The sequence below is a fragment of the Halogeometricum sp. S3BR5-2 genome (assembly GCF_031624635.1).
Classification (GTDB): domain Archaea; phylum Halobacteriota; class Halobacteria; order Halobacteriales; family Haloferacaceae; genus Halogeometricum; species Halogeometricum luteum.
The window spans coordinates 219413-275966 of record NZ_JAMQOQ010000006.1 but is presented as its reverse complement, the minus strand read 5'-3'; the positions used below and the strand labels follow the sequence as shown (position 1 = coordinate 275966).

General features: G+C 66.9%; 52 protein-coding genes, 3 tRNA genes, 1 pseudogene and 1 riboswitch (1 of these 57 only partly in view). Of the genes and pseudogenes, 40 read left to right on the top strand and 16 right to left on the bottom strand.

The window, feature by feature from the left end; all coding sequences use genetic code 11:
- From NDI79_RS20190 to NDI79_RS20170, 5 genes are all read left to right on the top strand, one after another.
- Nucleotides 1-254 carry the 3' portion of a V-type ATP synthase subunit F gene (locus NDI79_RS20190; protein WP_310930491.1) on the top strand. It extends 76 nt beyond the left edge of the window, so 254 of the gene's 330 nt are visible here — the last part of the coding sequence; its start codon lies off the left edge, out of view; its stop codon occupies nucleotides 252-254.
- 1 nt (nucleotide 255) lies between these two features.
- Nucleotides 256-2013 (top strand): V-type ATP synthase subunit A, encoded by a 1758-nt coding sequence (locus tag NDI79_RS20185; protein ID WP_310930490.1) that lies wholly within the window; start codon nucleotides 256-258, stop codon nucleotides 2011-2013.
- On the top strand, nucleotides 2014-3426 hold the full coding sequence (locus tag NDI79_RS20180; protein ID WP_310930489.1) for an ATP synthase subunit B: 1413 nt from the start codon (nucleotides 2014-2016) through the stop codon (nucleotides 3424-3426).
- 220 nt (nucleotides 3427-3646) lie between these two features.
- A complete protein-coding gene (locus tag NDI79_RS20175; RefSeq protein ID WP_310930488.1) occupies nucleotides 3647-4345 on the top strand; it encodes a V-type ATP synthase subunit D in 699 nt (232 codons plus the stop codon).
- 219 nt (nucleotides 4346-4564) lie between these two features.
- Nucleotides 4565-4951, top strand: a complete 387-nt coding sequence (locus NDI79_RS20170; protein WP_310930487.1) for a DUF6276 family protein — start codon at nucleotides 4565-4567, stop codon at nucleotides 4949-4951.
- Here NDI79_RS20170 and NDI79_RS20165 read toward each other — a convergent pair.
- The 3 genes from NDI79_RS20165 to NDI79_RS20155 form a co-directional block, all read right to left on the bottom strand.
- Entirely contained in the window at nucleotides 4948-5787 is an 840-nt protein-coding gene (locus NDI79_RS20165; protein ID WP_310930486.1) for a hypothetical protein, read from the bottom strand. The two genes, NDI79_RS20170 and NDI79_RS20165, sit on opposite strands and share 4 nt — an antisense overlap.
- 129 nt (nucleotides 5788-5916) lie before the next feature.
- Nucleotides 5917-6705, bottom strand: coding sequence for a TrmB family transcriptional regulator (locus tag NDI79_RS20160; RefSeq protein WP_310930485.1), 789 nt, complete (start codon nucleotides 6703-6705; stop codon nucleotides 5917-5919).
- A gap of 41 nt (nucleotides 6706-6746) precedes the next feature.
- Nucleotides 6747-7133 carry a DUF7344 domain-containing protein gene (locus NDI79_RS20155; protein WP_310930484.1) on the bottom strand — a complete coding sequence of 129 codons (387 nt, stop codon included), beginning with the start codon at nucleotides 7131-7133 and terminating at the stop codon, nucleotides 6747-6749.
- Nucleotides 7134-7296: 163 nt separating this feature from the next.
- Between NDI79_RS20155 and NDI79_RS20150 the strand changes: the two genes are divergently transcribed.
- Entirely contained in the window at nucleotides 7297-7680 is a 384-nt protein-coding gene (locus tag NDI79_RS20150; protein WP_310930483.1) for a hypothetical protein, read from the top strand.
- 24 nt (nucleotides 7681-7704) lie between these two features.
- Here NDI79_RS20150 and prf1 read toward each other — a convergent pair whose 3' ends face one another.
- Complete coding sequence (gene prf1 / locus NDI79_RS20145; RefSeq protein ID WP_310930482.1) at nucleotides 7705-8967, bottom strand: peptide chain release factor aRF-1; 1263 nt, start codon at nucleotides 8965-8967, stop codon at nucleotides 7705-7707.
- Between the two features lie 180 nt (nucleotides 8968-9147).
- Between prf1 and minD the strand changes: the two genes are divergently transcribed.
- Both minD and NDI79_RS20135 read left to right on the top strand, forming a co-directional pair.
- Nucleotides 9148-10485 carry a cell division ATPase MinD gene (gene minD / locus NDI79_RS20140; protein WP_310930481.1) on the top strand — a complete coding sequence of 446 codons (1338 nt, stop codon included), beginning with the start codon at nucleotides 9148-9150 and terminating at the stop codon, nucleotides 10483-10485.
- A 77-nt stretch (nucleotides 10486-10562) separates the two neighbouring features.
- Entirely contained in the window at nucleotides 10563-10715 is a 153-nt protein-coding gene (locus tag NDI79_RS20135; RefSeq protein WP_310930480.1) for a hypothetical protein, read from the top strand.
- Here NDI79_RS20135 and argS read toward each other — a convergent pair.
- The gene (gene argS / locus NDI79_RS20130; protein ID WP_310930479.1) at nucleotides 10707-12461 is read right to left on the bottom strand and encodes an arginine--tRNA ligase; all 1755 of its coding nucleotides are present in this window, start codon (nucleotides 12459-12461) and stop codon (nucleotides 10707-10709) included. The two genes, NDI79_RS20135 and argS, sit on opposite strands and share 9 nt — an antisense overlap.
- Before the next feature lie 137 nt (nucleotides 12462-12598).
- On the opposite strand from argS, the pseudogene NDI79_RS20125 reads away from it, so the two are divergent.
- From NDI79_RS20125 to ribB, 3 genes and pseudogenes are all read left to right on the top strand, one after another.
- Nucleotides 12599-12754, top strand: a pseudogene (locus NDI79_RS20125) (DUF8070 family membrane protein); the annotation flags it as partial.
- Between the two features lie 206 nt (nucleotides 12755-12960).
- Entirely contained in the window at nucleotides 12961-13668 is a 708-nt protein-coding gene (locus NDI79_RS20120) for a DUF120 domain-containing protein (RefSeq protein WP_310930477.1), read from the top strand.
- Entirely contained in the window at nucleotides 13669-14343 is a 675-nt protein-coding gene (gene ribB, locus NDI79_RS20115) for a 3,4-dihydroxy-2-butanone-4-phosphate synthase (protein WP_310930476.1), read from the top strand. It abuts the gene before it with no gap.
- Nucleotides 14344-14395: 52 nt separating this feature from the next.
- On the opposite strand, the gene NDI79_RS20110 is transcribed toward ribB, so the two are convergent.
- Complete coding sequence (locus NDI79_RS20110; protein WP_310930475.1) at nucleotides 14396-15316, bottom strand: NAD-dependent epimerase/dehydratase family protein; 921 nt, start codon at nucleotides 15314-15316, stop codon at nucleotides 14396-14398.
- 92 nt (nucleotides 15317-15408) lie between these two features.
- Between NDI79_RS20110 and NDI79_RS20105 the strand changes: the two genes are divergently transcribed.
- Nucleotides 15409-16338, top strand: a complete 930-nt coding sequence (locus NDI79_RS20105; protein ID WP_310930474.1) for a branched-chain amino acid transaminase — start codon at nucleotides 15409-15411, stop codon at nucleotides 16336-16338.
- 79 nt (nucleotides 16339-16417) lie between these two features.
- Here the strand turns inward: NDI79_RS20105 and NDI79_RS20100 are convergent, their stop codons facing one another.
- From NDI79_RS20100 to NDI79_RS20090, 3 genes are read right to left on the bottom strand one after another with little or no spacing between them, the layout of a single operon-like run.
- A complete protein-coding gene (locus tag NDI79_RS20100) occupies nucleotides 16418-16813 on the bottom strand; it encodes a RidA family protein (RefSeq protein ID WP_310930473.1) in 396 nt (131 codons plus the stop codon).
- 60 nt (nucleotides 16814-16873) lie between these two features.
- Nucleotides 16874-17509, bottom strand: a complete 636-nt coding sequence (locus NDI79_RS20095; protein ID WP_310930472.1) for a DUF502 domain-containing protein — start codon at nucleotides 17507-17509, stop codon at nucleotides 16874-16876.
- A 59-nt stretch (nucleotides 17510-17568) separates the two neighbouring features.
- Nucleotides 17569-18408, bottom strand: coding sequence for a proline dehydrogenase family protein (locus NDI79_RS20090; RefSeq protein ID WP_310930471.1), 840 nt, complete (start codon nucleotides 18406-18408; stop codon nucleotides 17569-17571).
- Nucleotides 18409-18516: 108 nt separating this feature from the next.
- Here NDI79_RS20090 and NDI79_RS20085 point away from each other — a divergent pair, with 108 nt between their 5' ends.
- The 6 genes from NDI79_RS20085 to NDI79_RS20060 all read left to right on the top strand — a co-directional run bounded on the left by NDI79_RS20085 (nucleotide 18517) and on the right by NDI79_RS20060 (nucleotide 24237).
- Nucleotides 18517-19059: a CDP-2,3-bis-(O-geranylgeranyl)-sn-glycerol synthase gene (locus NDI79_RS20085; RefSeq protein ID WP_310930470.1), complete on the top strand. Its 543-nt coding sequence runs from the start codon at nucleotides 18517-18519 to the stop codon at nucleotides 19057-19059.
- Between the two features lie 261 nt (nucleotides 19060-19320).
- Nucleotides 19321-19869 carry an orotate phosphoribosyltransferase gene (gene pyrE / locus NDI79_RS20080; RefSeq protein WP_310930469.1) on the top strand — a complete coding sequence of 183 codons (549 nt, stop codon included), beginning with the start codon at nucleotides 19321-19323 and terminating at the stop codon, nucleotides 19867-19869.
- Between the two features lie 190 nt (nucleotides 19870-20059).
- Nucleotides 20060-20779 carry a phosphoribosyltransferase family protein gene (locus NDI79_RS20075; protein WP_310930468.1) on the top strand — a complete coding sequence of 240 codons (720 nt, stop codon included), beginning with the start codon at nucleotides 20060-20062 and terminating at the stop codon, nucleotides 20777-20779.
- Nucleotides 20780-21001: 222 nt separating this feature from the next.
- Nucleotides 21002-22408: an NCS2 family permease gene (locus NDI79_RS20070; protein ID WP_310930467.1), complete on the top strand. Its 1407-nt coding sequence runs from the start codon at nucleotides 21002-21004 to the stop codon at nucleotides 22406-22408.
- Nucleotides 22409-22492: 84 nt separating this feature from the next.
- Complete coding sequence (locus NDI79_RS20065) at nucleotides 22493-23893, top strand: aryl-sulfate sulfotransferase (protein WP_310930466.1); 1401 nt, start codon at nucleotides 22493-22495, stop codon at nucleotides 23891-23893.
- Nucleotides 23894-23979: 86 nt separating this feature from the next.
- Complete coding sequence (locus tag NDI79_RS20060) at nucleotides 23980-24237, top strand: glutathione S-transferase N-terminal domain-containing protein (protein WP_310930465.1); 258 nt, start codon at nucleotides 23980-23982, stop codon at nucleotides 24235-24237.
- 65 nt (nucleotides 24238-24302) lie between these two features.
- Here NDI79_RS20060 and NDI79_RS20055 read toward each other — a convergent pair whose 3' ends face one another.
- A complete protein-coding gene (locus NDI79_RS20055) occupies nucleotides 24303-25280 on the bottom strand; it encodes a transcriptional regulator (protein WP_310930464.1) in 978 nt (325 codons plus the stop codon).
- Between the two features lie 159 nt (nucleotides 25281-25439).
- On the opposite strand from NDI79_RS20055, the gene NDI79_RS20050 reads away from it, so the two are divergent.
- Nucleotides 25440-26762 (top strand): TiaS agmantine-binding domain-containing protein, encoded by a 1323-nt coding sequence (locus NDI79_RS20050; RefSeq protein WP_310930463.1) that lies wholly within the window; start codon nucleotides 25440-25442, stop codon nucleotides 26760-26762.
- Between the two features lie 24 nt (nucleotides 26763-26786).
- On the opposite strand, the gene NDI79_RS20045 is transcribed toward NDI79_RS20050, so the two are convergent.
- Nucleotides 26787-27254, bottom strand: a complete 468-nt coding sequence (locus NDI79_RS20045) for a DUF7382 domain-containing protein (RefSeq protein WP_310930462.1) — start codon at nucleotides 27252-27254, stop codon at nucleotides 26787-26789.
- A 75-nt stretch (nucleotides 27255-27329) separates the two neighbouring features.
- Here NDI79_RS20045 and NDI79_RS20040 point away from each other — a divergent pair, with 75 nt between their 5' ends.
- From NDI79_RS20040 to crcB, 3 genes are all read left to right on the top strand, one after another.
- Nucleotides 27330-28400: an ATP-binding protein gene (locus NDI79_RS20040; RefSeq protein WP_310930461.1), complete on the top strand. Its 1071-nt coding sequence runs from the start codon at nucleotides 27330-27332 to the stop codon at nucleotides 28398-28400.
- A gap of 59 nt (nucleotides 28401-28459) precedes the next feature.
- Nucleotides 28460-28528, top strand: a riboswitch (Fluoride riboswitch).
- Nucleotides 28512-28928: a CrcB family protein gene (locus NDI79_RS20035; RefSeq protein WP_310930460.1), complete on the top strand. Its 417-nt coding sequence runs from the start codon at nucleotides 28512-28514 to the stop codon at nucleotides 28926-28928. It overlaps the preceding riboswitch by 17 nt.
- On the top strand, nucleotides 28928-29290 hold the full coding sequence (crcB, locus tag NDI79_RS20030; protein WP_425499638.1) for a fluoride efflux transporter CrcB: 363 nt from the start codon (nucleotides 28928-28930) through the stop codon (nucleotides 29288-29290). Before NDI79_RS20035 ends, crcB begins: the two co-directional genes overlap by 1 nt.
- A 20-nt stretch (nucleotides 29291-29310) precedes the next feature.
- On the opposite strand, the gene NDI79_RS20025 is transcribed toward crcB, so the two are convergent.
- The 4 genes from NDI79_RS20025 to NDI79_RS20010 form a co-directional block, all read right to left on the bottom strand.
- A complete protein-coding gene (locus NDI79_RS20025; RefSeq protein WP_310930458.1) occupies nucleotides 29311-29772 on the bottom strand; it encodes a universal stress protein in 462 nt (153 codons plus the stop codon).
- Between the two features lie 75 nt (nucleotides 29773-29847).
- A complete protein-coding gene (locus NDI79_RS20020) occupies nucleotides 29848-31269 on the bottom strand; it encodes an FAD-binding oxidoreductase (RefSeq protein WP_310930457.1) in 1422 nt (473 codons plus the stop codon).
- Between the two features lie 260 nt (nucleotides 31270-31529).
- Nucleotides 31530-31602 (bottom strand) — tRNA-Asp (locus NDI79_RS20015).
- Between the two features lie 20 nt (nucleotides 31603-31622).
- Nucleotides 31623-31695 (bottom strand) — tRNA-Asp (locus NDI79_RS20010).
- 412 nt (nucleotides 31696-32107) lie between these two features.
- Between NDI79_RS20010 and NDI79_RS20005 the strand changes: the two genes are divergently transcribed.
- The 9 genes from NDI79_RS20005 (at nucleotide 32108) to NDI79_RS19965 (ending at nucleotide 42505) form a co-directional block, all read left to right on the top strand.
- Nucleotides 32108-32335, top strand: coding sequence for a DNA-directed RNA polymerase subunit H (locus NDI79_RS20005; protein ID WP_310922436.1), 228 nt, complete (start codon nucleotides 32108-32110; stop codon nucleotides 32333-32335).
- A complete protein-coding gene (locus NDI79_RS20000; RefSeq protein WP_310930456.1) occupies nucleotides 32332-33906 on the top strand; it encodes a DNA-directed RNA polymerase subunit B'' in 1575 nt (524 codons plus the stop codon). The genes NDI79_RS20005 and NDI79_RS20000 overlap by 4 nt, the downstream gene beginning before the upstream one ends.
- Before the next feature lie 3 nt (nucleotides 33907-33909).
- Nucleotides 33910-35742, top strand: coding sequence for a DNA-directed RNA polymerase subunit B (rpoB, locus tag NDI79_RS19995; protein ID WP_310930455.1), 1833 nt, complete (start codon nucleotides 33910-33912; stop codon nucleotides 35740-35742).
- A gap of 18 nt (nucleotides 35743-35760) precedes the next feature.
- Complete coding sequence (locus NDI79_RS19990; protein ID WP_310930563.1) at nucleotides 35761-38691, top strand: DNA-directed RNA polymerase subunit A'; 2931 nt, start codon at nucleotides 35761-35763, stop codon at nucleotides 38689-38691.
- The gene (gene rpoA2, locus NDI79_RS19985; RefSeq protein WP_310930454.1) at nucleotides 38684-39925 is read left to right on the top strand and encodes a DNA-directed RNA polymerase subunit A''; all 1242 of its coding nucleotides are present in this window, start codon (nucleotides 38684-38686) and stop codon (nucleotides 39923-39925) included. The genes NDI79_RS19990 and rpoA2 overlap by 8 nt, the downstream gene beginning before the upstream one ends.
- A 3-nt stretch (nucleotides 39926-39928) precedes the next feature.
- Nucleotides 39929-40348 (top strand): NusA-like transcription termination signal-binding factor, encoded by a 420-nt coding sequence (locus NDI79_RS19980; RefSeq protein ID WP_310930453.1) that lies wholly within the window; start codon nucleotides 39929-39931, stop codon nucleotides 40346-40348.
- 70 nt (nucleotides 40349-40418) lie between these two features.
- A complete protein-coding gene (locus tag NDI79_RS19975) occupies nucleotides 40419-41279 on the top strand; it encodes a mechanosensitive ion channel family protein (protein ID WP_310930452.1) in 861 nt (286 codons plus the stop codon).
- A 183-nt stretch (nucleotides 41280-41462) separates the two neighbouring features.
- The gene (locus NDI79_RS19970) at nucleotides 41463-41891 is read left to right on the top strand and encodes a 30S ribosomal protein S12 (RefSeq protein ID WP_008386999.1); all 429 of its coding nucleotides are present in this window, start codon (nucleotides 41463-41465) and stop codon (nucleotides 41889-41891) included.
- Nucleotides 41891-42505 (top strand): 30S ribosomal protein S7, encoded by a 615-nt coding sequence (locus tag NDI79_RS19965; protein ID WP_310930451.1) that lies wholly within the window; start codon nucleotides 41891-41893, stop codon nucleotides 42503-42505. Before NDI79_RS19970 ends, NDI79_RS19965 begins: the two co-directional genes overlap by 1 nt.
- 85 nt (nucleotides 42506-42590) lie before the next feature.
- On the opposite strand, the gene NDI79_RS19960 is transcribed toward NDI79_RS19965, so the two are convergent.
- The gene (locus NDI79_RS19960) at nucleotides 42591-43361 is read right to left on the bottom strand and encodes a DUF5781 family protein (protein ID WP_310930450.1); all 771 of its coding nucleotides are present in this window, start codon (nucleotides 43359-43361) and stop codon (nucleotides 42591-42593) included.
- Nucleotides 43362-43573: 212 nt separating this feature from the next.
- On the opposite strand from NDI79_RS19960, the gene NDI79_RS19955 reads away from it, so the two are divergent.
- The 9 genes from NDI79_RS19955 to NDI79_RS19915 all read left to right on the top strand — a co-directional run bounded on the left by NDI79_RS19955 (nucleotide 43574) and on the right by NDI79_RS19915 (nucleotide 55883).
- On the top strand, nucleotides 43574-45763 hold the full coding sequence (locus NDI79_RS19955) for an elongation factor EF-2 (RefSeq protein WP_310930449.1): 2190 nt from the start codon (nucleotides 43574-43576) through the stop codon (nucleotides 45761-45763).
- Between the two features lie 133 nt (nucleotides 45764-45896).
- On the top strand, nucleotides 45897-47030 hold the full coding sequence (locus NDI79_RS19950; protein ID WP_310930448.1) for a sensor histidine kinase: 1134 nt from the start codon (nucleotides 45897-45899) through the stop codon (nucleotides 47028-47030).
- 313 nt (nucleotides 47031-47343) lie between these two features.
- Complete coding sequence (locus tag NDI79_RS19945) at nucleotides 47344-47928, top strand: amino acid-binding protein (RefSeq protein ID WP_310930447.1); 585 nt, start codon at nucleotides 47344-47346, stop codon at nucleotides 47926-47928.
- Complete coding sequence (locus tag NDI79_RS19940) at nucleotides 47925-48884, top strand: homoserine dehydrogenase (protein ID WP_310930446.1); 960 nt, start codon at nucleotides 47925-47927, stop codon at nucleotides 48882-48884. The genes NDI79_RS19945 and NDI79_RS19940 overlap by 4 nt, the downstream gene beginning before the upstream one ends.
- Before the next feature lie 189 nt (nucleotides 48885-49073).
- The gene (tuf, locus tag NDI79_RS19935; protein WP_310930445.1) at nucleotides 49074-50339 is read left to right on the top strand and encodes a translation elongation factor EF-1 subunit alpha; all 1266 of its coding nucleotides are present in this window, start codon (nucleotides 49074-49076) and stop codon (nucleotides 50337-50339) included.
- Complete coding sequence (gene rpsJ, locus NDI79_RS19930) at nucleotides 50340-50648, top strand: 30S ribosomal protein S10 (RefSeq protein ID WP_008387011.1); 309 nt, start codon at nucleotides 50340-50342, stop codon at nucleotides 50646-50648.
- Nucleotides 50649-50916: 268 nt separating this feature from the next.
- Nucleotides 50917-50988, top strand: a tRNA-Ala gene (locus NDI79_RS19925).
- Nucleotides 50989-51176: 188 nt separating this feature from the next.
- On the top strand, nucleotides 51177-53981 hold the full coding sequence (locus tag NDI79_RS19920) for a helix-turn-helix domain-containing protein (protein WP_310930444.1): 2805 nt from the start codon (nucleotides 51177-51179) through the stop codon (nucleotides 53979-53981).
- A gap of 168 nt (nucleotides 53982-54149) precedes the next feature.
- On the top strand, nucleotides 54150-55883 hold the full coding sequence (locus NDI79_RS19915) for an SIR2 family protein (protein ID WP_310930443.1): 1734 nt from the start codon (nucleotides 54150-54152) through the stop codon (nucleotides 55881-55883).
- Nucleotides 55884-56554: the final 671 nt, after the last annotated feature.

Here is a 56554-nt window from a genome sequence, read left to right as displayed (position 1 = left end):
AGAACGTGCCCGACGAAGAGAAGGACGAACAGCTCGACGAAGCCGTCAGCCGGACCTTGGAGGACGAGGACGTCGGCATCATCGTGATGCACAACGACGACCTCGACGACCTCTCCCGGCAGGTCCGCCAGTCCGTCGAGACCAGCATCGAGCCGACGCTGGTCACCCTCGGCGGCGGCGCGGGCGCAGGCGGCCTCCGAGACCAGATCAAACGAGCCATCGGTATCGACCTGATGGAGGAGGACGAAGACTAACATGAGTCAGACACAACAGACCGTCCGCGAGGACGGCATCATCGCAAGCGTGAGTGGTCCCGTGGTGACCGCCCGCGACCTCGACGCCCGGATGAACGACGTCGTCTACGTGGGCGACGAAGGCCTGATGGGCGAGGTCATCGAGATAGAGGGCGACATCACGACGATTCAGGTGTACGAGGAGACGTCCGGCGTCGGTCCCGGCGAACCCGTCGAGAACACGGGCGACCCGCTGACCGTCGACCTGGGTCCGGGCCTGCTCGACACCATCTACGACGGCGTCCAGCGTCCGCTGGACGTCCTCGAAGACAAGATGGGCAGCCCGTACCTCGACCGCGGCGTCGACGCGCCCGGCATCGAACTCGACGAGGAGTGGGAGTTCGTGCCCGAGGCCGCCGAGGGCGACACGGTCGAACCCGGCGACGTGCTGGGCGTCGTCACCGAGACGGTCACCATCGACCTGAAGGTGATGGTCCCGCCGGACTACGAGGGCGGCGAAATAACCGAGATAAAGTCCGGCTCCTACACCGTCACCGAGCCCATCGCGACGCTCGACAACGGCGAGGAGATTACGATGCGCCAGGAGTGGCCGGTCCGCGAGGCCCGACCCTCCGCGACGAAGAAGACCCCCCGGACGCCGCTGGTGTCCGGCCAGCGCATCCTCGACGGCCTGTTCCCCATCGCGAAGGGCGGGACGGCCGCGATTCCCGGTCCGTTCGGGTCGGGTAAGACCGTCACGCAGCACAGCCTCGCGAAGTTCGCCGACGCGGACATCATCGTCTACGTCGGCTGCGGCGAGCGCGGCAACGAGATGACGGAGGTCATCGACGACTTCCCCGAACTCGAAGACCCCTCGACGGGCAACCCGCTCATGGCCCGGACGTCGCTCATCGCGAACACGTCCAACATGCCGGTGGCCGCGCGCGAGTCCTGCGTGTACACGGGCATCACCATCGCGGAGTTCTACCGCGACATGGGGTACGACGTGGCGCTGATGGCCGACTCCACCTCCCGGTGGGCCGAGGCCATGCGCGAAATCTCCTCGCGGCTGGAGGAGATGCCCGGCGAGGAGGGCTACCCGGCCTACCTCTCCGCGCGCCTCTCGGAGTTCTACGAGCGCGCCGGCGCGTTCGAGAACATCAACGGTACGGAAGGTTCCATCTCCGCCATCGGCGCGGTGTCGCCGCCCGGCGGCGACTTCTCCGAGCCGGTGACGCAGAACACTCTCCGCATCGTCAAGACGTTCTGGGCGCTGGACGCGGACCTCGCCGAGCGCCGGCACTTCCCGGCCATCAACTGGAACGAGTCGTACTCCCTCTACAAGGAGCAGCTCGACCCGTGGTTCCAGGAGAACGTCGACCCCGAGTGGCCCGAGGAGCGCCAGTGGGCGGTCGACGTGCTCGACGAGGAGGGCGAACTGCAGGAGATCGTTCAGCTGGTCGGTAAGGACGCGCTGCCGGAGGACCAGCAGCTCACCCTCGAGGTGGCGAGCTACCTCAAGGAGGCGTATCTCCAGCAGAACGCGTTCAACCCGAACGACATGTACTGCCCGCCGGAGAAGACGTTCGCCATGCTCACCACCATCCATCACTTCAACGACGAGGCGTTCCAGGCGCTCGAAGCCGGCGTCCCCGTCGAGGAGATCATCGAGATCGACGCCGCGCCGCGGCTGAACCGGATGGCCGTCCAGGACGACTGGAAGGAGTACATGGCGGACCTGCGAGACGACATCCAGACGCAACTGCGGGAGCTGTACTAAATGAAAGAGTATCAAACGATATCCGAGATCAGCGGTCCGCTGGTGTTCGCCGAGGTCGACGAACCGATCGGGTACGACGAGATCGTCGAGATCGAGACGCCCGAGGGCGACACCAAGCGCGGTCAGGTGCTCGAATCCACGGACGGCGTCGTCGCCATCCAGGTGTTCGAGGGCACCACCGGCATCGACCAGAACGCGTCCGTCCGATTCCTGGGCGAGACGATGAAGATGCCCGTCACCGAGGACCTCCTCGGGCGGGTCCTCGACGGTTCCGGCCAGCCCATCGACGGCGGGCCGGAGATCGTCCCCGACGAGCGACACGACATCGTCGGCGCGGCCATCAACCCCTACTCCCGCGAGTACCCCGAGGAGTTCATCCAGACCGGCGTCTCCGCCGTCGACGGGATGAACACCCTCGTCCGCGGACAGAAGCTCCCCATCTTCTCGGGGTCGGGGCTGCCGCACAACGACCTCGCGCTCCAGATCGCCCGACAGGCGACCGTCCCCGAAGAGGCGGCCGAAGAGGGCGAGGACGCCTCGGAGTTCGCCGTCATCTTCGGCGCGATGGGTATCACGGCCGAGGAGGCCAACGAGTTCATGGACGACTTCGAGCGCACCGGCGCGCTGGAACGCTCGGTCGTCTTCATGAACCTCGCGGACGACCCCGCCGTCGAGCGGACGGTCACGCCGCGGATGGCGCTGACGACCGCCGAGTACCTCGCGTTCGAGAAGGATTACCACGTGCTGGTCATCCTCACGGACATCACGAACTACTGCGAGGCGCTCCGCGAAATCGGCGCCGCCCGCGAGGAGGTGCCCGGTCGCCGCGGTTACCCCGGGTACATGTACACCGACCTCGCGCAACTGTACGAACGCGCCGGTCGTATCAAGAGCCGCGAGGGCTCCGTCACGCAGATTCCCATCCTCACGATGCCGGGCGACGACGACACCCACCCCATCCCCGACCTGACGGGGTACATCACCGAGGGGCAGATCATGATGGACCGCGACCTCGACTCCCAGGGCGTCCAGCCCCCGGTCAACGTGCTGCCGAGTCTCTCCCGTCTGATGGACGACGGTATCGGCGAGGGGCTGACCCGCGCCGACCACGCCGACGTCTCCGACCAGATGTACGCGGCGTACGCGGAGGGTGAGGACCTGCGCGACCTCGTGAACATCGTCGGCCGGGAGGCCCTGTCGGAACGCGACAACAAGTACCTCGACTTCGCCGACCGCTTCGAGGAGGAGTTCGTCGACCAGGGCTACGACACCGACCGCTCCATCGACGAGACCATCGAAATCGGTTGGGACCTCCTCTCGGAGTTCCCGAAGGAGGAACTCAACCGGATCGACGAGGACCTCATCGAAGAGCACTACCGCGAAGAAGAGACCGAAGAAGTCACCGCCGACTGAGCGGCGGCCGTTTTTCCTCTTTCTCCCGCCCGAGAGCGGATGCGCCGCCGGTCGATACCGGCGCCGACGCCGACGACCTTCGGTCGCCTCGTCGCCTCGTTACGCGGCGGCGCTTCGCCCGTATACCGCCGTCGCCGCGGCGTTCGACCGGGTTCGGGACGCCGGTCGTCCGCGGGGACTGAAAAGGATTAACCCCTTCCGTCCGTAACGTTCCCGCAAGATGGCCGAAGACGTCAAACCGACTCGCAAGAACCTGATGGCGATCGAGGACCGCATCGAACTCTCCGAGCGGGGCCACGACACGCTCGAACAGAAGCGAGACGGCCTCATCATGGAGTTCATGGACATCCTGGACCAGGCGCAGGACGTCCGCTCGGAACTCAACGGCAACTACGAGACGGCCCAATCGAAGATCAACATGGCCCGCGCGATGGAGGGGGACGTGGCCGTCCGCGGCGCCGCCGCGGCGCTGAAAGAGCACCCCGAGATAACGACGCAGTCGAAGAACATCATGGGCGTCGTCGTCCCGCAGATCGAGTCCTCCCGCGTGAAGAAGTCGCTCGACCAGCGCGGCTACGGACTGCTCGGCTCCTCGGCCCGCATCGACGAGGCGGCGGACGCCTACGAGGACCTCCTCGAATCCATCATCCTCGCCGCCGAGGTGGAGACGGCGATGAAGAAGATGCTCGAAGAGATAGAGACGACGAAGCGCCGCGTCAACGCTCTGGAGTTCAAACTCCTGCCCGACCTCTACGAGAACAAGGAGTACATCGAGCAGAAACTCGAAGAGCAGGAGCGCGAGGAGATATTCCGCCTGAAGAAGATCAAGGCGAAGAAGGAAGAAGAGGAGAAGGCCGAACGCGAGGAGGCCGAGCAGAACGAGACGTCGGTCGCTGAGAGCGTCCCCGCGGACGACTGACGCCGCCGTCCGCGACGCCGGCGCGCGGCCTCACGCCTCGCGTCGTTCGAGTTCGAGCTTGAGTCTGAATCTCGGGTGCTCGTCTTCGGCCGGCACCCGACCACACCGTTCTCCGCCCGTCTCTACTCCCCGACGACGTCCGCGACTCTCGTCCGATCGAACATCCGCTCCTCCTCGTCGACCGGCGGACTTTCACGACCCGCGCGCCTCCCGTCCGGTATGGCGACCTGTTCCGTCTGCGACGAACCGCTGGCCCGCGCCCGCGTTCCGACCGACCTCCGCGAGTACGTCGACGGCGCGCCGGGCGTCGGCCTCTGTCCCGTCTGCCTGCGGACCGACCCGGTCGCGGACCCGCCCGACGCCGACGAGTTCGACGCGGTGGGCGAGTACTTCCCGCGGGGCGACGGCGGCGTCGTCGTCGCCCTCGCACTCGGGATGCTCGACTCGCTGGCGCTCAACCGTCCGGCCGTCCAGTCGCTCGTCGAACGGGCCGAACGCGAGGGTGCGGACGTCCTCCTGACCCTCGACCGACTCGCCGAGGACGGTTCGCTGGACCCGCACTTCGACGTGGAACGGCGACGGGCGCAGGTCGAGGGATTTCTCTAACTCCCGTCGGTGTCTCCGCCTTCGCCCCTGCTTCCGTCCGCATCCGCGTCCGCGTCGGCCTCTTCGTCCCCGAACGCCACCGGGTCCTCCCAGCGGCGCTCCGGGTCGACGGGTTCGACGGCGTGGTCGAGTTCGGCCTCGTCGTACTCGACGTCCGAGAGCGCCATGTTGAGCCGTTGCCAGCGCGCGCTCTGTTCGTCTTCGCCCTCCGGGCCGACGCGCGCGCCGAAGCGCTTGAAGAAGCCCTCGCCGCGGTCCCGCCGGGACCCCTCGGCGGTGTGTTTGTCGAATATCACGTCGTACGGACCGTCGGGTTCGAGGTCCGAGACGGGGAAGTCGACGGCGGGGTCCTCGTCGGTGCCGCGGGCCTCGGCGCGGGCCGCGGCGGCGTTCCGGAAGAACTCGTCGGCGTTGGACGCCTCGCGGGACGAACGCGCACGCGCACACGCGAGGGCGGCGTGAATCGCACAGAGTCGCCCCTTCCAGGACTGGGGGTCCCAGCGCTCCGTCGCCAGCGTCTCGTACCGCTCGACGAGGAGCGCCACGTCCTGTCCCGCCCGGAGGTCCTCGACCACGTAGAGGTGCAGGCGGTCCCAGAGATTCCACGCGTAGCCCGAACGGGCGAGTTCCCACGCCGCCCACGCGGCGACCTCCTCGTCGGAGCGGCGGACGGCCTTCTGCAACAGGCTGGAGACGTCGTAGCGGTTGTAGCCGCCGTCGGTCTCGCCGTCGCCCTTCGGTTCGCCCCAGTCGGTCGTCCCCTCGCGCGCCTCCGGCGGCGTCTCGGTGTCGAGACTCCCGTCGGACCCGAACGTCGCTTGGCGGTCCTCGCCCATGCTCGCGGGTGACGGCGCCGTCGCTCAAGTGTGGTCCGGTCTGCGGCGCCCGCGCGGTTCGGGAGACCGGCCGTGCCGCCGCCCGCGGGCGAATCACCCCGCCGCGCTGCCGTTCGAACCGCTTCGCTCTCACTCGGCGCGCGCGCTCTCGTCGATTCTGTCGTGGAGTAGTTCGCGTACCCACGCCGCGAAGCCGTGGTTGTGGCCGTTGGACCACACCGCCGTCTCTTTCGTGATGCCCGGCAGGTCGCTCTTTTCGACGCCGGTCGCCAGCACCGCTCTGTGGTCGACCATCATCAACTGCCCCGGCCACTTCTCCACGACGCGGTGCGTCTCCCGCAGCCCCTCCGATATCTCGACGCGAGCGTCGGGAACCGCCTCCTGGACGCGCCCCCTCACGGGTTCGGACGGCACCTCCACGACGACGGTCGCGCCGCGGTCGCAGGCCGCGGTCAGTCGGTCGGTCACGCCGTCCTGTAGCGCCGTCTTGTCCGCGAGGAGGAAGTGTACGTGCTCGGTCGCGTCGTCGAGGAGCGTCTTCATCCGGTCGCCCACGTGGTCGCTGTTCGAAATCGCCCACATTCCCCTGTCGTTCTTCCGCTCCGCCACTTCGATAGTCTCGAAGGCGTCTTCCGCCGCTTCGATGCCGTCCTCGTAGTCCTGACGCAACCGCTCTAGGGCGTCGCCCGCCGAGACGGCCCGGTACTGTCGCGGCTCCGATTGCTGTACGTCCACCATTCCCCGCTGGTGAAGCCGCTCAACCGTGTCGTACACCCGGGAGCGGGGAACCTCGGACAGCCGACTGATGTCTTTGGCGGTCCCCTGACCGACCCGGGTGAGTGCGACGAAGCACTTCGCCTCGTACTCGGTCAATCCCAGCCGGATCAACGCGTCGGCGGCGGCACTCTCGTTGGGCACGGAAACGCTACTCTCCGGACACGTCTTAGCTTATCGGTGGGTCACAGCAGGACGTCGGTCACGTCGTCCAGGAACGCTCGAACGCGCTCGCCTTCCGCCGTGAGCGAGATTTCTCCCCGCTCCCGAGCGTACACGACGATGCCCCGGTCCGCCAGTTTCGGAAGGTGTCGGTGGTGCAGCGATATCAAAACGCGCTCTCTCTCCTCGGCGGAAATATCCGAGAGCGGAGCGGCGTAGTCCCGCGTCGCGACGTCGTCCGCCAAGTCAGCGACCGGTACCGGCGTCCGGCACTCGCCGAGCGACTCGACGGCGTACCGACGCCGCCGGTCCGCGAGCACGTCGTAGAAGGCGTCGGGGGAGGGGGCGTCGGCCCCCGAGCGGGGTTCAGCGGACGGCGCGTTCGTCTGCTCAGATCGACTATCAGTCATTACGGTAATCAGGGAGAGCGTGTATTTATGCCGTCCGTGAGTTTCGAGGGAGTACCCGGCCGTTCACTACGACCGTAACAACCGGCCTCGGACGGGAGGGCGGTCGTCGCGGCGGCCGAAGGAGATTTTCGAGCGGCCGCCGAAGTCCGTGCCGGTGGTTCACGTGGACGACTCAGACACCGCGACGGTCGAACTGTCGAAGAGCGAGGCCAGAGAGGTCGTCAACGCGCTCTCGTCGTATCGGACGCGGCAGACGGGACGCGACGAACGGCGCGCGATGAACGTCGAGGAGTTCCTCCAGCGCGAGTTCGACTTCAAACGGGAGGACACGGGTCTCACTGGGGACATCGGCGAGGAGTTCGCCTCGTTCCTCGACGGCGACGACGCCGACGAACACGAGGTGCAACTCTCCCGCACGGAGGCCGAGGAAGCGGTCGCGGCGCTCTCGGAGCACGAGAGCGAGTCCTCGACCGACGCGGAGACGGTGCGGGAGGTCAGACGGCGGTTCGAGGAGGCGTTCGACCTCGACGCGCGGTCCGAGAACTGAGCGGCGCGCGGGCTCTCCGCCGCTTTAGACGCCCGTCGAGTACCGCAGAATGCCGGCGACGCCGCCGAAGGCGTCGTAGAGCTGTTCGCCCTTCTCGAAGTCCGTCGAGATGAACTTGGTCTCCGTCCCGCGCTGTTCGGCGATTTCCATCAGGTGCTCGATGACGTCGTCGCGGTCGGTTTTCTCGGCCTCCTCGCCGCATTCGGTGCACTGATGGCCGGGGTCGCCGTGGCGCCGGTCTACCACCTCGTACTCCTCGTGCCCGTTGGGACACTCGTAGACGACCACGTCGGAGCGGAGGTCCTCCGACAGCAACAGTCGGTCGACCGACCCCATGATGAGGTTCTTCCGGGTCGGACCGAAGCCGTAGGTGGCCTCCTCGCCGGTGTGAAGTTTCTCGAAGAACTCCTCCATCTGGGATTTGTCCTTCATCACCTCCTGGTCGGCCAGCACCTCCTGAGCGGCGTCGACCAGGTCGTTCAGCCCCGACTCGTCCGTGTAGGAAACGTCGAACTTGCCGACGACGAGGTCCTGGAGTTCGTGGTGGAGGTAGCCGCCGTCGAGGAACTCGTCCTTCGTCGGTGAGGGACCGCCCACCAGGATGCCGTCCATGTCGTGTCGCTCCGGGACGAACAGGTCGTCCGCCATCCCGGCGACCTCCTGGTAGAAGTTGTCGATGGCCTCCAGTCGGAGGCGGGCGAACCGCTGGGCGGACTGGCCACCTTTGCGCTGCTTGCCGGGGACGAGCGACGAGGCTGACTTGACCGCCTCGACGCGCTTGCCCTTCAGCCACCCGACGTTCGCCTCGCGGCGGTCGAGGACGACGAGGCCGAACAGGCCCTTGTCGGTCAGCATGTCCTCTAAGGGCTGCGTCAGGAAGTTCGAATCGCAGTGGTAGCGGAACGACTGGATGGGTTCGGGCGGACTGTCCAGTACGCGGGTGACCATCTCCGTCTGGCCGCCGCCGGAGTTCACCGCACCGGAGAAGATGACGATGCCGTTGTCCGGCGGGAACGTGTCGTAGTAGCGCAGGCGGTCCTTGATGGAGGTGAGCGCGTCCTGCACGTTCGTCCGCGTCTGCTTGGACTTGATGTTGGACGCCTCCGAGTGCTCCTGCGTCACGTGCGCTACGACGTCGGAAATCTGCTTGTCGTCCGGGATGTAGATGGTGACGAGTTGCGTGCCGGACCCCTCGTAGTCGTCGAGTTCCTCGATGACCTTTCGGAACTCGTACTTCCTCCTGTCGGAGTTCTCCTCGGCGCCGCTTTGCGTATCCGTGTCCGACATGGTTGTTGTCTGGAACAAGACGACGGAGACGGTTAAACTACCGCAATCCGCGTGTGGGGGCGGCGCGTCCGTGCAGTGAGAACATGCGTCGGGGGAACGCGCCGTCATCGACGGGCAGAATCCGTCGGTATCCCGGAATACCTTTATATGTTCGACGTGGGAGAGTCCGAACGATTAGATATGGGACGGGTGTACGCAGTCGTCAGTGCGAAAGGGGGCGTGGGGAAGACCACGACGACGACCAACCTCGCGGCGGCGCTGGCCGCCTCGGGGGCGGACGTGGCCGTCGTCGACGGCGACCTCGGGATGGCGAACCTCGCCGGGTCGCTGGGCGTCGACTCCGGGGGAGCGACGCTCCACGATGTGCTCGCGGGCGAGGCCGACCTCGCGGACGCGACGCGGAAGGGACCGCACGGGATGACCGTGATTCCGGGGTCGCCGGACCTCGACGCCTTCGCCCGAGCGGACCCCGAGGGCCTGCGCGGCGTGCTCGACGCGCTGAGAGAGCGCTACGACTACGTGCTGCTCGACACCGGGGCCGGACTCAGCAACGACACCGTCGTCCCCCTCACGTACGTCGACGAGGCGCTGCTCGTCTCGACCACCGGTCGGGACGCCCTCGGCGACACCGAGAAGACGCGGCAGGTCGCGGAGCGCCTCGACATCCACGTCGCGGGCGCGGTCATCACCCGTGCCAACCCCGACAGCCCGCAGAACGCGGCGGTCGGGGAGACGCTGAAGACGACGGTGCTGTCCTCGATTCCGGACACCACCGTGGTCCGGGACGCCGGCGACGCGGGCGAACCGCTCACGACGTACGCGCCGGGTAGTTCCGCCGCGGCGGCCTACCGCGCGCTTGCGGCCGACCTGACGGGGGAGTCGGTTCGGGCGCGCGACGCGGACGGCGCGGAGGCGAGCGAAGCGGGCGACACAGACGAAGCGGACGGGACGGGGACGGCGGACGACTCCGACGGGAAGGACATCATCGTCGCCGGCGACCACGACGCCGACGGCGACGCGGCGGACGCGGAGGCGACGGCGGCCGACGACGCCGGGGTCTCCCCCGAGGAGGAACCGCTCGTCGCCGTCGACGTGAGCGGGGAGACGACTCCGACCCCCGACGACGACGGCGACGCGGCCGCGGACGACGACCCCCTCATCGAGACGGCCGACCCCGAGGAGATGGTCGAGGAGAGCGAGGCGGACGGTTCCGACGCCGACGACGCGACGGGCGCCGACGGGGCGGAGACGAGCGAAGCGGACGCGGCCGGCGCGGACGACGGTCCCGGCGCCGAGGACGATGTCGACACCGACACCGACGCCGACGACGAGGCGACCGACATCGAAATCGACGGGGCGGCCGACGGCGTCGACGGCGTCGAGAGCGCCGAAGACGACGCGGAGGAGGCGGACGACGCGAACGGCGAGGAGGGCGTCTACACCACCTCGCTGGCCGACGAGGACAAGGACGACGAGAAGGGCGAGAAGAAGGGGATATTCGGCCGCTTCCTCGGCTGAGTCGCCCGCCCGATGGCCGTCGGACGCGCCGGCGCGAAACAAGAAGTTCTTTTACTCGTCTGTGAGGACTCGACGGTATGGCAGACACGAGTACGAACGTCCCGTTCTGGTGGGTTCTCCTGTTCGTCGTCCTGGCGCTCGGCGCGGGCGCAGCAATCGTCCTCGCCCTCGGCGGGTCGCTGATTTCGGGCGGATCGGGCGTGCTTCTCCCGATTCTCGGCCTACATTGAGTCGGGCGCCTCGATGCCGAGCACGGAGAGCGCGTTCGCCACCGTGTGCCGCGACGCCTCGACGAGACCGAGGCGGGCGGCGGCGACGTCGTCGTCGTCGGCGTTGAGAACCGAACATTCGCGGTAGAACCGGTTGAACGTCTCGGCGAACTCGCGGACGTACGTCGCGACGGCGTGCGGCTCTAAGTCTTCTGCGGCCTCCTCGATGACCGCCGGGAAGCGGGCTATCACGCGGAGGAGGTCCCGTTCGGCGTCGGTGTCGAGCAGCGAGATATCCGCCGTCGCTTCGATGCCGGCCGACTCGGCCTCGTTCAGGATGCCGCGGCAGCGCGCGTGGACGTACTGGACGTACGGCGCCGACTGCGCCTCGAAGTCCAGCGCTCGCTCCCACTCGAACGTGATTCCCTTCGTCGGCTGTTTCGAGACGATGTCGTAGCGGACGGCGCCGATGCCGACCTGCCGGGCGATGCGGTCGATATCCGCTTCGCTCAGGTCGTCGTCGCGGATGCGCGAGTCGAGGCGCTCTTCGACCTCCTCGCGGGCGCGGGCGACCGACTCGTCCAACAGGTCGTCCAAGTCGACGCCCGTCCCCTCGCGGGTGGACATCCCGCCCTCGGGGAGGTTCACCCACGAGTAGAACGTCTGGCGGAGTTGGTCGGTGTCGTTGCCCAAGATTTCGAGGGCGGCCTCCAACTGCTCGGCCTGCAGTTTGTGGTCCTCCCCGAGCACCGTCACGGCCTCGTCGTAGTTCTCGAACTTCCACTCGTGGTGGGCCAAGTCGCGCGTCGTGTACAGCGTCGTTCCGTCCGAGCGGAGGAAGACGAGGTTCTTCTCGAAGCCGAACGGCGAGAGGTCGAGTTGCCACGCGTCGTCCTCGTACACCGAGTACTCCGACTCCTTCAGGCGAGTGACCACGTCGTCGGCCTCCCCGCCCCGGATGAAACTCGTCTCCTTCACGAACTCGTCGAACTCCGCGGGGAGGCGTTCCAGCGAGGTCCGCATCCCCCCGAGCACCCGGTCGACGACGACGGCGACCCGTTCGTACGTCGCCTCGTCGCCCGCTTCGAGTCCCTGCATGATTTCGGCTATCTTCGCCTCCGCCTCGGCGACGTCCTCCTCGTCGGCGTCTTCGAGGTAGGCGTTCCCCCGGCGGTAGTAGCGCACGAGGTCGTAGTCCGAGCGGTCGCGCTCGGGGTCCGGGAGGTCGGCCTCGTCGAACGTCTCGTAGGCCCACGTGAACACCGCGACCTGCCGGCCGGCGTCGTTGACGTAGTAGTGCCGCTCGACGTCGTTGCCGGCGAAATCGAGGAGGCGGGCGATGGCGTCGCCGAGGATGGGGTTGCGGGCGCGGCCGACGTGGACCGGCCCCGTCGGGTTCGCGGAGGTGTGCTCGACCACCACGTCCTTCCCGGTGTCGGGCAGGCGGCCGTAGTCGGCGTCGCGGCCGGCGGCGGCCGTCTCGGCGTAGTAGGAATCGGAGACGAAGAAGTTGACGTAGGGGCCCTGCGGTTCGGCCGAGTCGACGTAGTCGTACGGCGTCGCGTCTATCTCTTCGGCGATGTCGACGGCCACCTTCGGCGGCGGCGCGCCGACCTCGCCCGCCAGTCGAAAGGCGACGCTGGAGGCGAGCACCGCCGGCACGTCCTCCGGAGGTTCTTCGACGCCGAGGTCGTCGGTCGGCAGGTCGAGCGAAGAGAGCGCGGTCTCCACCGCGTCCTCGACCTCCGAGCGGAGTTCTCTGAACATATCCCACCGTTCAGGAGGTGCGGCTAAAGGCCTTTCCGAACGCCGTCGGCCGGGTTCGTGGCCTCGCGCGGTCACGCGTGTGATTTCCCCGCCCTGCCCGTCGGCGGGGGGTCAGCCAAGCCGAGTTCGCGGGGGAGACGGCAGGCGGGAGGGAGGCGGTGGCTTCGGTTCCGGGTCCGACGTCCGCGCTGCGGACGGACACGCTGCCCCGCATCAACCTCCTGTTCTACGAGCTCGGCCTGTTTCTCTGGAGCGTCCTCGTGCTGCGCACGCTGCGGGACACGCTCGCGTGAACCTCGCCCGCTCCCCGTTCTCCGACGACGGCCGAATCGCCGGCCGCCGGAGAGATGCTCCTCCGAACCGTGCCGCGACCGACGCACTTACCCCGCGAGCGACCGGAATTTCACCCGACACGCAGGTCGCCTCCGACGACCATCTCACTTCTGATACGCTTCTCATATTCGGTACACTTATCGGTTCGTGCCGCCAACTGCCGGTAATGTCCGAATCGGTTCTGACCGCCGTCGGGTACGACGAACTGGCCGCGCTGAAGTTCGTCGCGCTCGAAGGGGGCCGCGCCGGCCCCGCGAAAGTCTCGTGTTCGGGTCTCGCCGACCGCCTCGACGCGTCGACGCAGACCGCCTCCCGCCGCCTCCAGCGACTCGACGAGGCCGGCCTCGTCGACCGCGACGTGGGGTCGGACGGCCAGTGGGTCTCTCTCACCGAGGAGGGCGAGGCCGCCCTCCGCCGCGAGTACGCCGACTACCGCCGCATCTTCGACGACGGCGACGCCGACACGGTCGAACTCGGCGGCACCGTCACCAGCGGGATGGGCGAGGGACGCCACTACATCTCCCTGTCCGGCTACATGGAGCAGTTCGAGGAGCGACTGGGCTACGAACCGTTCGCCGGCACCCTCAACGTCGAACTCGACGAGGAGAGCGTCCGGCGCCGCGCCGCGATGGCCTCTCTGGACGCCGTCGGTATCGACGGCTGGGAGGACGACGAGCGGACGTTCGGCCCGGCGACGTGCTACGCCGCCACGGTCGAGTACGAGGGAGAGTCGTTCTCCCCAGCGCACATCATCGTCCCCGAACGGACCCACCACGACGAGTCGAAGGCGGAGATAATCGCGCCGAGCAAGCTCAGAGACGAACTCGGCCTCGAAGACGGCGACGCCGTCGCCGTCGTCGTGGAGGAGGCGTAGATGGCGCAGCGAACCGACGACGCCGTCTCCCGCGCCCTCGCCGCGTTCCGCGCGGGCGAACCGGTCCTCGTCCACGACTTCGACGACCGGGAGGGGGAGACGGACATCGTCTACCCCGCTGGCGCCGTCGACCCGGCGGACGTGGCCCGACTCCGCAACGACGCCGGCGGCCTCGTCTGCGTCGCCCTCTCGCACGACGTCGCGGAGGCGGTCGACCTCCCGTTCCTCGACGGCGTCATCGACCACCCGACCGCAGCAGCGCACGACCTGGCGTACGACGACCGCTCGTCGTTCTCGCTGCCCGTCAATCACCGCGACACGTTCACGGGCATCACCGACGAGGACCGCGCGCTCACCATCTCGGAACTGAGCGACGCGGCGGAGGCGGCCCTCGCGGGCGGCTACGACGCGGCCGACTTTGCCGCCGACTTCCGCTCGCCCGGCCACGTCAACCTCCTTCGCGGCGCGCCGAACCTCCTCGCGGACCGGAAGGGCCACACCGAACTCGGCCTCGTTCTCGCCGACGCCGCCGGCCTCCCGGCGGCCGTCGTCGTCTGCGAGATGCTGGACGACGAGTCGGGGGCGGCGCTGTCGCCCGCCGCCGCCCGCGACTACGCCCGCCGGAGCGACCTCGTCTACGTCGAGGGCGAGTCCATCGTCGAGCGGTTCGCCTGAGGCGGCCCGTTCGACTCGCCCGACTCGTTCGACTTGCTCGATTCGCCGCCGCTCACCGCCAACTCCTTTCGGGTTCCCATCCTATCATCCGCTCGGCCTTCTCCGTCGAGATGAGCGCCTCGTACCCCTCGAACGATTTTCGCGACTCGGCGTCGGGGTACAGTTCCGCGACCAGTTCCGCGGTGGGTACGTCCATGCTCGTGTCCGGCGCCGCGGCGAAGAAGCGCTCGTGCCCCTCGAACTCCGCGTCGACGGCCGACAGGACGAGTTCCGCGGCGTCCGACTGCGCGAGGTAGGAGCACAGCGTGTTGCGCGCCGTCTCGAAGTGTCCCGCCTCGCGGAGCGCCGCCGGCGTCCGCTCGGCCCGCACGAACGTCTCGCGCATCTGCTCGTCGGTCGGCATCCACGGGAAGCGCAGCGAGGCGATGGTCCGCGGGCCGTCGGGTCGGATGGCGAACCCGTCGGCGGTGACTTCGAGGGCGTGCTTGCCCATCCCGTAGGGGTTCGACGGCGTCACCGGATGGGTCTCGTCGAGGGGGAGATACGACAGGCGGATGGGTTCGGGTTCGAAGGAGGCGCCGAACGCCGAGAGGCTTGAGGCGAGGACGACGGTGTCGATGTCGAGCGCCTCCGCCGCTTGGAGGACGTTGTACGTGCTCATCACGTTGCTCTCGAAGACGACGTGTCCGGGGTCGTGGTCGGGCGTCGAGAGCATCCCGAGGTGGACGACGGCGTCGGCGTCGGCGGTGGCGAACGCGCCGTACGTCTCGCCGGCGTCGACCATGTCCGCCCGGAGGTCCGCGTCCGCCTCGGTGTCGCCGCCCGACCGCGAGACGTTGACGACGCGGCGACCGGTCCCGCGGAGTCGCCGGATGATGGTCGGACCGATGCGCCCGGTTCCCCCCGTCACGACGACCGTCCCCGGCGTCTCCGAACCTTCTTCCGCCGCCGCGTTCGCTTCGGACTCTGACATTCGTTCGCACCCGACGCGTACCGACGAAAAAAAGCCAGCGGGCCGTTCCGCGTCGCCTACTGTTTTATGATGTGCCGTGAAAACCACGAGATATGGGATTTGACGAGATGGACGTCGACACCATCTGGATGGACGGCGAGTTCGTGGACTGGGACGACGCCCAGATTCACGTGCTCACCCACGGACTCCACTACGGGACGGGCGTCTTCGAGGGCGTCCGCTGCTACGACACCGAGAAGGGTCCGGCCGTCTTCCGCTGGGAGGAACACCTCGACCGGTTCTACGACTCCACGAAGCCGTACGACATGGAGATTCCCTTCGACCGCGAGGAACTCACCGAGGCGATGCTGGGCCTCCTCGAACGGCAGGACCTCGAAGCCGCCTACATCCGCCCCATCGCCTTCTACGGCTACGACACCCTCGGCGTCTCGCCCGGCGACTGTCCGACGCAGGTGGCCATGGCGGCGTGGCCGTGGGGCGCCTACCTCGGCGAGGACGCCCTGGAGAACGGCATCGAGGTGATGGTGTCCTCCTGGCGCAAGCACGCCTCCAGCCAGATTCCGACGAACGCGAAGACGACGGGGCTGTACGTGAACTCGATGCTCGCCGGCGAAGAGGCCCGCCGCAACGGCTACGCGGAGGCCATCGTCCTCAACAAGGAGGGCGACGTGGCGGAGGGTCCCGGCGAGAACATCTTCCTCGTCCGCGACGGGACCATCTACACGCCCGGCCTGAGCGAGTCCATCCTCGACGGCATCACCCGCAACACCGTCATCGAACTCGCCCGCGAACGCGGCTACGAGGTGCAGGACACCGCCTCCATCAGTCGCGGCGAACTCAACACCGCCGACGAACTGTTCTTCACCGGCAGCGCCGCGGAGGTCACGCCCATCCGCAAGGTGGACAACGTCGTCATCGGAAACGGCTCCCGCGGGCCCATCACCGAGGAACTCCAGCAGGCGTTCTTCGACCTCGTGGAACGGCGCACCGACGACCACGACGAGTGGTTCACCTACCTCTGAACTGGTAGCGTACCACCGCGCGCGTCTCTCCCGTCCTCCAGTTCGTTCGTCTCTTCCGCTCCTCTTCACACGCTTCGGCTCAGGCGTCGTCGGCGACGATGGCCGTCGCCTCGACTTCGACCAGCAGTTCGGGGTCGATGAGCCGATTCACCTCCACCATACTGGTCGCGGGCCGCACGTCACCGAACGCCTCGGCGTGGGCGTCGCCGACGGCCTCCCACCGGTCGATGTCGACGACGTACATCCGCGTCCGGACCACGTCCGACAGCGACGCGCCGGCCTCCGCCAGCGCGGACTCGACGTTCGCCAGCGCTCGCTTCGTCTGTGCGTACGGGTCGCCCTCGGCGACGACCGCACCGTCCTCGTCCGTCGCGGTCGTCCCCGAGACGTGGACGTGCGGGCCGACGCGCACCGCCCGCGAGTAGCCGACACGCGGTTCCCACTCGGTCCCCGAGGAGACGCGTCTCCGTTCCATGCGGCGAGTGGGACGGTAGCGCACAAAAAACCGCGCCGCCGAGCCGCATCGGAACCCGTGCTATCGCCGCCGTTCGTGTCCGTCTCGCTCGTCTCCTCCGCTTCGGTCGCTCCGTTCGTCGTCGACGTCGATGTCGATGGCCGCGCTCGATTCGTCCTCGGCGAACCCGGCCGAGAGGATGCGCGTCAGCGCCTCTTCGACCCGCTCGTCCGTCTCGGTCAGGTCCTCGGGCTCGACTTCCATCACGAACCCGGTGGTGATGTTCGGCGCAGTCGGCATGAAAATCACTTCCCGCCCGTCAGGCGTCGTCTTCCCGGTCTTGAAGCCCGTCATCCGAATCCCCGGCCACACCTCCAGTCTGACGGGCTTTTGGAGGTCCTCGGTCCCCGTCAACGCCGTCTCAACGGCGAGTTTCGACGCGTTGTACAGCACCCGAACGAGCGGAACGCGGTTCATCGTCCCGTCGATGGCCGACTCGAACAGGCGCCCGGCCGTCGTCCGCATCAGGTAGCCCACCGAGAACACGAGCATCACGAAGACGAAGATGGCGACGAAGAACCCGAACGGGGCCTCCAGTTCCTTGATCAGGGGGAGACCGGAGATATTGCTGTAGAGGATGCCGAGAACGTACAGGATGACGAGGATAGGGACGAGTACGACCAGACCGCTTGCGAAGTCGCGTCTCCACGAGGACATTTATCGGTGGGTAGGTGACCACGGAGACTTAAGAGGGCTTCTGTCCGCGACGAGCGGTTTCAGACGCCGGCGACGGCTCGCAACGCGAACAGGAGGTTCTCCTTTCGCTCCCGAACCCGCCGGGAGAAGTACGACAGCCACTTGTCGCCGTACGGCGCGTACTGCCACACCTCCCGGCCCTCGGCGGCCAGTTCACGCTGGGCGTCCTCACGGACGCCCATCAGCATCTGCACCTCGAACGTCCGGTCGTACTCGGCGGCGAGTTCCTCCGCCGCGGCTATCATCTTCGGGTCGTGGCTCCCGACGGCGACGTCGCCGGCGTACTCGGCGAACAGGAACGCGAGGTGCTCCTCGTACTTCCGGTTCACCTCCTCTTTGCTCTTGTACGCTATCTCGCGGTCCTCGTCGTACGCGCCCTTCACGAGGCGTATCTTCCCCGGCACGTCCGCCAGTCGCTCCAGGTCCTCGCCGGTGCGCTTCAGGTTCGCCTGCACGCACTGGCCGACGCCGCCGCCGTACTCGCGCGCGGCCGCCTCGAAGGCGTCGAGCGTCGCGTCGGTGGTGTCGGCGTCCTCCATGTCGCACCAGACGAACACGCCGCGTTCCGCGCCCGCCGCCACGATGCGGCGGTAGTTCTCGCGGAACGCGTCTTCCCCCACGCCGATGCCTATCTGCGAGGGCTTCACCGACACGCAGGCGTCGAGTCCGGAGCCGGCGATGTCGTCTATCAACTGGAGGTACGCCGCGGTGTCGGCGTCGGCGGGCGCCCGTCGCTCGTAGTGCTCGCCGAGCAGATTCAGGATGACCTTGACGCCGTCCTCGTTCGCCCGTCGCGCGTGGTCGAGCGCCGTCGCCGCCGACTCACCGGCGACGAACCGACTCGCTATCGGAGGGATCACACCCCGACGTAGGGGACTCCGACAATCAGGGCTTTCGTTCGCCGGGCGGCCCTCCGGGCGTCGCCCCGGAATCGCCGAGATTTTTGTCCCCCGCATCGACGCCGGGGTATGGTCATCGAACTCGTCGTCGGCGCGTTCTGGGCGATGCTCCCCGCGTACGTGCCGAACAACGCCGCGGTGCTCGCCGGCGGCGGCCGACCCATCGACGGCGGGCGGACGTGGGGCGGTCGTCGCGTCCTCGGCGACGGCAAGACGTGGCGCGGGACGGCGGTGGGGACGCTGGTCGGGTTCGCCCTCGCGTTCGTCTGCAACGCCGTCGCCGACCCCCTCGGCGCCGCCCTCGGAATCTCGCTCCCCCGGTTCTCGGTGCTCGGCGCGTTCGGCCTCGCCCTCGGCGCGATGCTCGGTGACGTCGGCGCCTCCTTCCTCAAACGCCGGTCGGGACGCGAACGCGGCGCGGCGTTCCCCGGCCTCGACCAACTCGACTTCGTCGTCGGCGCACTCGGCCTCGCCGCCCTCTTGGACTTCGAGTGGTTCGCGGCGACGTTCACCGTCCCCGTCCTCGCCGTCGTCCTCGTCGTCACACCCGTCCTCCACGTGGGGACGAACGTGGGAGCGTACTATCTGGGGCTGAAGAACGAGCCGTACTAGGACCCCCACCTTTCTTTTCGGGGGTCCTCACAGACGGCGAAGCCGTCTGCTCGAACCCCCGGAAGAAAGCTGGACCAAAGAACGGCCGCGATGGCTCGCTCACTCCGTTCGCTCGCCTCGCGGTACGGCGCGGTGTCCTCTCCGCTCCGCACCGCCCCGCTTCCGCGCCGCCTCCGCTCCGCACCGCCTCCGCACCGCCTCCGCACCGCCCCGCGCCGAACCAACCCGTTTAAGCGCCTCCGCAGGACCTCTCGAAACGAGATGGCGAACGACGAACTCATCGAGGCCCTGCGCGCGGCGGACGCCGTGCGGTTCGGCGAGTTCGAGTTGTCCCACGGCGGCACCTCGAACTACTACGTCGACAAGTACCTGTTCGAGACCGACCCCCACTGTCTCCGCCTCATCGCCGAGGCCTTCGCCGAACGACTCGACGGCGTCGAGAAACTCGCCGGCGTCGCCCTCGGCGCCGTCCCCCTCGTGGCCGTCACGGCCGCCGAGACGGACATCCCGTACGTCATCGCCCGCAAGGAGGCCAAGGAGTACGGCACGGCCAACCGCATCGAGGGCCGACTGGCGGAGGGCGAGGAAGTCGTCGTCCTCGAAGACATCGCCACCACGGGTACGAGCGCCCTCGACGCCGTCGAGGCCCTGCGCGAGGCCGGCGCCGTCGTGAACCGGGTGCTCGTCGTCGTCGACAGGGACGAGGGCGGCCGCGAACGACTCGCCGAGGCGGACGTGGAACTCGACGCCCTCGTCACCGCGGAGGACCTGTTGGCCGACGCGGATGCGGACGCCGCGTCCGACGAGTAACGCGCCGCCGGCCGGGGCCCCGCCGACGCCGCGCGCCTTCCGTTCGCGGCCGGAACTCGCTTCTCTTATCTCTTCGTCGCTTCTCCCTCCGTCTCCGACGTGTCTCCCGCGAAATCGGCACGTCCGTGCTGAATCTTCCCCTCGAATCGTATCGACGTATTCATACTTGCGCAACCGCGAGTCCCATGGTATGAACAGAGCGGAGAAAGCGGCCCTCCAACTGCAAGCCGTCGCCGTCCTCCGGATGCTGAAGGAGACTCGGACGTACGACGAACTCGCCGACCTCACCGGACTCCCGGCCGGCGACCTCAACCGCTACGTCAACGGCCACGTCCTCCCCGGCGTCGAACGCGCCCGCGAAGTCGTGCAGGGCGTCGGCCGCGACGCCCTCGCCGCGGAGTTGGAGAGTCGCGTCGAGTTCGACGACGAGGGGTACGTCGACAACTCCGGCGTCGTCTTCGACCAGTCGTTCTTGGACCTCGTCGCGCCCGTCGCGGCGGATTCGCTCGGGTTCGAACGCCCCGACGTGGTCCTCACCGCCGCCACCGACGGCATCACGTTGGGGGCCGCGATGGCGAGTTACTTCGACGCCCGCGTCGCCTACGCCAAGAAATCCAAGGAGACGGCCGTCGAGGAGTTCGTCGAATCGCGCCAGCGACTCGCCTCCGGCATCGAACTGACCTACTATCTCCCCTCACGAGCCCTCTCCTCCGGCGAGAGCGTCCTCGTCGTCGACGACCTCATCCGGTCGGGCGAGACGCAGGAACTCCTCCTCGACATTGCCCTCCAGTCGGAGGCGAACGTCACCGGGGTGTTCGCCCTCATCTCCGTCGGCACCGAGGGCATCGACCGCGCCCGCGAGATAACCGACGCGCCCGTCGGCGCCCTCACCACGTTCGACGCGGAGTGACGGCCGGCGAACCGTCCGACGCCGCGGTCCGTGCGGGGCACACGGTGCGGCGCGCCGCACGTTCGATTTCCGGGCCGTCCGGCGAGGAACTATACATGTATGTGTATATCCCCGGCCGCTGAGTCCGTCATATACCTAACAGTTAGTCACGTACGTGTGCATTCTCCTCCGCGAGATGGTAACGCTTATACTCGGATTCGTGATTATGCACAAGCGTGAATTATGGGGCTCACTGAGACGCTCGACGAGTACTTCGACGTACAAGAACACGGGTCGTCCGTTCGAACTGAAATCGTCGCGGGCGTGACGACGTTCCTGACGATGTCGTACATCGTCGTCGTCAACCCGGACATCCTGACGGCCATCCCGGACGTCAAACCCGGCATCGCCATCGCGGGCTACTCGCCGGGGCAGGTCGAGTCGATGATAGCCGTCGTCACCCTCCTCGCCGCCGCCGTCGCCACGTTCGTGATGGCCGTCTACGCCAACCGGCCGTTCGGACAGGCGCCCGGTCTCGGTCTGAACGCGTTCTTCGCGTTCACCGTCGTCGGCGCCCTCGGCGTGCCGTGGCAGACGGCGCTGGCCGCCGTCGTCGTGGAGGGGGTCGTCTTCATCCTCCTCACCGCCGCCGGCGCCCGCGAGTACGTCATCCGACTGTTCCCCGAACCGGTGAAGTTCGCCGTCGGCACCGGCATCGGACTGTTCCTCGCCATCATCGGTCTCCAGGCGATGGGCATCGTCGTCGACGACACGGCGACGCTCGTCACCCTCGGCGCCGTCGCCGCCGACCCCGTCGCCATCCTCTCGGTGCTCGGTCTGTTCCTCACGTTCGTCCTCTACGCCCGGGGGGTCCCGGGGTCCATCCTCATCGGCATCCTCGGCACCAGTGCCGCCGGATGGCTCCTGACGACGCTTGGCGTCGTCTCGCCCGACGCGGGCCTCGTCGCCGGGTCGACGACGACGACATACGACATCACGCCCCTCGCGGGCGCGTTCGTCGCCGGCCTCGGCAGCGTCGAGGCGTTCTCCTTCGCGCTCATCGTCTTCACGTTCTTCTTCGTCGACTTCTTCGACACCGCCGGGACGCTCGTCGGCGTCGGGCAGGCCGGCGGCTTCCTCGACGCGGACGGCAACCTCCCGGACATCGACAAACCGCTCATGGCCGACGCCGTCGGCACCACCGTCGGCGGGATGCTCGGCACCTCGACGGTGACGACGTACATCGAATCGGCCGCGGGCGTCGAGGAGGGGGGTCGAACGGGTCTGACGGCGCTCGTCGTCTCCGTGCTCTTCCTCGTCTCCCTCGCGTTCGTCCCCGTCGCGGCCGCGATTCCGCAGTACGCCTCCCACATCGCCCTCGTCGTCATCGGCGTCGTGATGCTCGGCAACGTCGTCGACATCGACTGGAGCGACGTGACGAACACCATCCCCGCGGGGATGACCATCCTCGTCATGCCGTTCACCTACTCCATCGCCTACGGCATCGCGGCGGGCATCGTCTCCTACCCCGTCGTCAAGGTCGCGGCCGGCGAGTACGACGACGTGCGCCTCGGCCACTGGGTGCTCGCGGCCGCGTTCGTCGTCTACTTCTTCGTCCGCACGAGCGGCATCATCCAATCGCAGGTCTGAGGCGCTGCGTCGCCTCCGACCAGTCTCCCCGGTCGCCGCCGCAGACCGCAAGAGATTCGTTCCCCTCCCCGTTCCACTCGAACGATGGAGACGCCCTCTCGGTCGACGGCGGTGCGAATCGTGGCGTTCGTCCTCGTGGTCGCGCTGTTGACCCCCTCGGCGGTGTCGGCGCTCACCTACGACCCCAGCGAGGAACGGACGCTCACGCGGGGAACGGTGACGAGTCCGGCCAACGGTTCGACTATCGTCAGTGTGCAGGGGTACACCTTCCAGGGGAACACCAACCGGAAGAAGCCCGCGCGCCTCATCTCGGTCGGTGAACGCGGGCAGACGCAGTGGGTCCACAACGACGAAGTCGGCGCGGGGGCGTGGTTCTTCGACGTCGACCCGATGGACAACGGCAACCTGCTCGTCTCCTCGCCGCGGAGCGGCAAGACCGTCGTCTACGAGTTGAACCCCGAAACGCAGGAGCGCGTCTGGGAGAAGACGTTCAACATCACCGACACCCACGACGTCGACGTGCTGAGCGAAGACGAGATAGTCGTCGCCAACATGCGCGAGTGGAACGAGTCGGCGCAGGTCAGCGACGACCGGATATTCGTCTACAACCGAACGACCGAGGAAGTGACGTGGGAGTGGTACTTCAAGAACCACTACCCGGCGAACACCGACGGCGGCTACAACAAAGACTGGTCGCACGTCAACGACGTCGACCCCATCGGCGACGGGAAACTGATGCTCTCGCCGCGGAACTTCGATCAGGTCGTCGTCGTCGACATGGAGACGAAGAACATCACCCGACGCCTCGGCAGCGACGGCAACTACTCGGTGATGAACGAACAGCACAACCCGCAGTGGCTCGAAAGCGAGAACGGGACGCCGACCATCCTCGTCGCAGACAGCGGGAACAACCGCGTCGTCGAGTACGCCTACGAGGACGAGGAGTGGGTGCGGACCTGGACCGTCGGGGCGGACACGCTGAACTGGCCACGCGACGCCGACCGCCTGCCGAACGGGAACACTCTCATCGTCGACACGCTGAACCACCGCGTCATCGAAGTGACGCCGACCGGCGAAGTCGTCTGGGAGTACTACGCGACGTGGGGTCCCTACGACGTCGAACGGGCCGCGTATGGTAACGAACCCACCGGAACCGGACCGACCATCCGCGACATGAACGCCAGCGGCACCTACGCCATCACCGGCAGCGCGAACCTCACCGCCGGCGCCGGCGACGGAGCAGGGTTCGCCGCGCAGATGCGCGCGACGTTCTCCGGGACGGCGCTCGAAGAGCCGATGAACGAGTTCGCCACGCGGTGGGCGCACGTGACCCCGTGGCTCCGCCCGGTGTGGATGTCCGGGTGGGACTTCGTGTGGGCCATCGCCGCCGCCGTCGTCGTCGTCCTCTGGGGGGCGACCGAACTGGTCCTCGGTCGCCGCCGCATCGTCGGCGCCGCCCGGAGCGTCCGCGCCCGCGGCCGCTGATACCGCCGTCGCTCCCTTTCCGCGCTGTGCGCTCCGAGCGCACGCCACCACCGGACTCTTTATCCGCCGACCCGTAGCCGACAGCGATGGCGAATCTCACGCTGTACGAACTGGAAGGCTGCCCCTACTGCGCGAAGGTGAAGGACAAACTCGCCGACCTCGACCTGGAGTACGACTCCGTCATGGTCCCGCAGTCGCACGGCGACCGGACCGAGGTCGAGGAAGTGAGCGGACAGACCGGCGTCCCCGTCCTCGTCGACGAGGAACACGGCGTCGAGGGGATGGCCGAGAGCGACGACATCGTCGAGTACCTCGACGAGACGTACGGCGACGCGGCGAGCTAACGAGCCTCATCGATTCTGCCTTCTTTTCGACTCCGTAGCGACGCCTCCGCCGTCCCCGAGGGGGTTCAGGCCTCGGTCGGTTCGCCGGCGCGTTCGCGGATGAGGTCCCGAATCGTGTCGGGGTCGTCGATGGAGGCGAGTTCGTCGCAACTGACCAGCGCCGTTCCCTCGACGGCGTCGCGCTTGGACTGCTCTTTGGTGAAGTACACCGACCGCGTCCGGGTGACCTCACCGAGCGAAGACATGATGCGCGCGCGTTTCTCCGCGCTGGGGGTGAACGAGGAGTGGCCGGTGAGCATCGGAATCTGGTCCGAGCGCCGGTCGTCGTCCTCGCTGACGGCCTTGAACGGCGCGCGGGCGGTCGGGTGGACGGTGAAGCCCGCCCGCGTGAGGATGTGGACGACGTGCTCGTCGTCCGGGTCGGCGTCGGGGTCCTCGGGCGTCGGTTCGGCGTTGCGGACCTCCTCGGCGCCCTCGAGGACGGAGACCGGACTGGAGAACGGCCGGTCGAACATCTCTTCGAGGTGGATAGCCACCTCGATGCTGGCGTTCATCCCGTCCTCGTACTTCGAGACGGTCCGGCGCGAGACGCCGAGTTCCGTCGCCAGTCGGCCGAGGCTCCACCCGCGCCGCTGCCGTTCGTCCGCCAGCAGGTCGCCGTCGAGGTTGACGTAGAGACCGCCCGGCGCGGCGTAGATGAGCGGCGGCACCCCTTCGAGGAACAGGTCCATCGCGGTGTCGGGGTTCATCACCGGCACGCCGTGGCGGAAGTACACCACCTCCGGTTTCAGGTCCTCGTCGCGGGTCCGCAGGCCGACGACGAGGGGCGTCGCGGAGAGGTAGCTGCCGAGTCGGCGCATCTCGGCGCCCGTTTCGGCGTCGAACGCGTCGATGTTGCCGAGGACCTTCAGCAGCACTAAGTCCTCGCCGCGGCGCGCGGCGAGGTCGAAGCTCTTGGGCCGGATGGCACAACGGTCGCTGACGGCGAACCCCGCGTCCTCCAGCATCGCTGTGATGTTTCCAACCAGAGCTGACCGAGACATATCGGAAGATAAGCGATTTGGGACATATAGCTGTTGTGCTGCTACCTCCTCCTCCCGTCCCCCGATTACGCTCCGTAACCACCGCCATAGTTATATAGAGGCTCTCAGCCGCGGTAACGACTCGAAAGGGGTTACTCCGTCGGGGCGCTACGGGCGCCTATGACGGTCCTCGGCCTCGACGACACCGACTCGCGCGAGCGGGGGATGTGCACGACGTACCTCGCGACGCTCGCGGCCGAGGCCATCGAGGCGGCGGGCGGGACGGTCGAACGCCGTCTCCTCGTCCGCCTCAACCCCGCCGTCGAACACAAGACGCGCGGCAACGCCGCCCTCGCCCTCCACACCGACCTCCCGCCCGAGGAGACGCTCGAACTCGCCGTCGCGGAGTTGGAACCGCTGGCCGAGACGGCCGACCCTCGGACCAGTCCGGGCGTCGTCGTCGCCCCGGGCGACCCCGCCGCCGTTCCGGACGCCGTCTCGGCGTTCACCGGACGAGCGATTCGGTCGTTCGTCGACACGGCGGAGGCCGTCGAACTCGCCGACGAATCGGGCTATCTTCACCGCGGGTGGGAGGGCGGCCGCGGCCGAATCGGCGCCCTCGCGGCCGTCGGCGCGTGGGCCGCCCTCGACGAGTGGACGTACGAACACATCGCCTATCGGGAGTTCGACCGCTGCGGAACGCCCCGCGACGTGGACCTCGACTCGGTGTTCGACGCGGCCGAGGCGCACTACCCGGACGCGTGGGACACCGTCGACACCGTCGAGGGACAGGCCGTCTGCGTCCCGAACGCGCCCGGCCCCATCCTGCACGGCATCCGCGGCGACGACGCCGACGCGGTGCGGTCGCTGTCGGACGCTATCGACTCGGAACCGGTCGACCGGCGTTCGACCTTCCTCACCAATCAGGGAACCGACATCCACCTCCGGGACGGGGAACTCGGCACCCTCGACGGCGGCGGCGCCTACCGCGTCGACGGCGTCGTCGCCGCCGACCCGGAGACGCGGCGCGGCGGGCACGTCTTCTTCGCGTTCGGTTCCGTGGATGCGAACGCCGGCCGCGACGCGGACGCCGACGGAGACACAGACGGGGGCGCGGCCGACACGGTCGCCTGCGCCGCCTTCGAACCGACGAAGCGGTTCCGCGACCGGGTGCGCGCCCTCCGACCGGGCGACGAACTGACGGTCTGCGGGGAGCTTTCGGGGGGGACGCTCAAACTGGAGAAGTTCGCCGTGCGGTCGCTGAACCGCACCGAGTCGCGGACGCCCGTCTGTCCCGACTGCGACCGGACGATGGAGAGCGCGGGTCGGAATCAGGGCTACCGCTGCCGCGACTGCGGGACGTCCGCGCCCGGCCGGGTCGACGTCGAGACGGACCGCGAACTCGAACGCGGGTGGTACGAGGTGCCGCCGTGCGCCCGCCGGCACGTCGCCAAACCGCTGATTCGCGGCGGCTTCGACGCGCCGGTCCACCCCGAGCGGTGAGGGTGAACAGGGGCACGAGAGGGCTCACTCCGCGACGACCAGAACCCGCGTGTTCGCCCGCCGGTCGACGAACTGACTGCCCGCGGGCGGTTTCACGTCGATTTCGACCGTTCCGTCCTCCTGATTCGGCCGGAGCGACGGTGAGACGGTGACCGCCGCGCTCCCGTCGGCGTCCGTCTTCGCGTGAGCGATGCCGTCGAGGTCCGCCGTCCCGCCCTTCACGACCACCGTCGCCCCCTCGACGGGGTCGCCGTCGGAGTCGACGACGAGGAACGATAGCTCCCATTCGCCGGGCGTCACCACGTCGGGCGACGGCTTCACGTCCAACTCGGTCACCGCGAGACCCTGCACGCCGGACAGCATACTCAGCATCACGCTCATCGTCGCCACGCCGACCACGAGGGCGACGACCAGTCGGATCGGTAGCCCCTCGATGGCGCGGTCGTCCGCGGCGAAGCGTCGGAGTTCGGTGCGGAGAGGTTCGTCGAACACGGGGTGGCTGGTCCCGTCTCGGTAGATAAACGTCCGGGCGAGCGTTCAAGTGCGAGAACGCGGCCAGCCCCCCGCGTGAACACCGACGTCCTCGGCCGCCGCGGACGGGACGGCCCCGCCGGGGGTCCCCTCGCTCGCCTCGGCCGCCACCGCGCCCGCGACGGCAGCGACGGCGCCCCCGTCGCCGTCGACCTCGACCGCCCCCACGCCGCACTCGTCGTCGGCAAACGGGGCTACGGCAAGTCCTACACGCTCGGCGTCCTCGCGGAGGGGGCGGCGCGCGCGCCGGGCCTCGCGCCCGTCGTCGTCGACCCGATGGGCGTCTTCGACGGCCTCGCCGCCGGCGAGGACTTCGACGCGCGGGTCGTCCGCGCCCCGACCGTCCGCGCGGACGCGATTCCGCCGTCGGAGTGGCCCGCCCTCGTGAGCGTCGCCCCCGACTCGCCGGTCGGGTCGATGGTGTGGCGCGCCGCCAGCGAGTCCGAGACGCTGGCCGAGATGCGCGCGTTCGCCGAAGTCCCCGCCGACTCCTCGAACGTCGCCCCCGACGCGGTTCGCGCCGCGCGGAACCGCCTCCGACGGGCGGCCTCGTGGGACGTGTTCGACCCCGAGGGGCTGGACGCCGCGGCCCTCTGCGGCGCCGAAGCGACCGTGCTGGACTGCTCCGGCCTCGACCCCGCGCCGGCGAACGCCGTCGTCCACGCCGTCGCGCGGGCGCTGTACGACGCACGGGTGCGCGAGTCGGTCGTTCGCCTGCCGTGGCTCCTCCTCGACGAGGCGCACGTCTTCTTCGACGGCCTCGCCGCGCCGGCCCTCCGGGCGATACTGACTCGCGGGCGCGCACCGGGCGTCTCCCTCGTCGCGGCGACGCAGCGACCCAGCGCCCTCCCCGCGGTGGCGCTCTCGCAGTCGGACCTCAGGGTCGTCCACCGGCTCACCGCCGGGCCGGACGTGCGGGCGCTGACCGCCGCCGAACCCACCTACCTCCGTGGGGGCGTCGAGGCGCGGATGCCCGCTCGGCCGGGAGACGCGCTCGTCGTCGACGACGCGGCGGAAACCGCCTACGACGTCCGCATCCGCGAGCGAGACACGCCGCACGGCGGGGACAGTCCGCGGGCGAGCGACGTCGGTTCGGTCGACGGGTGACGACCCCGGAGCGCCGGCGACCGGACCAGAGCTACTTTGGTCTCCGAGGGGGTTCACACGACCGAACGGGCAATGGAGTCTGCCCGACCCAACCGCCGACGCCGTCGGCTGATGACTCCTTCTGACGCGACGCCCATGACAGAGACCGAACCGCACCCGCTCGTTCGAGTCGAATCGCTTGTGCTGATAGCCGTCGGCGGCTTCGCCGGGTCGAACCTCCGGTACTTCGCCAGCCTCCTCCTCCCCGGTCTCCGGGGGACGCTAGTCGCGAACGCCCTCGGGAGTTTCCTCCTCGGCTTCGTTCTCTACGAACGGCTGTTCTCCGACGTGCTGGCGAGCGAGACGCGCGCCGTGCTGTCGACCGGCTTTCTCTCCTCGTTCACCACCTACAGCACGTTCGCCCTCCAGTCGGCGCAGTCGCCGCCGCCAGTCTTGGTCGCCAACGTGGTCGCGAACTACGCGCTGGGCTTCGCGGGGGTCCTCGTCGGTCGCTCTGTCGCCCGCCGCGTCGACGGGCGGTGGTCGTAGTGGTCGCGTTCGACCCCGCGCACGTCGTCGGCACCGGCGGCGCCCTCGGCGCCCTGCTCAGACACTACGTCGGCGGACTGGTCGACGTCGAGGAGTACCCCGCGGGCACGTTCACCGTCAACGTTCTCGGGAGCTTCGCGCTCGGCCTGTTCACGTTCGTCGGCGTCGGGGAGACGTGGATGCTCCTCCTCGGCACCGGGATGTGCGGGTCGTTCACCACGTTCTCGTCCTTTTCCTTCGAGACGGTCCGCCTCTGGGAGACGGGCGAACGGGCGCGCGCCGTCGGCAACGCCGTCGGCAACCTCGCGGGCGCCGGTCTCGCGCTGGCGGCGGCGTGGGGGCTCTCCCGGCTCTTCGTTTGAGCGGTCGCTCCGCGAACCGCTCATCCGTCGCCGTCGTCTCCGTTCCCGTCGTCGCCGTCCATCCGGACGACGTGCACGGGCACGCGCGAGGCGCGGACGACCTTCTCCGTGACGCTCCCCAGCAGCATCCGGTCCAGCCCGGTCCGTCCGTGCGTCCCCATCACGACGAGGTCCACGCCGTTCTCGTCGACGTAGGACAGGATCTCTCGGTGCGGCACGCCCCGGCGGACCGCCGTCACGACGTCGACGCCCGCCGCCTCCGCCGCCTCCCTGACGACGGCGGCGTCCGCCTCGCGTTCGGCCTCGAGATCCTCGCGGAGTCGCGCCCACTTCGTCTCGGGGAGCGTGTTGTACTCCCGGGTGTCGACGACGGCGAGGCCGTGAAGCGTCGCGCCGGCGAGGTCGGCCAGTCCGACGGCCTCGCGTATCGCCCGCCGCGCCCCGTCGCTCCCGTCGGTCGGTATCAGGATGTCGCGGTACACGCCCGGAACGTCGCGGTCTCACCGCATGAAGCTAGTTTCCGAGAGAGCCGGGTCGCCCGGCGACCTGCGGCCGCCTCAGGCGCTCGGCGCCACGTTCTGGTTCAGGCGGAACAGGTTCTCCGGGTCGTACGTCGCCTTCACCTCGACCACCCGGTCGTAGTTCTCGCCGAACAGCAGGCGCGCGGGGTCTTCTCCGAGGCCCGGGAAATTCCCGTACGCCCCCTTCGAGACCGGCAGGTCGCCGAGTTCGGTGATGCCGTCGCGGGCCCACGCCACGTTCTCGTCGTCCGTCGCGGGGTCCTCCCAGTTGGCCTCGAAGGTGATCATGAACGCGGGTTCCCGGTGTCTGAACGCGGTCGCGTCCGGCGCCACGTCGCCGATGGCGCCGCCGAGGTGCCAGATGTCCACCGTCGACAACGGCGAGGGGCTCCCGGCTCCGCGCCTGCGGACCAGACCGAGGACCTCGTCGGTGAGTTCGGTCACGTAGACGGCCTTCCAGTAGTAGCGCAGTCCGTCGGGGTAGTCCGCGTCGAGCATCGACTGGAGGTCCGTGTAGGCCATCGGGCCGCTGAAGTCGACGACGGGGTCGGCGAACTCGCGGAGCGCCCGGAACTCGGCCTCGGCCTCCGCGACGGGACCGTCGTAACAGCCGAGGAAGGCGACAGCCGGGTCGCCCCACGACGCCTCGGGGAACTCCTCGAGTTCGGGGACGACGGCGTAGAACGGCAGGACGCTCGCGTTTCGCGAGGCGCCCTCCGCGTACCCGCGGAACGCCCGGAGCGCCTCCTCGGAGTCGCCGCGGTGCCAGACGAACAGGCCGAACACCTCGGGGCCGACCTCGTGGAGTCGGTACTCGAACGACGTGACGACGCCGAAGTTGCCGCCGCCGCCGCGAATCGCCCAGAAGAGGTCCGGATTCTCCTCCTCGCTGGCGGTCCTGACGCGCCCGTCGGCGGTGACGACTTCGGCCGAGACGAGGTTGTCCAAGGAGAGGCCGTACTTCCGACGGAGATGTCCGACGCCCCCGTTGAGCGTGAGCCCCGCGATTCCGGTCGCCGAGACCACTCCGAGCGGTGCGGCGAGGCCGAACAGTTGCGTCTCGCGGTCGACGTCACCGATGGTCGCCCCGCCCTGCGCACGGGCGCGGCGGGCCGCCGGGTCGACGAACACCCCGGTCATCTCCGAGAGGTCGACGACGAGTCCGTCGTCGCAGACGGCGCTGCCGGCGACGTTGTGTCCGCCGCCGCGGACGGCGAGGGGCAGTCCGTGCTCGCGGGCGAACCCGACCGCCGCGACGACGTCCGCCGTCCCGGAACAGCGTGCGATGAGCGCCGGCCGCCGGTCGATCATCCCGTTCCAGATCTTCCGGGCCTCCTCGTACGCCTCGTCCGCCGGTCGGATCACGGTGCCGTGGAACGATTCGGCGAACTCCCGCACCGCTTCGGCGTCGACGGTCTCCGTCGGTTCTCCGCTTCCCGACCCGATCCGTTCTGACATGACGGTCCTTGTACGTCCTCCGAGGGCAAATCCTCCGCTCACGAAAACGCGGATAGTCCGGGTTTCGAGCGTCGACGCGGTCGGTCGATGGCCGAGAAGCGGTCGTCAGTAACGGGTGCCCGGAGCGGGATTCGAACCCCGGTCGCTCGCTCACTGCGTTCGCATCGCTCCCCGGTTCGAATCCCTTTGTAAGCGCTTACAACCTTCATTTTCGTCGCTCGGCGACGAGACGCCTCGCTGGAAAAGTGAAGGAACAAAAGCGCCCGGAGCGGGATTTGAACCCGCGTCACGACCGTGACAGGGTCGTATGATGGGCCACTACACCATCCGGGCAGGCGTACTAGAGCAAACAGCGCCCGGAGCGGGATTTGAACCCGCGTCACGACCGTGACAGGGTCGTATGATGGGCCACTACACCATCCGGGCCTGCTCTACTCCATCGTAGCGCGGTTCACTAATTAAGACTTATCATATGCACTCCGCGTGGTAGCTCCTACCGCGTCACGCGGTACTGTTCGCCTGACGGCGGCGCGACATCGCGCGCCCGAACGCGTCGACTCCCGTTCCCGTTCTCGCGCCGGTGAGTGTCGCGGTCGCCGGAAGGCATTTATCGGCTTCTTGCGTTGTCGGATGCAACGCGAGTGCCGTCGCACCGCCCGCGAACGCCCACACCCGCCGACCGACGGGCGATGGTCGGCCCCGCACGCGGGCGGAGACGGGGCGACGGGACTGCTCGTGGCGAAGAGCGGCGCTTCTCGGACCCAGTTGGCAAGGGTTAAATGGATGCCTCCCGAACGAGCCTGTAGTATCTCGTGAGAACTTCTTCCCCCACCCATACATGGTAGACGTAAGCCAACACAAACTCGTTCCAGAGCACACCCTCCTCGAGGAGGAGGAGGTCGAGGAGGTGCTGGAAGAGTACGACGTGAAGCGTACGGACCTTCCGAAAATAAAGCGGACGGACCCGGCGGCGCCCGACGGCGTGGAGACGGGTGACGTGGTGAAGATCGTCCGCGACTCCCGGACCACGGACAAAGCAGTCACATACCGACTGGTGATCGAATGAATCGACAGGATCGACGCGCGGTATCGCGCCAGTACTTCTCGCAGGAACGCCTCGCAGAGCACCACTTCCGGTCGTTCAACAACTTCCTCGAACGCGGCATGCAGGAAGTCGTGACCGAGAAGGAGACCATCGACACGGACATCGGCGACAAGGAGGGCGAGGAACCCGTCTTCGTCGAACTCGGGGACATCCGCGTCGAGACGCCTCGCGTCCGCGAGGCCGACGGGTCGGAGGAACTCCTGTTCCCGCAGGAGGCGCGCCTCCGCAACATCACCTACGCCGCGCCGGTGTTCATGGAGATGTCCATCGTCCGCGGCGGCGAGGAGGAAGAGGAAGTCGTCGTCGACACGACGGAGACGAAGGTGGGCCGGATGCCCATCATGGTCGGCTCCTCGAAGTGTAACATCAGCGACCTCTCCGACGAGGACCTCGTCGAAATCGGCGAGGACCCCGTCGACCCCGGCGGCTACTTCATCGTCAACGGCTCCGAGCGGGTGCTGATGACGTCGGAGGACCTCGCCCCCAACAAGATTCTCGCCGAGTACGACACGAAGTACGGCGACGAGATCCAGGTGGCGAAGACGTTCTCCCAACGGCGCGGTTACCGCGCGCTCGTCCTCTGCGAGCGCAACCGCGAGGGCATCCTCGAAGTGTCGTTCCCCTCCGTCTCGGGGAGCGTCGAGTTCGTCACGCTCGTCCGAGCGCTCGGGCTCGAATCCGACGAGGAGATCGTCCACCGCGTCTCCGACGACCCGGAGATTGTCAAGTTCATGCTGGAGAACTTGGAGGAGGCCGAAGTCCAGACGGAGGCCGAGGCAATCGAGACGCTCGGCAAGCGCGTCGCCGGCGGGCAGGGTAAGAACTACCAGCTCAAACGCGCCAACTACGTCATCGACCGCTACCTCCTGCCGCACCTCCACGAGGACGGCGTCGAGGAGGAGGAGGTCCGCATCAACAAGGCGTTCTACCTCTGCCGCATGGCCGAGGCCTGCTTCGAACTCGCCCTCCAGCGCCGCGACTCGGACGACAAGGACCACTACGCCAACAAGCGCCTCAAGGTGTCGGGCGACCTGATGAAGGACCTGTTCCGGACGGCGCTGAACAAGCTGGCGCGCGACGTGAAGTACCAGCTCGAACGCGCGAACATGCGGAACCGTCAGCTCACGGTCAACACCGTCGTCCGCTCGGACGTGCTGACCGAACGGCTCGAACACCCCATCGCCACGGGCAACTGGGTGGGCGGTCGCTCGGGCGTCTCGCAGTTGGTCGACCGGACCGACTACATGGGGGTTCTCTCGCACCTGCGCCGCCTCCGCAGTCCGCTCTCGCGGAGTCAGCCGCACTTCGAGGCCCGCGACCTGCACGCGACCCAGTGGGGTCGCATCTGTCCCTCCGAGACCCCGGAGGGACCGAACTGCGGGCTCGTGAAGAACTTCGCGCAGGCGATGGAGCTCTCGCAGAACATCGAGGACGAACAGGGACTCAAACGCGAACTGGCGTCGATGGGGGTCGAGGGCATCCCCGGCATCGAGGGACCGACGAACCCCACGAACACGCCCGCGGACGACTAATACATGGCTCAGACACAGCAACGCGAAGCGAAGGTGTACGTCAACGGAAGCCTGGTCGGGACGCACCCCGACCCCGAACAGCTCGCAGACCAGATCCGAGAAGCCCGCCGCCGCGGCGACGTGAGCGAGATGGTGAACGTCTCCGTGAAGGGGCGCACCCGCGAGGTCATCATCAACGCCGACGCCGGCCGCGCCCGGCGTCCCCTCATCGTCGTCGAGGACGGCGAACCGCTCCTCTCCGACGAGGAGATAGAGGCCGTCAGAAACGACGAGGTGTCCTTCGAGGACCTCGTCGAACGCGGCTACGTCGAGTTCATCGACGCCGAGGAGGAGGAAGACATCTACGTCGCCGTCGACGAGGACGACCTCAACGACGAGCACACGCACCTCGAAATCGACCCGCAGCTCATCTTCGGCATCGGCGCCGGGATGATTCCGTACCCCGAGCACAACGCCAGCCCGCGCATCACCATGGGCGCGGGGATGATGAAGCAGTCGCTCGGGCTGCCGTCGGCGAACTACCGCATCCGTCCGGACACGCGTCAACACCTGCTGCACTACCCGCAGCTCTCGATGGTGAAGACCCAGACCACGGAGCAGATCGGGTTCGACGAACGGCCCGCCGCGCAGAACTTCACCGTCGCGGTGATGAGCTACGAGGGGTTCAACATCGAGGACGCCCTCGTCATGAACAAGGGCTCGGTCGACCGCGCGATGGCCCGTTCGCACTTCTTCCGGACGTACGAGGGCGAGGAGCGGCGCTACCCCGGCGGACAGGAGGACCGCTTCGAGGTCCCCAGCCAGGACGTGCGCGGCGCCCGCGGTGAGGACGCGTACAACCACCTCGACGAGGACGGTCTGGTCAACCCCGAGACGGTCGTCGACGAGAACAGCGTCCTCCTCGGGAAGACCTCTCCCCCCCGGTTCCTCGAAGAGCCGGACGACATGGGCGGCCTCTCGCCGCAGAAGCGCCGCGAGACGTCCGTGACGATGCGTTCGGGCGAGTCGGGCGTCGTCGACACCGTCACCCTGATGGAGGGCGAGGACGGCTCCAAGCTGGCGAAGGTCTCCGTCCGGGACCAGCGCGTCCCCGAACTCGGCGACAAGTTCGCGTCCCGTCACGGCCAGAAGGGCGTCGTCGGCCACCTCGCGCCGCAGGAGGACATGCCGTTCACCGCCGACGGCGTCGTCCCCGACCTGGTGCTCAACCCGCACGCCCTGCCGTCGCGCATGACGGTCGGCCACGTGCTGGAGATGCTCGGCGGGAAGGTCGGCGCCCTCGAGGGCCGCCGCGTCGACGGCACCGCCTTCCAGGGCGAGGACGAGGAGGAACTCCGCGGTGCGCTCGAAGACCACGGGTTCGAGTCCTCCGGCAAGGAGGTCATGTACTCCGGCGTCACCGGCGAGAAGATCGAGGCCGAGATATTCGTCGGCATCATCTTCTACCACAAGCTGTACCACATGGTGAGCAACAAGCTGCACGCCCGTTCGCGCGGGCCGGTGCAGGTGCTCACCCGTCAGCCCACCGAGGGGCGCGCCCGCGAGGGTGGCCTCCGACTCGGAGAGATGGAGCGCGACACCGTCATCGGGCACGGCGCCGCGATGGTCCTCCAGGAGCGCCTGCTCGACTCCTCCGACAAGGAGACGGTGTACGTCTCCGCGGACACCGGGATGGTCGCCGTCGAGGACCGCGACCAGCGCCGTATCTACGACCCCGTCAGCGGCGACGAGGACAACATCCACGAGATAGAGATCAGCTACGCGTTCAAGCTACTGCTGGACGAGATGATAGCGCTCGGCATCCGACCGCGCCTGGACCTCGAGGACGCAGTCTAACCCCCCACAACAATGTCAATGCAGACACCGAAGGAGATCGGATCCATCCAGTTCGGGCTGATGGACCCGGAGACGTACCGAGACATGTCCGCGACGAAGGTCATCACCGCGGACACCTACGACGACGACGGCTACCCAATCGACATGGGCCTGATGGACCCCCGCCTCGGCGTCATCGACCCCGGGCTGGAGTGTCGGACCTGCGGGTCGCACTCGGGGTCCTGTAACGGCCACTTCGGCCACATCGAACTGGCCGCGCCCGTCATCCACGTCGGCTTCACGAAGCTCATCCGCCGGCTCCTGCGTTCGACGTGCCGGGAGTGCGGTCGCCTCTCCTTGACCGACGAGGAGTCCGAGGAGTTCCGCAGCGGTCTCACCCGAACGGAAGAACTCGGCGACGACTGGACGGACGTGCTGAAGTCGGCGGTCCGGCAGGCGCGGAAGGCCAAGCGCTGCCCGCACTGCGGCGCCCCCCAGCACGACATCAAGCACGAGAAGCCGACCACGTACTACGAGGTGCAGGACGTGCTCGCGGGCGACTTCTCCGAGCGCATCGCCTCGGCGATGCAGCCCGACGAGGAGGACGAGGACGACGCCGGCATCGCGCCCGCGACGCTCGCCGACGAGACGGGCATCGCGCTCCAGCGCGTCAACCAGATTCTCTCGGGCGAGTTCCGACCGGTCGGCGACGACCGCAAGAAACTGGAGAAGGCGCTGGACGTGGACCTCACCGAGGAGGACATGAACAAGCTGATGCCCTCGGACATCCGCGACTGGTTCGAGGACATCCCGGACGAGGACATCGTCACGCTCGGCATCGACCCCTCGCGGGCGCGCCCCGAGTGGATGATTCTGACCGTGCTCCCCGTCCCGCCGGTGACCGCCCGTCCCTCCATCACGCTGGACAACGGCCAGCGCTCCGAGGACGACCTGACCCACAAGCTGGTCGACATCATCCGCATCAACCAGCGGTTCATGGAGAACCGCGAGGCCGGCGCCCCGCAACTGATTATCGAGGACCTCTGGGAACTGCTGCAGTACCACGTCACCACGTTCATCGACAACGAGATTTCGGGCACGCCGCCCGCGCGGCACCGCTCGGGCCGCCCGCTGAAGACGCTCAGCCAGCGGCTGAAGGGTAAGGAGGGCCGCTTCCGCGGCTCCCTGTCCGGTAAGCGCGTGAACTTCTCCGCGCGGACCGTCATCTCGCCGGACCCGACCCTCTCCTTGAACGAGGTGGGCGTTCCCGAACGCGTCGCCCGCGAGATGACACAGACGATGAACGTCACCCAGCGGAACCTCGACAACGCCCAGCAGTTCGTCCGCAACGGCCCCGAGGGTCACCCCGGCGCCAACTACGTCAAGCGACCCGACGGCCGCCGCCTGAAGGTGACCGAGAAGAACTGCGAGGAACTCGCCGAGAAGGTCGAGGCCGGGTGGGAGGTCAACCGCCACCTCATCGACGGCGACATCATCATCTTCAACCGGCAGCCGTCGCTGCACCGGATGTCCATCATGGCCCACGAAGTGGTCGTGATGCCGTACAAGACGTTCCGGCTGAACACCGTCGTCTGTCCCCCGTACAACGCCGACTTCGACGGGGACGAGATGAACATGCACGCCCTCCAGACGGAGGAGGCCCGCGCCGAGGCGCGCGTCCTCATGCGCGTGCAGGAGCAGATTCTCAGCCCGCGCTTCGGGCAGAACATCATCGGCGCGATTCAGGACCACATCTCCGGGACGTACCTGCTGACGAACGGCAACCCGCACTTCTCGGAGACGCAGGCGCTGGACCTGCTCCGCGCGACGAGCATCGACACGCTCCCCGAACCGGCGGGCGAGGAGGAGGACGGCCGGCCGTACTGGACCGGCCGACAGCTGTTCAGCGAACTCCTGCCCGACGACCTGAACCTCGAGTTCACCTCCTCGACGGGCGACGCCGTCGTCATCGAGGACGGCCAACTCGTCGAGGGGACCATCGACGAGGACGCCGTCGGCGCGTTCGGCGGGGAAGTCGTCGACACGCTGGCGAAGGTGTACTCGAAGACGCGAGCGCGCGTGTTCATCAACGAGGTCGCCTCGCTGGCGATGCGCGCCATCATGCACTTCGGATTCTCCATCGGTATCGACGACGAGTCGATTCCGGGGGAGGCAAACGAGCAGGTCGACGAGGCCATCCAGAGCGCCTACGACCGCGTGCAGGAGCTCATCAGCATCTACGAGGCCGGCGAACTGGAGTCGCTGCCGGGCCGCACCGTCGACGAGACGCTGGAGATGAAGATCATGCAGCAGCTCGGCAAGGCGCGCGACTCGGCCGGCGAAATCGCCGACGACCACTTCACCGACGACAACCCGGCGGTCGTCATGGCGCGGTCCGGGGCGCGTGGGTCGATGCTGAACCTCACGCAGATGGCCGGCTGCGTCGGCCAGCAGGCCGTTCGCGGCGAGCGCATCAACCGCGGCTACGAGGGCCGCACGCTCAGCCACTACCAGCCGGAGGACCTCTCCGCCGAGGCCCACGGCTTCGTCGAGAACTCCTACCGCGGTGGGCTGACGCCGACGGAGTTCTTCTTCCACGCGATGGGCGGACGCGAGGGGCTGGTCGACACGGCCGTCCGGACGTCGAAGTCCGGGTACCTCCAGCGTCGGCTCATCAACGCCTTGACCGAACTGGAGGCGCAGTACGACGGCACCGTCCGCGACACCTCGGGCACCATCGTGCAGTTCGAGTTCGGCGAGGACGGCACCTCGCCGGTGAAGGTGTCCTCGAACGAGCAGGACGGTATCGACGTCGAGAACATCGCCGACCGCGTCCTCGACGCGGAGTTCACCTCAGACGAGGAGAAAGACCGGTTCCTCGGCCGCCGCGAACCGCCGACGAACCTCTCGGAGTACGCCGGTCCGGGCCTCGACAAGGCCCAGAGCCCGGAGGTGCAGTCGGATGACTGAGTACGAACACATCAGCGAGGACGTCGAAGCGCTCGTGGAGGACCGCGACCTCCCGCGCCGACTGAAGACGCGCATCTACGACACCATCGAGGGCCGGGAGGGCGTCTCGCCCGCCCGCGCCGACGAGATAGCGCAGGCCGTCGAGGCGCGCTACCTCGACACCCGCGTCGACCCGCTGGACCCCGTCGGCACCGTCTCCGCGCAGTCCATCGGGGAACCGGGGACGCAGATGACGATGAACACGTTCCACTACGCGGGCGTCGCCGAAATCGACGTGACGCAGGGGCTGCCGCGCCTCATCGAACTGGTGGACGCGCGGAAGACGCCCGACACGCCGATGATGACCGTCTTCCTCGAGGGCGAGTACGCGACCGAACGCGAACGCGCCCACGAGGTCGTCTGGTCGATGGAGGCGACGAAGATACTCGCCCTCGGCGACGTGTCGACGAACGTCGCCGACATGGTCGTCCAAATCGACCTGAACGAGGAGACGCTGTTGGAGCGGTGGCCGACGGTGGACAACGTCGACACCATCGCACAGGAGATATCCGAGACCATCGAGGACGCCCTCGGCGTCGCCACGCAGCGCTCGGGCACCGTCGTGGAGTTCGGCCCCGAGTCGCCGAGTTACCGGCGCCTCCTCCAGTTGGTCGAGGAACTGCGCGACATCGTCTTCAAGGGAATCGAGGAGGTCACCCGCGTCGTCATCCGCAAGGAGGACAACGAGGAGACCGACGGCGAGGAGTTCGTCCTCTACACGGAGGGGTCGGCGTTCGGCGACGTCCTCGCTATCGAGGGCGTCGACGCCTCGCGCACGACGAGTAACAACATCCACGAGATATACCGCAACCTCGGCGTCGAGGCGGCCCGCGAGGCCATCATCGACGAGACGATGAACACGCTGCGCGAGCAGGGTCTCGACGACGTGAACGTCCGGCACCTGATGCTCGTCGCGGACATCATGACGAACCGCGGCGAGATAGAGTCCATCGGCCGGCACGGCATCTCGGGGTCGAAGGACTCCGTGCTCGCCCGCGCGGCGTTCGAGGTGACGGTGAACCACCTGCTCGACGCCGCCGTCCACGGCGAGGAGGACGACCTCGACGGCATCATCGAGAACGTCATCGTCGGGAAACCAATCGCAACCGGCACCGGCGACGTGGACCTGCGCATGGGGTCCATCGAAGCGCCGACCGAGACGGACGCGCCCGCGCCGGAGCCCTCGGACGACTGACGGATGACGGTCACGCTGTCGGATACGGCGCGGCAGTTCATCGCCCTCTTCGAGGACGAGACGGACGCGGTCGCGCGCGACTGTCTCGTGCTCGACGACCGCGTGGTCATCCTCGTCGCCGCGGGGCAGATGGGACAGGCCATCGGTCCGCGGGGACAACACGTCCACGCCGTCGAGGAGAAACTCGGTCGCTCGGTCGAACTCATCGAGGACGCCGACACGACGGAGGCGTTCGTCGCGAGCACGCTCGCGCCCGCCGCCGTCCGGCACGTGACCGTCTCCGAGCAGAACGACCGCGTGGCGTACGTCGAAGTCGCCGACGAGGACCGCGGCGTCGCCATCGGTAAGGACGGAAAGAACATCGAGACGGCCCGGACGCTCGCCGAACGACACCACGACGTCGACGACATCCAGTTGACGTGAGGGGACGCGGCCGCCGACGCCGCGGCCCCGACGCACTTCCGCACGGACGCCGAACCCGAGAGCGTCAGCCATGTTCGCCGCTCCGTTCGACCAACTCGCGCCGTTCGCCTCGGAACTCGACCCCGCCGTAAGGCGGGCCGCCGCCGCCGTCGTCGCGTTCCTCGTCGTCTCGCTCGTCGGTCGCTTCCTCGCCGTCCCGGCCGCCGTCCGCGTCGTGCGTCGCCGGAACCGCGAGAACCCGACGGTCCAGGAGGCGGCCGACCTCTACCTGCGAATCGCCGTGTTCGCCGTCGCCGTCGTCGCCGCCGTCCTCGCGGCGGGGTACGGACGGGTGTTGACGCGCTCCGCGCTCGTCGTCGCCGCGGCGACGCTCGTCATCGGCGTCGCCGGGCAGGAGGTGGTCGGCAACCTCGTCAGCGGGATGTTCCTCGTCACCGACCCCAACTTCAACGTCGACGACTACATCGCGTGGAACGAACGGGAGGGGACCGTCGAGGCCATCGGCTTCCGAACGACGCGCGTCCGCACCGTCGACCACCGGGAGGTGACCGTTCCGAACACGGAACTGGCTGCCAACGCCGTCGACAGACCGTACAGCCGGAGCCGCGTCCGCGAGGAGGTCAGACTCCCGTTCGACTACGGCGTGGACATCGACCGGGTGGACGCGTCGTTAGCGCCGGCGCTCACGGCGATAGACGACGTCCGCGAGGACCCGGAGCCGTCGGCTACCGTCGAGGAGTTCGACGCCTCCGCCGTGTGGGTGAGCGTCGTCTACTGGGTGGCGAACCCGATGGAAACCGACGTGGCGACGGTGAATTCGGAGGCGAAGGGGCGGATACACGCGGTCTGCGAGGAGGAGGGATTCTCGCTCGGCCCGCCCGCCTACCAGCATCTCTCCGGCGGCGTCTCGGTCGACGACCCGTCGGAGTGACCGCCCGAGGCGACGAGACGGCCTCTCAGAACCGTTCCCGACCTGCGCCGTCCGCAGAAGGCGTAACTCTCGACGAGAAACGGCCTCAGAAACGTCCTTAGGGGTCGCTAATCCGACCTCCGGCCGTCTCGCCGGATTCGAAAAGGGAGGCTTAAGTAGCTCCGTCGGGAAGTCCGTGTTACTATGGCGAACGGCAAATACGCCGCGCGCAAACTCAAACAGGACCGGCAGAAGCGACGCTGGTCCGACTCCGAGTACGCGCGCCGCGAACGCGGTCTCCGCAAGAAGTCCGACCCCCTCGAAGGCGCCCCGCAGGCTCGGGGTATCGTCCTCGAGAAGGTCGGCATCGAGGCAAAGCAGCCTAACTCGGCCATCCGAAAGTGCGTCCGAGTTCAGCTCATCAAGAACGGAAAGCAGGTCACCGCGTTCTGTCCCGGTGACGGCGCTATCTCCTTCATCGACGAGCACGACGAGGTCACCATCGCCGGCATCGGCGGGGCGAAGGGCCGCGCGATGGGCGACCTCTCGGGCGTCAACTACAAAGTCGAGAAGGTCAACGGCGTATCGATGATCGAACTGGTTCGCGGTAACGCGGAGAAACCCGTCCGATAATGTCCGAGAGCGACCAACCCGAGCCGGACGCGCCCGCGGACTCCGAGGAAGCGACGGCGAACGCGCAGCTGTTCGGCGTCTGGGACATCGTCGAGATGGAGTACTCCGACCCCTCGACTCAGCGCTACATCAACGTCACGCCCATCGCGCACACGATGGGCCGCCACGCCTCCAAGCAGTTCAAGAAGAGCGAGATCAGCATCGTCGAACGGCTCGTCAACCGACTCATGCAGTCGGAGGACAACACGGGCCACAAGCAGAAGACGATGAAGATAGTCAAGGAGGCGTTCGAACTCGTCCACGAGCGCACCGAGGAGAACCCGATTCAGGTGCTCGTCACCGCCGTCGAGAACGCCGCGCCCCGCGAGGAGACGGTTCGTCTCAAGTACGGCGGCATCTCCGTCCCGCAGGCCGTCGACGTCGCGCCCCAGCGCCGCGTCGACCAGGCGCTGAAGTTCATCGCGGACGGCACCCAGAGCGGCTCCTACAAGTCCACGACGAGCGCCGCCGAGGCGCTCGCCCAGCAACTCGTCGGCGCGTCGAACTACGACGTGCAGACGTACGCCATCAACCAGAAAGAAGAGCGCGAACGCGTCGCGGAAGCGGCCCGGTAAGCGCGCGACGCGGTTCTTTCTCTCTTCCCTATCCGCTTTCGTTCTCTTCGTCTCCGTTCTCTGTCCGCCGAGCGGCGGCGCTCGCTCAGTCGGCCGCCGCCGACCCGCCGTTGGTCTTCGTCCCGACGGCGTACGCCCGCGTCACGTCCACGAGTGCCTTCCGGTAGTCGCTCTCGGTGGGGTCGGCCGCCAGCGAGCGGAACCGCCGCTTGAACGCGGGGAGTTCGACGCTCGGCGCGTCGTCGGCGGCGGCGTGCGCTAAGTCGTAGATGCGGTGGTCGTCGTCTATCAGGTCGTGTCGCTCCACCAGCGCGAGGGCGAACGCGGCGTTGACGGCGGTTATCTCGGGGTCGGCGTCCGCGGTGACGAGGCGGGAGTCCGGCCACGGCGACGGGCCGGGGTTGGCGGCGACGGCGCGCGCGAGTTCGGACTCGAGGAAGTGGACGAGTTTCTCCGCCGGCGCCAGCGAGAGGGTGATGTCGTCGGCGTAGATGTCCTTCATGTGGTTCGCTATCTGGTAGCAGTGCGCGAGCTTCCTGCGCTCGACGGAGTTCCCGGAGAGCGCGAGGTAGAGGGCCTCCTCGGTCGATTGGACGTGCGAGGCGTGGCGCTCCTCGTTGCGCGCCATGTGGGAGAGTTCGTGGAGGACGAGTTCTCGGGCCATGGCGCTCGTGGCTGCCTGTCGGGAGATGTTCAGTTCGTGTCTGTCGTCGTAGTGGGCCGCCCACGTCCGTTCGTCGGGGTCGTCGCGGACGGAGACGTGGACGGGTTTCTCCAGGTCGTACTCCGTCTCGAAGAGGTCGACGGCGCTGAGAAACGGATCCGGCGGCGCGGACCCGAGCACTCGTATATCCATGCGTATCAGTATCACGGCGTCTGCAACAAAGACTCTTGTGCCGGCCGACGGGTCCGCGCCGCCGGCCGCGCGACGGCACTCGGGCCGTGACGCTCCGGTCTCCGGAATCGTGGCAAAAGGAGTCATACCGCGGCGAGAGCGCCGCGTAGCGGCCGTTTCGCCACCGGCAAAACACTACCCTTTTGACCCTCCTACCAGTACGAACCGGTATAATGGGCCGACGAAAGAAAATCGTCCAAGAATGTGAGAAGCTGATGGACAAGCCGGAGCAGATCCGGAACATCGCCATCGCGGCTCACGTCGACCACGGGAAAACCACCCTGACAGACAACCTCCTCGCCGGCGCGGGTATGATCGCCGACGAGGGCGAGGCGACGCGCCTCATGATGGACACCGAGGAGGACGAACAGGAACGCGGTATCACCATCGACGCGGCGAACGTGTCGATGACGCACGAGTACCAGGAGAAGAACCACCTCATCAACCTCATTGACACGCCGGGGCACGTCGACTTCGGCGGCGACGTGACGCGCGCGATGCGCGCCGTCGACGGCGCACTGGTCGTCGTCGACGCCGTCGAGGGCGCGATGCCGCAGACCGAGACGGTCGTCCGGCAGGCGCTCCGCGAGGGCGTCAAGCCGGCGCTGTTCATCAACAAGGTCGACCGCCTCATCTCGGAACTGCAGGAGGGTCCCGAGGAGATGCAACAGCGTCTCACCGACGTCATCGGCGACGTCAACGAACTCATCCGCGGGATGACCGAGGACATGGACGACGTCGAGGACTGGACCGTCTCCGTCGAGGACGGCACCGTCGCCTTCGGGTCGGCCCTCTACAAGTGGGGCGTCTCGCTCCCGTCGATGCAGGAGACGGGTATGTCGTTCGGCGACATCATCGAACTCGAACAGGACGGCCAGCGGCAGGAACTCCACGAGCGGACGCCCCTGTCGGACGTCGTCCTCGACATGGTCGCCGAGCACTTCCCGAACCCGCTCGACGCCCAGCCCCGTCGTATTCCGCGCGTCTGGCGCGGCGACGACGAGACGGAACTCGCGCGGCAGATGCGCGAAGTCGACGACGACGGCGACGTCGTCTTCATGGTGACCGACATCTCGATGGACCCCCACGCGGGCGAAATCGCGACCGGTCGCCTGTTCTCGGGGACCATCAAGAAGGGTCAAGAGCTGTACGTCTCGGGCACCGCGGGCAAGAACCGTGTACAGTCCGTCGGTATCTTCATGGGCGGCGAACGGGAGGAGTTGGACCGCGGCGTCCCCGCGGGGAACATCGCGGCCGTCACGGGTCTCCGTGACGCCATCGCCGGTTCCACCGTCTCCTCCATCGAGATGACGCCGTTCGAGTCCATCGAGCACATCTCCGAGCCGGTCATCACGAAGTCCGTCGAGGCCAAGAGCATGGACGACCTGCCGAAACTCATCGAGACGCTCCAGCAGGTCGCCAAGGAGGACCCCACCATCCGCGTCGAGATTAACGAGGACACCGGCGAGCACCTCATCAGCGGACAGGGCGAACTCCACCTCGAAGTCATCACCCAGCGCATCCAGAAGAACCAGGGCATCCCGGTCCAGACCGGTGAGCCCATCGTGGTCTACCGCGAGGCGCCGCAGGGCGCCTCCCGCGAGGTGGAGGGCGTCTCCCCGAACCGCCACAACAAGTTCTACATCACCGTCGAACCCCTCTCGGAGGACATCGTCGAGCAGATCAAACTCGGCGAAGTCTCCATGGACATGCCCGAACTGGAGCGCCGCGAGGCGCTGCAGGAGGCCGGCATGGACAAGGACTCCTCGCAGAACGTCGAGCACATCCACGGGACGAACATCCTCCTCGACGACACGAAGGGTATCCAGCACCTGAACGAGACGATGGAACTCGTCATCGAGGGTCTCGACGAGGCGCTCGACGACGGTCCGCTGGCCGCCGAACCCGTGCAGGGTGCGCTGCTGCGCCTGCACGACGCGCGCCTCCACGAGGACACCATCCACCGCGGTCCCGCGCAGGTCATCCCCGCGGTCCGCGAGGCCGTCCACCGCGCGCTCATCGACGCCGACATCAAGATGCTCGAACCCATCCAGAACGTCCGCATCGACGTTCCCTCCGAACACATGGGCTCGGCCTCCGGCGAGATTCAGGGTCGCCGCGGCCGCGTCGACGACATGTTCCAGGAGGGTGACCTCATGGTCATCGAGGGCATCGCGCCCGTCGAAGAGATGATCGGGTTCTCCTCGGACATCCGCTCGGCCACCGAGGGCCGCGCGTCGTGGAACACGGAGAACGCCGGCTTCCGCGTGCTCGCGGACAATCTCCAGCGCGACATCATCATGGAGATTCGAGAGCGCAAGGGCATGAAGCTCGAACTGCCGCAGTCCATCGACCAGTTCTGAGCTGAGAGACGCGACGGCGGCGCGTCCGTCGCCGCCTCACCGCGTCCCGCGCCGTCGGCCCGCCCCGTTTCGTTATCCTTTTTGAGAATTAACACCGAGAATACATCTTCTCGCGCTCCCTCCGTCCGGGCGTATGCTCACGAGAGTTCTCACGCTCGCGGAGCGCGTCGGGTTCGGGTCGCCCCCCGAGTCCGCCGCGCGGCAGTCGACGTCCGCGGTCCGCGTCGCCGCCAGCGGACTCGTCGCGCTGACCGGACTCGTCCTGCTCGTCCCGAACCTCGCACCGCTGCTCCGCGGCGCGGACGACGGCGTCGTCGTCGTCCTCTCGCTGCTCGGGTCGGTCGTCTCGGTGGGTCTCGTCGCCGCCGGCGGACTGCTGTACTGGAGCCGCTTCACCGACCGCAACGCCGCCAGAATCGCCGTCTGGAACCTGCTCGGCGTCGTCGTCCTCGGCGGCGTCATGGCGGCGCACGCCGCCGCGCAGGGCGCGTTCGCGGGCGGCGTCGACGCCTCGGCGTTCACCGTCGGTAACCTCCTCGCCATCGGCGCGGCGGCGCACGTCATCATCGGCGTCTACGACGCCCGCCGGGTCCGCGCGGAGCAACTCGCGCGACAGCGGCGACAGACGGCGGTGCTGAACCGCGTCCTCCGGCACAACCTCCGCAACGAGGCGCAGGTGCTCACCGGCCACGCGGACATCGTGGCCGGCGCCGCCGGCGACGACGGGACGCTCGCGCGGTCCGCGGCGGCGCTCCAGCGGAGTTCCGCCGCGGTCAGCAGCCTCGCCGACGGCGCGAAAGCCATCACGCAGGCGCAGGAGCGCGAGGCGTCGGAGTACGTCGAGACGGACCTCTCGGCCGTCGCGCGCGCGGCCGTCGAGGACGCCCGCGAGCGCAACCCGGAGGCGACCGTCCGCCTCGACGCCGAGACGGGCCTCGACGCGACGGTGCTCGGCAGCAAGGGCGTCCGCACCGCGCTGGACGAACTCGTGAAGAACTCCTTAGAGCACGGCGGTTCGGCCGTCGAGGTGAGCGTCTACGTCTCGCCCGACGCCGTCGAACTCCGCGTGAGCGACGACGGGCCGGGCATCCCGACCCACGAGCGCGACGTGGTCACCGGCGACGCCGAGATAACGTCGCTCACGCACGGCAGCGGCCTCGGTCTGTGGGTCGTCGAGGCCGTCGCCTCCTCGCACGGGGCGACGCTGGCGTTCGCGGACCGGGAGGGCGGCGGCGCCGTCGTCTCGCTGACGTTCCCGCGCGCGTAGACGCCTCTCGACGCTTTTCCTCTCCGCCGGCTGCCCCGATGCGGTTCGCTCCTCGACACCGAGCGGTTCGTGCGGTTCACGACCGCAGGTTACCGGTTCCGGGATGCAGTCGTTCTCTCATCGGTAACGCAGGCCACGCCTCGGAGCCGCGGACGGCGGACAGATTTGCAACCGACGAAGGCTTATAACGCGCGCACCGAGTGCACGGTAGTATGCTGACGGGGTCACACCGCCCGGCACGCATCGGTACGGAGCCACAGCGCGATTCCTCCCTGCCGACGACACCGGCGCCGGGTGTCGCGGGGGTGGCGCGATGACGGGCGCCGAAGCCGGGGTCGAACCCGAGGTCGAGACCGAGGCCGTTCCCGAGACGGACGGCGGCGAGCAGCCGAAACCGCACACGATACGGCTGGAACTCGCCGACGAACCGGGTCAACTCCTGGACGCGCTCCGCCCCATCGCCGAGAACGGCGGCAACCTCCTCTCCATCTTCCACGAGCGCGGGAACCTCACGCCCCGCGGTCGCATCCCGGTCGAAGTCGACCTGGAGTGTCTACCCGAGCGGTTCGAGAGCATCGTCGACGCCCTCCGTTCGGAGGGGGTGAACGTCATCCAGGCGGGCGCCGAACACTACGGCGAGACGCTGACGGTCGTTCTAGTCGGCCACCTCGTCGACACCGACCTCTCGGACACCCTCCGGCGCATCGAGCAGTGCTCCTCGGCGTCGCTGACGAACGTCTCCCTGAGCGCGCCCGAGGGCCGCGACGACGTGTCGAGCGCCAGCCTCCGGTTGGCGACGCACACCGGGCGGACCGAGGACGCGCTCGAAGTCCTCCGCGAGGTGGCCGCCGAGAAGGACCTGCACGTCGTCGAACCGCTGACGGAGGCGGGCCAATGAGCGGCGGCAAGCGCCTCGCCGTCGTCGGCGCCGGCGCCGTCGGCGGGTCGGTGGTCGAACTCGCCCGGGAGTACGGTCACACCGTCACGGCGTTCGCGGACTCGTCTTCGGCCGTCGTCGACGCCGACGGCATCGACGCCGACTCGGCGCTCGCGCGCAAGGAGTCGGAGGGCCGCGTCGGGTCGGCCGACCCGGAGGCGGCGCTGGACGCCGAGTACGACGTGCTCGTGGAGGCGACGCCGACGACGCTCGGCGACGCCGAACCCGGCTTCTCGCACGTGCGCGGCGCCCTCGAACGGGACCGACACGTCGTCCTGGCGAACAAGGGACCGGTCGCCGAGCGGTACGCGGACCTGACGGCGCTCGAACGCGAGAGCGCGGGCGAGGTGCGCTTCGAGGCCACCGTCGGCGGCGCCATCCCGGTGCTGTCGACCGTCGAGGACCTCTCGCCCGGTCACGTCACCGCCGCGCGCGGCGTCCTCAACGGGACGGCGAACTTCATCCTCTCGCGGATGGCCGCGGAGGGTCTCGGCTACGAACACGTCCTCGCGGAGGCGCAGGACCTCGGCGTCGCGGAGGCCGACCCCGCCTTCGACGTCGAGGGGACGGACGCGGCGCTGAAGTGCGTCATCCTCGCGAACGTCCTCGCGGAGGGCGACCGGGAGTACACCCTCGCGGACGCCGACGTGGAGGGCATCCAGAACGTCCCCGGGAGCGCATTGGAACTCGCCGCGGAGGACGGGCAGACGATACGCCTCATCGGCGAGTGCACGCCCGAGGCGGTGCGGGTCAGCCCGCGTCTCGTCCCGCAGAACGCGGCGCTGGCCGTCACCGGCACGCGCAACATCGTCCAGTTGGAGACCGAACACGCCGGTCAGTTGAACATCAGCGGCCGCGGCGCGGGCGGCCCGGAGACGGCCTCGGCGGTGCTGGCGGACGTGGGCCGTCTCGACTGACGGGAGAGACCGTCGACTCGCGCGCTCTCGACGCTGAAACGGCGGGGGCGTGACACGCTCTCTCGGGCGTGAGATGCGCTCGCACAAAACGCGGTACGCGGGCGTCTCGGGGCGTATACGTATCGAAATGGTTTTAGGTCTATCTGGCTAAACACGCCAACACAGAGCGCCTTAGCGCGTGACCTACCCATGAGTGACAAACCGCACCAGAACTTGGCCATCATCGGCCACGTTGACCACGGAAAGAGTACGCTGGTCGGACGACTCCTGTTCGAGACAGGGTCCGTTCCGGAACACGTAATCGAGCAGCACCGAGAAGAAGCAGAGGAGAAGGGCAAGGGCGGCTTCGAGTTCGCCTACGTCATGGACAACCTCGCAGAAGAGCGAGAGCGCGGTGTCACCATCGACATCGCCCATCAGGAGTTCGACACCGACGAGTACTACTTCACCATCGTCGACTGTCCCGGTCACCGCGACTTCGTGAAGAACATGATCACGGGGGCTTCGCAGGCCGACAACGCCGTCCTCGTGGTCGCCGCCGACGACGGCGTCGCACCCCAGACCCGAGAGCACGTCTTCCTGGCCCGCACGCTGGGTATCAACGAGCTCATCATCGCGGTCAACAAGATGGACGTCGTCGACTACAGCGAGGACACCTACAACGAGGTCAAAGAGGAGGTCCAGCAGCTCCTCAAGCAGGTCCGCTTCCGCTCGGACGACGCGACCTACATCCCCATCTCGGCGTTCGAGGGCGACAACATCGCCGAGCGCTCGGACAACACCGACTGGTACGACGGCGCCATCCTCCTCGAGGCGCTCAACGACCTGCCGGAGACGGAGCCGCCGACGGACGCGCCGCTTCGCCTCCCCATCCAGGACGTCTACACCATCTCGGGCATCGGTACCGTCCCCGTGGGACGTATCGAGACCGGTACGCTCAACCCCGGTAACAACGTCTCCTTCCAGCCGTCCGACGTGGGCGGCGAAGTGAAGACGGTCGAGATGCACCACGAGGAAGTCGACAGCGCCGGGCCCGGCGACAACGTCGGCTTCAACGTCCGCGGCGTCGGCAAGGACGACATCCGCCGCGGCGACGTCTGCGGTCCCGCGGACGACCCGCCGTCGGTCGCCGAGACGTTCAAGGCCCAGATCGTCGTGATGCAGCACCCGTCGGTCATCACCGCGGGGTACACGCCGGTCTTCCACGCGCACACCGCGCAGGTCGCGTGTACCATCGAGGCCATCGACCAGAAGCTCGACCCCGCGTCGGGCGAGGTCGCAGAGGAGAACCCCGACTTCATCAAGTCCGGCGACGCGGCGGTCGTCACCGTCCGCCCGCAGAAGCCGCTTAGCATCGAACCGTCCGGCGAGATTCCGGAGCTCGGTTCCTTCGCAGTCCGCGACATGGGTCAGACCATCGCGGCCGGGAAGGTCCTCGAGGTCAACGAGCGATAGATGCAGCAGGCACGCGTTCGTCTCGCCGGGACCAGCCCGGATGACCTCGACGACATCTGCGACGACGTCCGCGAAATCGCGAACAAGACGGGCGTCAACCTCAGCGGGCCGATTCCGCTGCCGACGAAGACCCTGGAGGTTCCCACCCGCAAGTCCCCCGACGGTGAGGGGACGGCGACGTGGGAGCACTGGGAGATGCGCGTCCACAAGCGTCTCATCGACATCGACGCCGACGAACGCGCCCTGCGTCAGCTGATGCGGATTCAGGTGCCGAGCGACGTCAGCATCGAGATCGTCCTCGAAGACTGAATCGCTCCCCTGCCGCATCGATTCGCGTCGCCCGCGAGGGCGACGAACCGGCGCGCGTCTGGCCGCTCGACTCGAAGCCACGACGCTAAGGCGCACGCGCCGTTCTCTCTTTCACGTTTCTCGTTTCGGTGAGCGGTAGCACTGACTGTGGTATCCGTTCGTCGGCCCGCAGAGACCGCACGACCGCGGTCGTCTTCCTGTGCGAGTGCCTGTCGCGCCGGGTGCGAAACAGAAGGTACAAATGAACGGACGCCTTCGAACAGAGTGCGGGCTCGTAGATCAGTGGCAGATCGCTTCCTTCGCAAGGAAGAGGCCCGGGGTTCAAATCCCCGCGAGTCCATAGGAGTTCGTTCTCTTGTCGAACTCACCTCTTAGCGACGGCTCGCGGTTCTCTCCCGCCATCATGCACCCGCGAGTTACCCCTCACAAACCGGCGGTCTCGCCGAGTGGATTCCTGCGTCGAATCCACCGAGTCGCCGTCCGGCGGTCCGACGAAGGAAATCGGGGGTTCGTCCTCAGAGGTGAGCCGTGGCCGACCGTAGGCCGCAACTCCTCCTCGACGAGGAGTTCGACGTTCCCGACGGCGCCGTTGTCGTCGACGAGGTCCCGGTCGGTCGCCGTGCGCTCTGGAAAGCCATCGTCGATGAAGGGCTTGATAGCGTCCTCTGGAGAGCGACAATTTCACTGTCCGAAGTCGGCCGATTCGATGAGGTTCTCGACGACCTCGGCGTTCTGAATGAGGGGTGGGTCACCGCAGGATGGTGGGCCGCACTCGAACGAGCCCGTACCAACCGGATGAGATACTTCTCCGAGTTCTTCGAGGAGTCTGACGCTCTCGACGGCGACGCGTATCTCGCCCGTGAACTCGCGCGTCGCGACGACCTCACGGACCCGTGGGACTCGGTCATCGCAGACACGCGTCGACTCCCTGCGACGGGAGGCATCGAAGACGTCCGCCGAGGACCGGTCGCGCTGCTCGACGCCGACGATACCGAGCGAACAGTCGTGCTCGACGTCAACCCGATCTGGTTCGACGCGCCGCGGAAAATGCGTCGACGATGGCTGGCGTTCGTTGACGACCTCGCGGAGGGACTCGAAGTCGTCCTCCGATGCACGCCGGCAACGCGTTCGTGGCTCCGTCAAGAGCACGCTGATGACGCCGAGTTCGTGAACGAGACCGGACAAAGCTATAGTCGCGACCGCGCCCCCGCGCGCGAGGCGGCGGAGCGAGCCCTCGCGACGCTCGCACGCGGGCACCCGGCGTGGAAGGTGCTCGACTCTATCGTCGAGAGAAACGAGAGAGAGCGCACGCTGGCCGCTATCAACGAGGATCTCCGGTTCTCCGGTGTGGGTGCGTCGACGAACTCGAAGCGCGTCACGGCGCTCTGCGACGCCGGTCTCGCCGAGCGTCTCACCGTCGCGGGGAAGACTGTGGTTGTCGCGACGGCCACCGGCGTCCACGCAGTGGCCCACCATCCAAATCTCGACGGCGCCGGTTCTGAGGAACACTGGAGTCCCGAATCTGACCCCCGAAATTGTTCCGCTGGCTCCGTGTACTCCCCGCATGCACGGGAGGCCCCCCCGGAGGACTGCCGGCCGGTTGGGGAGGAAGGCGTCGCGACGGACACCGCTGGCGAGTCCGATCCTCGCGAAGACGCACCGCAGGATGGGTGGCTCTCCTCGTGGGACCACCACGCGATGTTCGCCGCTGCTCCGCCCGGCACCGCGGCCCTCTCCGACGAACGCCTCGACGAGGATGACGACCGGGACCGCCGCAGCTACGACCGCTCGATCAACTCGGAGAAACGCGAGATCGGCGTCGAGGTCGAAGTTGACCACGTCCACGGCATCACCGCGGGACGATTCGCGATGGCCCTCGCCGACAACCAGATCCTACACGACGTCCTGACCGACGCAGCACTCGGCGAGAAGCTCGCCGATCTGGCGAACGGGAACCTCGCCGTCCTCAGACTGGCGCGGAACCTCGGCTGGTTGAAGAACGAGGACGCGGCGCCGACGGACTACCGAGAACGGCTGTCGGACGCCGCGAGGTCCATCTCGTGGATGATGGGCGATGTCCGACCGGCTGATGCAGAGAACGGCGACATCGATAAGGAGGCCGCTTCAGCACTCCTCTCGAAGTCGTTCGGATTCATCGGGACGATGACGCACATCCTCGACCTCCTCGGCTGGTCGGTCGCGTTCTCGTTCCGATGTCCCGAGTTCAGCCGAAACTTCGCGAGTGAGCGGTTCAACCGGTCTTTCGCCACGTTCGTGGCGAAGCTCTTCTCGATAACGACGCGGTCCGGCCACTACGTCGCTCAGCGAGTGATGTTCGATGCTCGGCAGAAGAAGCGCGAACAGATGCTCGGCGCACCGACCGGCGGCGACGGGGAAGCACTCGCATCGGTGCTCATTCGGGGACCGGGCGTTGGGCAACTATTCGAGGAGTTCGAGAACCTCGGCGACTGTCTCGATCTCGTCGACGCGAACTCTCGGAACTTCACCCCGTTCGAGACGGATATCGAGGTCGTCGACGCTCACCGACGAGAGGCGGTCGCAACGGCGCTGGCACGGCTCGGTTCGAAGAAGCGCCTCGACCCGACGCCATTCTCGACGAACTTCCTCCACGCTCTCACCGGCTCGGTGTTCGCGGCGGCGAAAGCCTTCGGACGTGGCCTCGGTGGGCAGGACAAGGGACGGCGCCGGAAGGTACAGCCCGACGAACTTCGGCTGGCGGTGACCGCACTCGACGCCGAAGATATCCTCCCGAACGTCGGATACTCGGCAACATCGAGAATCGTCCACAGCCTGCTCAACACCGAAGAACCGCTTACAACTAGAGAACTTGCAGACCGGGCTGGCGTCACCGAGAAGACGGTGAGCAACCGTCGCAAGGAGTTGGAGGGCGCCGGCTTCATCATCGTCGAGGAGGGCAGACCTGGGAAAGCGAACTTCTACAGATTCTCGCTTCCGTTCCGGTCGGAGCGGGATGAGGAGGACGCGCCGATGCCGCGGTACGCCGAGGGCGGCGAGACGATACCCGGCGGGTGGGAGGTGCACGACGTCATCGCCGAGGCGTTACGAGGGTTCGGCATCGACCTGGTGCTCGAGCACTCCGAGCTATGGATGTCCATCGTCGACGGCGAGGTCCGCGTTGACGTCCTCGAAGAGAGGTGGCCGCGACTCCAAGGCTGGCCAGAGGTGATTACTCGGCTGCTGGATGAGCGTTCATCGAGGAGTCCGGTCGGACCAAGGACGTCGTCGACGACGCTCGGCGAGAGTCCACCAGACTATCAACTGTCGATATCGTCCGCTGCGGCAGCCGACTGAACATAATGAGCTGGCGGAACCCCAACTGCCAGCATCGTCCACTACGGCATCTGATTGATAGCGTGGACGATGATCTTGCCAGTGTTTGACTCTGTTGTTTTGCTAATACTTACCACTGGGCCAATCAAAGTCGAAGTATGATCTTGACTAAGAGGGAGTCGATAACGCATGGTTGACCCTGAGATCTCGCTTACGTTTTCGGTGAGAAACAATCCCGGTCGGATGGCGCTATTAATCGGTTCTGGTGTCTCTACCGGTGCTGGTATCCCAACTGGCTGGTCAATTGTCCGTGATCTAATCAGTCAGCTCGCAGCTCTAGAAGGAGAAGAGATTGATGGCAAGCCGGAGGAGTGGTACAAAGAGACGTACGGCGAAAAAGCAACCTATGACGATGTTTTGGAAAAAGTCGGTCCATCAATGGAAGACCGCCGGTCAATTTTAGAGAGGTATATCGAACCCACAGAAGAAGAAAAGGAACGTGAACAGAAGGTTCCAACTAGTGCGCATGAGAGCATTGCTTGGTTAGTGGACAAGGGCTACGTGAACGTTATCGTCACTACGAATTTCGACCGATTGTTGGAGAAAGCTCTCAGCAGGCGTGAGGTGTCTCCAGTTGTGATTACTAATTCAGATGATGCGAAAGGAGCAGAACCACTGACTCACCAAGACGCGGTTATTTTGAAGATCAATGGCGACTACAAGGAGAGAAATATCAAGAACATCGGTTCTGAGCTCGAAGCGTACGATGAGCCGATTCAGGAACTCATTAGTCAAGTGTTCCGAGAGTATGGCCTCATCGTGTGTGGGTGGTCTGGGGAGTGGGATACCGCACTTCGAGATACATTAAAAGAATGCGAAGTTCACCGGTATTCTACTTTCTGGGCCTACTACAGCACACTCAAAGAGGCCGCGAGATCTCTAACCGCTCATCGGGACGCTATTGACTTTCGGGCAGGGGAAGCAGATGTTTTCTTTACCGAACTCAAAGAACGCGTGCAGGCGCTTGAAGGAGCAGAATCTGGTGCCCCGTTGAGTCGAGAGATCGCGCGCGAGCGAACGAAGCGCTACCTCACTCGCGAAGAGCACAAGATCGATCTCGCAGACTTGTTGAACGACGAGGCGAAGGAGGTCTATAGCCGAATATTCGATGAAGAACGCTTCCCGCTCGGTGGTTCAGTAGCCAAGGGGGAGGATGACTCTCGACTGGACGAGTACGAGTCTATCATCGGGACCCTCCTGACAGCGTCTATCACGTGTGCATTTTGGAGCAGCGAAGCCGCTAACTCGGCACATCAGCCAATTTCGTCGGTTATTCAGCGAATCGCGTCACTCCCGAATCCATCTATACGTCCAAGCAAATTGTTGAATACTCTGAGGCTATATCCCGCTACGGCACTCTTGTATGGTATCGGAGTTGCTGCGGTAGCATCTGATGATTGGGAACTGGTTAAACATGCGTTGCTCGACACGCGTATCCAATCTCGAACACAGTACGGACGTATAACTGAACCACCAGCCGTGAATGTACTTCATCCACACGAAGTCGCAATGGGTTACCCACGCCCACACGGCGGTAAAACCAAATTACGAACTCGGCTAGAAGAATTTCTGCGTGACCCCATTAGTGAACCTCTTGCTAATCCTGAACAGTTCCGAATCAATTTTGAGCTGTTTGAAACCGTCTCTGACATGATCCTGCTACAACGGCGGACCGGTGACCAAGATCCCGATATAGTAGACAAGAGTATGAGTTTTGCCGAACCTGCGACTGGTAGTGCTGTGTCGATAGATGAGAAGATTGAGTCGAAAGGCACGAGCTGGGGGCCAATTCGTGTGGGGTTGTTTGAGTCCCCGGAATCAGCTCTACAGCTTGTAAGCAGGATAGAAAAGCTACGGTTTTAGTTTAGTCTATTTGCCCCAATCAACTAACAGACTACACTCTACGGTTGTCCGATGGACCGGCTAACCTGATAATCGACGTTCAACTCTTCAACATCCAGAAGACGCGCAATTTCTGGTGGCGTCAGTGACCCACTTTCTTCAGCGGCATCAAGGACGTCGTCGATCACTCCGGATGGGTAGGCGTGATTCGACCCGTGCATCCGAAGGTAGTACCGGACGGCCTGGTCGAGCGCCTTCGATGTGTGTCCCTTTCCCGTCGCTTCTTTTAGATGCTCCCACATGCGCGCTCGCTGTTCCGTTTTCTCGATTCTCATCTTTTTATCATCGATCCCTCGGTCTTGGTACTGTTGGACTAAGTGATAACATAGATGTCTGCTTGGTTTTAGATTGCAGAGACACAATACAAAATGCTTAGTGTGAAGATCTTTTATCTTATCACGTCTGGTTCACAGTATGTTACGGATTGATCTGGATTCAAAAATTTCAGCGTTCATTTTACTATTTGTGTTTGTGCCCTTCCTATCTTACTTCGCCTCTTCCTATTCTGTTGATCCCAATAGTCCATTCTTCCACGCATACCAAACTTTGTCCGGTAAACTTGGAGTATCCCTTTCAATGATGGCACCTAGTGGAAACCAACTGCTGATAGTTGGCTTTGCCAGTCTCTTTTT

Excerpts from the sequence above, each read along its gene's own strand:
- NDI79_RS20185 (WP_310930490.1), top strand. The coding sequence starts at position 256 with ATGAGTCAGACACAACAGACCGTCCGCGAGGACGGCATCATCGCAAGC.
- NDI79_RS20180 (WP_310930489.1), top strand. The coding sequence starts at position 2,014 with ATGAAAGAGTATCAAACGATATCCGAGATCAGCGGTCCGCTGGTGTTC.
- NDI79_RS20175 (WP_310930488.1), top strand. The coding sequence starts at position 3,647 with ATGGCCGAAGACGTCAAACCGACTCGCAAGAACCTGATGGCGATCGAG.
- NDI79_RS20170 (WP_310930487.1), top strand. The coding sequence starts at position 4,565 with ATGGCGACCTGTTCCGTCTGCGACGAACCGCTGGCCCGCGCCCGCGTT.
- NDI79_RS20165 (WP_310930486.1), bottom strand. The coding sequence starts at position 5,787 with ATGGGCGAGGACCGCCAAGCGACGTTCGGGTCCGACGGGAGTCTCGAC.
- NDI79_RS20155 (WP_310930484.1), bottom strand. The coding sequence starts at position 7,133 with ATGACTGATAGTCGATCTGAGCAGACGAACGCGCCGTCCGCTGAACCC.
- prf1 (WP_310930482.1), bottom strand. The coding sequence starts at position 8,967 with ATGTCGGACACGGATACGCAAAGCGGCGCCGAGGAGAACTCCGACAGG.
- minD (WP_310930481.1), top strand. The coding sequence starts at position 9,148 with ATGGGACGGGTGTACGCAGTCGTCAGTGCGAAAGGGGGCGTGGGGAAG.
- NDI79_RS20135 (WP_310930480.1), top strand. The coding sequence starts at position 10,563 with ATGGCAGACACGAGTACGAACGTCCCGTTCTGGTGGGTTCTCCTGTTC.
- argS (WP_310930479.1), bottom strand. The coding sequence starts at position 12,461 with ATGTTCAGAGAACTCCGCTCGGAGGTCGAGGACGCGGTGGAGACCGCG.
- NDI79_RS20120 (WP_310930477.1), top strand. The coding sequence starts at position 12,961 with ATGTCCGAATCGGTTCTGACCGCCGTCGGGTACGACGAACTGGCCGCG.
- ribB (WP_310930476.1), top strand. The coding sequence starts at position 13,669 with ATGGCGCAGCGAACCGACGACGCCGTCTCCCGCGCCCTCGCCGCGTTC.
- NDI79_RS20110 (WP_310930475.1), bottom strand. The coding sequence starts at position 15,316 with ATGTCAGAGTCCGAAGCGAACGCGGCGGCGGAAGAAGGTTCGGAGACG.
- NDI79_RS20105 (WP_310930474.1), top strand. The coding sequence starts at position 15,409 with ATGGGATTTGACGAGATGGACGTCGACACCATCTGGATGGACGGCGAG.
- NDI79_RS20100 (WP_310930473.1), bottom strand. The coding sequence starts at position 16,813 with ATGGAACGGAGACGCGTCTCCTCGGGGACCGAGTGGGAACCGCGTGTC.
- NDI79_RS20095 (WP_310930472.1), bottom strand. The coding sequence starts at position 17,509 with ATGTCCTCGTGGAGACGCGACTTCGCAAGCGGTCTGGTCGTACTCGTC.
- NDI79_RS20085 (WP_310930470.1), top strand. The coding sequence starts at position 18,517 with ATGGTCATCGAACTCGTCGTCGGCGCGTTCTGGGCGATGCTCCCCGCG.
- pyrE (WP_310930469.1), top strand. The coding sequence starts at position 19,321 with ATGGCGAACGACGAACTCATCGAGGCCCTGCGCGCGGCGGACGCCGTG.
- NDI79_RS20075 (WP_310930468.1), top strand. The coding sequence starts at position 20,060 with ATGAACAGAGCGGAGAAAGCGGCCCTCCAACTGCAAGCCGTCGCCGTC.
- NDI79_RS20070 (WP_310930467.1), top strand. The coding sequence starts at position 21,002 with ATGGGGCTCACTGAGACGCTCGACGAGTACTTCGACGTACAAGAACAC.
- NDI79_RS20065 (WP_310930466.1), top strand. The coding sequence starts at position 22,493 with ATGGAGACGCCCTCTCGGTCGACGGCGGTGCGAATCGTGGCGTTCGTC.
- NDI79_RS20060 (WP_310930465.1), top strand. The coding sequence starts at position 23,980 with ATGGCGAATCTCACGCTGTACGAACTGGAAGGCTGCCCCTACTGCGCG.
- NDI79_RS20055 (WP_310930464.1), bottom strand. The coding sequence starts at position 25,280 with ATGTCTCGGTCAGCTCTGGTTGGAAACATCACAGCGATGCTGGAGGAC.
- NDI79_RS20050 (WP_310930463.1), top strand. The coding sequence starts at position 25,440 with ATGACGGTCCTCGGCCTCGACGACACCGACTCGCGCGAGCGGGGGATG.
- NDI79_RS20035 (WP_310930460.1), top strand. The coding sequence starts at position 28,512 with ATGACTCCTTCTGACGCGACGCCCATGACAGAGACCGAACCGCACCCG.
- NDI79_RS20020 (WP_310930457.1), bottom strand. The coding sequence starts at position 31,269 with ATGTCAGAACGGATCGGGTCGGGAAGCGGAGAACCGACGGAGACCGTC.
- NDI79_RS20005 (WP_310922436.1), top strand. The coding sequence starts at position 32,108 with ATGGTAGACGTAAGCCAACACAAACTCGTTCCAGAGCACACCCTCCTC.
- NDI79_RS20000 (WP_310930456.1), top strand. The coding sequence starts at position 32,332 with ATGAATCGACAGGATCGACGCGCGGTATCGCGCCAGTACTTCTCGCAG.
- rpoB (WP_310930455.1), top strand. The coding sequence starts at position 33,910 with ATGGCTCAGACACAGCAACGCGAAGCGAAGGTGTACGTCAACGGAAGC.
- NDI79_RS19990 (WP_310930563.1), top strand. The coding sequence starts at position 35,761 with ATGCAGACACCGAAGGAGATCGGATCCATCCAGTTCGGGCTGATGGAC.
- rpoA2 (WP_310930454.1), top strand. The coding sequence starts at position 38,684 with ATGACTGAGTACGAACACATCAGCGAGGACGTCGAAGCGCTCGTGGAG.
- NDI79_RS19980 (WP_310930453.1), top strand. The coding sequence starts at position 39,929 with ATGACGGTCACGCTGTCGGATACGGCGCGGCAGTTCATCGCCCTCTTC.
- NDI79_RS19975 (WP_310930452.1), top strand. The coding sequence starts at position 40,419 with ATGTTCGCCGCTCCGTTCGACCAACTCGCGCCGTTCGCCTCGGAACTC.
- NDI79_RS19970 (WP_008386999.1), top strand. The coding sequence starts at position 41,463 with ATGGCGAACGGCAAATACGCCGCGCGCAAACTCAAACAGGACCGGCAG.
- NDI79_RS19965 (WP_310930451.1), top strand. The coding sequence starts at position 41,891 with ATGTCCGAGAGCGACCAACCCGAGCCGGACGCGCCCGCGGACTCCGAG.
- NDI79_RS19960 (WP_310930450.1), bottom strand. The coding sequence starts at position 43,361 with ATGGATATACGAGTGCTCGGGTCCGCGCCGCCGGATCCGTTTCTCAGC.
- NDI79_RS19955 (WP_310930449.1), top strand. The coding sequence starts at position 43,574 with ATGGGCCGACGAAAGAAAATCGTCCAAGAATGTGAGAAGCTGATGGAC.
- NDI79_RS19950 (WP_310930448.1), top strand. The coding sequence starts at position 45,897 with ATGCTCACGAGAGTTCTCACGCTCGCGGAGCGCGTCGGGTTCGGGTCG.
- NDI79_RS19945 (WP_310930447.1), top strand. The coding sequence starts at position 47,344 with ATGACGGGCGCCGAAGCCGGGGTCGAACCCGAGGTCGAGACCGAGGCC.
- NDI79_RS19940 (WP_310930446.1), top strand. The coding sequence starts at position 47,925 with ATGAGCGGCGGCAAGCGCCTCGCCGTCGTCGGCGCCGGCGCCGTCGGC.
- tuf (WP_310930445.1), top strand. The coding sequence starts at position 49,074 with ATGAGTGACAAACCGCACCAGAACTTGGCCATCATCGGCCACGTTGAC.
- rpsJ (WP_008387011.1), top strand. The coding sequence starts at position 50,340 with ATGCAGCAGGCACGCGTTCGTCTCGCCGGGACCAGCCCGGATGACCTC.
- NDI79_RS19915 (WP_310930443.1), top strand. The coding sequence starts at position 54,150 with ATGGTTGACCCTGAGATCTCGCTTACGTTTTCGGTGAGAAACAATCCC.